The organism is Pseudomonas sp. WC2 (assembly GCF_050586545.1).
Lineage (GTDB): Bacteria > Pseudomonadota > Gammaproteobacteria > Pseudomonadales > Pseudomonadaceae > Aquipseudomonas.
The window spans coordinates 169,425-226,251 of record NZ_JBOBDR010000009.1 but is presented as its reverse complement, the minus strand read 5'-3'; the positions used below and the strand labels follow the sequence as shown (position 1 = coordinate 226,251).

At 57.0% G+C, this 56,827-nt stretch carries 56 protein-coding genes and 1 tRNA gene (2 of these 57 only partly in view); 21 read left to right on the top strand and 36 right to left on the bottom strand.

All coding sequences use genetic code 11. The features are described 5' to 3' along the window. Both cmoB and ACQ4OE_RS13720 read left to right on the top strand, forming a co-directional pair. On the top strand, nt 1-746 hold the 3' portion of the coding sequence (gene cmoB, locus ACQ4OE_RS13725) for a tRNA 5-methoxyuridine(34)/uridine 5-oxyacetic acid(34) synthase CmoB (RefSeq protein WP_430946935.1). 211 nt of this gene lie to the left of the window's left edge; the window shows 746 of its 957 coding nt (coding positions 212-957); its start codon lies beyond the left edge, outside the window; its stop codon occupies nt 744-746. A 142-nt stretch (nt 747-888) separates the two neighbouring features. Then, complete coding sequence (locus ACQ4OE_RS13720; protein ID WP_430946934.1) at nt 889-2,031, top strand: IS481 family transposase; 1,143 nt, start codon at nt 889-891, stop codon at nt 2,029-2,031. A 186-nt stretch (nt 2,032-2,217) separates the two neighbouring features. On the opposite strand, the gene tadA is transcribed toward ACQ4OE_RS13720, so the two are convergent. The 6 genes from tadA to ACQ4OE_RS13690 form a co-directional block, all read right to left on the bottom strand. Continuing rightward, on the bottom strand, nt 2,218-2,718 hold the full coding sequence (tadA, locus tag ACQ4OE_RS13715; protein ID WP_134177613.1) for a tRNA adenosine(34) deaminase TadA: 501 nt from the start codon (nt 2,716-2,718) through the stop codon (nt 2,218-2,220). Continuing rightward, nucleotides 2,718-4,094 carry a multicopper oxidase family protein gene (locus ACQ4OE_RS13710; RefSeq protein WP_430946933.1) on the bottom strand — a complete coding sequence of 459 codons (1,377 nt, stop codon included), beginning with the start codon at nt 4,092-4,094 and terminating at the stop codon, nt 2,718-2,720. The genes tadA and ACQ4OE_RS13710 overlap by 1 nt, the downstream gene beginning before the upstream one ends. 199 nt (nt 4,095-4,293) lie before the next feature. Continuing rightward, nucleotides 4,294-5,871 (bottom strand): glutamine-hydrolyzing GMP synthase, encoded by a 1,578-nt coding sequence (gene guaA, locus ACQ4OE_RS13705; RefSeq protein ID WP_122589943.1) that lies wholly within the window; start codon nt 5,869-5,871, stop codon nt 4,294-4,296. A gap of 99 nt (nt 5,872-5,970) precedes the next feature. Then, entirely contained in the window at nt 5,971-7,440 is a 1,470-nt protein-coding gene (guaB, locus tag ACQ4OE_RS13700; RefSeq protein ID WP_430946932.1) for an IMP dehydrogenase, read from the bottom strand. 116 nt (nt 7,441-7,556) lie between these two features. Next, nucleotides 7,557-8,105 (bottom strand): sugar ABC transporter ATPase, encoded by a 549-nt coding sequence (locus ACQ4OE_RS13695; protein WP_108590387.1) that lies wholly within the window; start codon nt 8,103-8,105, stop codon nt 7,557-7,559. A 139-nt stretch (nt 8,106-8,244) separates the two neighbouring features. Beyond that, the gene (locus tag ACQ4OE_RS13690) at nt 8,245-9,012 is read right to left on the bottom strand and encodes a sulfite exporter TauE/SafE family protein (RefSeq protein WP_430946931.1); all 768 of its coding nucleotides are present in this window, start codon (nt 9,010-9,012) and stop codon (nt 8,245-8,247) included. Nucleotides 9,013-9,112: 100 nt separating this feature from the next. On the opposite strand from ACQ4OE_RS13690, the gene ACQ4OE_RS13685 reads away from it, so the two are divergent. The 4 genes from ACQ4OE_RS13685 to leuA all read left to right on the top strand — a co-directional run bounded on the left by ACQ4OE_RS13685 (nt 9,113) and on the right by leuA (nt 14,406). Then, nucleotides 9,113-10,024, top strand: a complete 912-nt coding sequence (locus ACQ4OE_RS13685; RefSeq protein WP_430946930.1) for a LysR family transcriptional regulator — start codon at nt 9,113-9,115, stop codon at nt 10,022-10,024. A 31-nt stretch (nt 10,025-10,055) separates the two neighbouring features. After that, entirely contained in the window at nt 10,056-11,435 is a 1,380-nt protein-coding gene (xseA, locus tag ACQ4OE_RS13680; RefSeq protein ID WP_016984362.1) for an exodeoxyribonuclease VII large subunit, read from the top strand. Between the two features lie 3 nt (nt 11,436-11,438). Continuing rightward, nucleotides 11,439-12,260: a peptidoglycan DD-metalloendopeptidase family protein gene (locus tag ACQ4OE_RS13675; protein WP_430946929.1), complete on the top strand. Its 822-nt coding sequence runs from the start codon at nt 11,439-11,441 to the stop codon at nt 12,258-12,260. 466 nt (nt 12,261-12,726) lie between these two features. Continuing rightward, nucleotides 12,727-14,406: a 2-isopropylmalate synthase gene (gene leuA / locus ACQ4OE_RS13670; protein ID WP_053123514.1), complete on the top strand. Its 1,680-nt coding sequence runs from the start codon at nt 12,727-12,729 to the stop codon at nt 14,404-14,406. Between the two features lie 172 nt (nt 14,407-14,578). On the opposite strand, the gene ACQ4OE_RS13665 is transcribed toward leuA, so the two are convergent. From ACQ4OE_RS13665 to trmJ, 21 genes are all read right to left on the bottom strand, one after another. Beyond that, on the bottom strand, nt 14,579-15,370 hold the full coding sequence (locus ACQ4OE_RS13665; RefSeq protein ID WP_430946928.1) for an amidohydrolase: 792 nt from the start codon (nt 15,368-15,370) through the stop codon (nt 14,579-14,581). Next, nucleotides 15,358-16,506, bottom strand: a complete 1,149-nt coding sequence (locus ACQ4OE_RS13660) for a pyridoxal phosphate-dependent aminotransferase (RefSeq protein ID WP_430946927.1) — start codon at nt 16,504-16,506, stop codon at nt 15,358-15,360. The genes ACQ4OE_RS13665 and ACQ4OE_RS13660 overlap by 13 nt, the downstream gene beginning before the upstream one ends. Nucleotides 16,507-16,652: 146 nt before the next feature. After that, nucleotides 16,653-18,122 (bottom strand): ribosome biogenesis GTPase Der, encoded by a 1,470-nt coding sequence (der, locus tag ACQ4OE_RS13655; RefSeq protein ID WP_007950048.1) that lies wholly within the window; start codon nt 18,120-18,122, stop codon nt 16,653-16,655. Between the two features lie 136 nt (nt 18,123-18,258). Then, on the bottom strand, nt 18,259-19,410 hold the full coding sequence (gene bamB / locus ACQ4OE_RS13650; protein ID WP_034156262.1) for an outer membrane protein assembly factor BamB: 1,152 nt from the start codon (nt 19,408-19,410) through the stop codon (nt 18,259-18,261). Further along, complete coding sequence (locus ACQ4OE_RS13645; protein ID WP_430946926.1) at nt 19,403-20,044, bottom strand: YfgM family protein; 642 nt, start codon at nt 20,042-20,044, stop codon at nt 19,403-19,405. The genes bamB and ACQ4OE_RS13645 overlap by 8 nt, the downstream gene beginning before the upstream one ends. Before the next feature lie 41 nt (nt 20,045-20,085). Further along, entirely contained in the window at nt 20,086-21,375 is a 1,290-nt protein-coding gene (gene hisS / locus ACQ4OE_RS13640) for a histidine--tRNA ligase (RefSeq protein WP_122589955.1), read from the bottom strand. 37 nt (nt 21,376-21,412) lie between these two features. Further along, nucleotides 21,413-22,522, bottom strand: coding sequence for a flavodoxin-dependent (E)-4-hydroxy-3-methylbut-2-enyl-diphosphate synthase (gene ispG, locus ACQ4OE_RS13635; RefSeq protein ID WP_008084646.1), 1,110 nt, complete (start codon nt 22,520-22,522; stop codon nt 21,413-21,415). 3 nt (nt 22,523-22,525) lie between these two features. Then, complete coding sequence (locus ACQ4OE_RS13630; protein ID WP_430946925.1) at nt 22,526-23,560, bottom strand: RodZ domain-containing protein; 1,035 nt, start codon at nt 23,558-23,560, stop codon at nt 22,526-22,528. Further along, complete coding sequence (gene pilW / locus ACQ4OE_RS13625) at nt 23,560-24,318, bottom strand: type IV pilus biogenesis/stability protein PilW (RefSeq protein WP_430946924.1); 759 nt, start codon at nt 24,316-24,318, stop codon at nt 23,560-23,562. The genes ACQ4OE_RS13630 and pilW overlap by 1 nt, the downstream gene beginning before the upstream one ends. A gap of 12 nt (nt 24,319-24,330) precedes the next feature. Further along, the gene (rlmN, locus tag ACQ4OE_RS13620) at nt 24,331-25,479 is read right to left on the bottom strand and encodes a 23S rRNA (adenine(2503)-C(2))-methyltransferase RlmN (RefSeq protein WP_339432827.1); all 1,149 of its coding nucleotides are present in this window, start codon (nt 25,477-25,479) and stop codon (nt 24,331-24,333) included. Between the two features lie 28 nt (nt 25,480-25,507). Then, nucleotides 25,508-25,933, bottom strand: a complete 426-nt coding sequence (gene ndk / locus ACQ4OE_RS13615) for a nucleoside-diphosphate kinase (RefSeq protein ID WP_007916882.1) — start codon at nt 25,931-25,933, stop codon at nt 25,508-25,510. Between the two features lie 87 nt (nt 25,934-26,020). Continuing rightward, on the bottom strand, nt 26,021-26,221 hold the full coding sequence (gene iscX / locus ACQ4OE_RS13610; RefSeq protein WP_053123533.1) for a Fe-S cluster assembly protein IscX: 201 nt from the start codon (nt 26,219-26,221) through the stop codon (nt 26,021-26,023). Between the two features lie 14 nt (nt 26,222-26,235). Then, entirely contained in the window at nt 26,236-26,577 is a 342-nt protein-coding gene (gene fdx / locus ACQ4OE_RS13605; protein ID WP_007916885.1) for an ISC system 2Fe-2S type ferredoxin, read from the bottom strand. Next, a complete protein-coding gene (gene hscA / locus ACQ4OE_RS13600) occupies nt 26,577-28,442 on the bottom strand; it encodes a Fe-S protein assembly chaperone HscA (protein ID WP_430946923.1) in 1,866 nt (621 codons plus the stop codon). Before hscA ends, fdx begins: the two co-directional genes overlap by 1 nt. A 51-nt stretch (nt 28,443-28,493) precedes the next feature. Further along, nucleotides 28,494-29,015 (bottom strand): co-chaperone HscB, encoded by a 522-nt coding sequence (gene hscB, locus ACQ4OE_RS13595; RefSeq protein WP_007916889.1) that lies wholly within the window; start codon nt 29,013-29,015, stop codon nt 28,494-28,496. Between the two features lie 8 nt (nt 29,016-29,023). Beyond that, nucleotides 29,024-29,347, bottom strand: coding sequence for an iron-sulfur cluster assembly protein IscA (iscA, locus tag ACQ4OE_RS13590; RefSeq protein WP_003227904.1), 324 nt, complete (start codon nt 29,345-29,347; stop codon nt 29,024-29,026). Nucleotides 29,348-29,381: 34 nt separating this feature from the next. Further along, nucleotides 29,382-29,768, bottom strand: a complete 387-nt coding sequence (iscU, locus tag ACQ4OE_RS13585; protein WP_007916892.1) for a Fe-S cluster assembly scaffold IscU — start codon at nt 29,766-29,768, stop codon at nt 29,382-29,384. A gap of 101 nt (nt 29,769-29,869) precedes the next feature. After that, a complete protein-coding gene (locus tag ACQ4OE_RS13580; RefSeq protein WP_008084662.1) occupies nt 29,870-31,084 on the bottom strand; it encodes an IscS subfamily cysteine desulfurase in 1,215 nt (404 codons plus the stop codon). A gap of 47 nt (nt 31,085-31,131) precedes the next feature. Then, complete coding sequence (gene iscR / locus ACQ4OE_RS13575) at nt 31,132-31,623, bottom strand: Fe-S cluster assembly transcriptional regulator IscR (protein ID WP_003227911.1); 492 nt, start codon at nt 31,621-31,623, stop codon at nt 31,132-31,134. 237 nt (nt 31,624-31,860) lie between these two features. Beyond that, nucleotides 31,861-32,637 (bottom strand): serine O-acetyltransferase, encoded by a 777-nt coding sequence (gene cysE, locus ACQ4OE_RS13570; RefSeq protein ID WP_026000547.1) that lies wholly within the window; start codon nt 32,635-32,637, stop codon nt 31,861-31,863. 3 nt (nt 32,638-32,640) lie between these two features. Then, entirely contained in the window at nt 32,641-33,411 is a 771-nt protein-coding gene (trmJ, locus tag ACQ4OE_RS13565) for a tRNA (cytosine(32)/uridine(32)-2'-O)-methyltransferase TrmJ (protein ID WP_430946922.1), read from the bottom strand. A gap of 145 nt (nt 33,412-33,556) precedes the next feature. Between trmJ and suhB the strand changes: the two genes are divergently transcribed. Beyond that, nucleotides 33,557-34,375, top strand: coding sequence for a type III secretion system regulator SuhB (gene suhB / locus ACQ4OE_RS13560; protein WP_016773320.1), 819 nt, complete (start codon nt 33,557-33,559; stop codon nt 34,373-34,375). 248 nt (nt 34,376-34,623) lie between these two features. On the opposite strand, the gene ACQ4OE_RS13555 is transcribed toward suhB, so the two are convergent. The 6 genes from ACQ4OE_RS13555 to queA form a co-directional block, all read right to left on the bottom strand. After that, nucleotides 34,624-35,172 (bottom strand): glycine zipper 2TM domain-containing protein, encoded by a 549-nt coding sequence (locus tag ACQ4OE_RS13555; RefSeq protein ID WP_008084667.1) that lies wholly within the window; start codon nt 35,170-35,172, stop codon nt 34,624-34,626. A gap of 121 nt (nt 35,173-35,293) precedes the next feature. Then, nucleotides 35,294-36,208 (bottom strand): protein translocase subunit SecF, encoded by a 915-nt coding sequence (gene secF / locus ACQ4OE_RS13550; protein ID WP_122589967.1) that lies wholly within the window; start codon nt 36,206-36,208, stop codon nt 35,294-35,296. Nucleotides 36,209-36,217: 9 nt separating this feature from the next. Next, complete coding sequence (gene secD / locus ACQ4OE_RS13545) at nt 36,218-38,086, bottom strand: protein translocase subunit SecD (protein WP_122589969.1); 1,869 nt, start codon at nt 38,084-38,086, stop codon at nt 36,218-36,220. 64 nt (nt 38,087-38,150) lie between these two features. Continuing rightward, a complete protein-coding gene (gene yajC, locus ACQ4OE_RS13540) occupies nt 38,151-38,489 on the bottom strand; it encodes a preprotein translocase subunit YajC (RefSeq protein ID WP_003227923.1) in 339 nt (112 codons plus the stop codon). 43 nt (nt 38,490-38,532) lie between these two features. Next, entirely contained in the window at nt 38,533-39,648 is a 1,116-nt protein-coding gene (gene tgt, locus ACQ4OE_RS13535) for a tRNA guanosine(34) transglycosylase Tgt (RefSeq protein ID WP_430946921.1), read from the bottom strand. 14 nt (nt 39,649-39,662) lie between these two features. After that, on the bottom strand, nt 39,663-40,727 hold the full coding sequence (gene queA, locus ACQ4OE_RS13530) for a tRNA preQ1(34) S-adenosylmethionine ribosyltransferase-isomerase QueA (protein WP_430946920.1): 1,065 nt from the start codon (nt 40,725-40,727) through the stop codon (nt 39,663-39,665). A gap of 108 nt (nt 40,728-40,835) precedes the next feature. Here queA and ACQ4OE_RS13525 point away from each other — a divergent pair. The 11 genes from ACQ4OE_RS13525 (at nt 40,836) to ACQ4OE_RS13475 (ending at nt 49,376) form a co-directional block, all read left to right on the top strand. Then, a tRNA-Leu gene (locus tag ACQ4OE_RS13525) sits at nt 40,836-40,920 on the top strand. A gap of 164 nt (nt 40,921-41,084) precedes the next feature. After that, the gene (locus ACQ4OE_RS13520) at nt 41,085-42,326 is read left to right on the top strand and encodes a tyrosine-type recombinase/integrase (protein ID WP_430946919.1); all 1,242 of its coding nucleotides are present in this window, start codon (nt 41,085-41,087) and stop codon (nt 42,324-42,326) included. 536 nt (nt 42,327-42,862) lie between these two features. Further along, nucleotides 42,863-43,114, top strand: a complete 252-nt coding sequence (locus tag ACQ4OE_RS13515) for a helix-turn-helix domain-containing protein (RefSeq protein WP_430946918.1) — start codon at nt 42,863-42,865, stop codon at nt 43,112-43,114. 95 nt (nt 43,115-43,209) lie between these two features. Beyond that, complete coding sequence (locus ACQ4OE_RS13510; RefSeq protein WP_224788460.1) at nt 43,210-43,464, top strand: helix-turn-helix transcriptional regulator; 255 nt, start codon at nt 43,210-43,212, stop codon at nt 43,462-43,464. Continuing rightward, the gene (locus tag ACQ4OE_RS13505) at nt 43,461-43,766 is read left to right on the top strand and encodes a hypothetical protein (protein ID WP_150604309.1); all 306 of its coding nucleotides are present in this window, start codon (nt 43,461-43,463) and stop codon (nt 43,764-43,766) included. The genes ACQ4OE_RS13510 and ACQ4OE_RS13505 overlap by 4 nt, the downstream gene beginning before the upstream one ends. 375 nt (nt 43,767-44,141) lie before the next feature. After that, nucleotides 44,142-44,300 (top strand): hypothetical protein, encoded by a 159-nt coding sequence (locus tag ACQ4OE_RS13500; RefSeq protein WP_430946917.1) that lies wholly within the window; start codon nt 44,142-44,144, stop codon nt 44,298-44,300. Beyond that, a complete protein-coding gene (locus ACQ4OE_RS13495) occupies nt 44,297-44,581 on the top strand; it encodes a hypothetical protein (RefSeq protein ID WP_038362940.1) in 285 nt (94 codons plus the stop codon). The genes ACQ4OE_RS13500 and ACQ4OE_RS13495 overlap by 4 nt, the downstream gene beginning before the upstream one ends. Further along, the gene (locus tag ACQ4OE_RS13490) at nt 44,578-44,850 is read left to right on the top strand and encodes a DUF3077 domain-containing protein (RefSeq protein ID WP_430946916.1); all 273 of its coding nucleotides are present in this window, start codon (nt 44,578-44,580) and stop codon (nt 44,848-44,850) included. Before ACQ4OE_RS13495 ends, ACQ4OE_RS13490 begins: the two co-directional genes overlap by 4 nt. Beyond that, complete coding sequence (locus tag ACQ4OE_RS13485) at nt 44,847-47,753, top strand: DUF927 domain-containing protein (RefSeq protein ID WP_430946915.1); 2,907 nt, start codon at nt 44,847-44,849, stop codon at nt 47,751-47,753. The genes ACQ4OE_RS13490 and ACQ4OE_RS13485 overlap by 4 nt, the downstream gene beginning before the upstream one ends. An 89-nt stretch (nt 47,754-47,842) precedes the next feature. Further along, nucleotides 47,843-48,706 carry a hypothetical protein gene (locus ACQ4OE_RS13480; RefSeq protein WP_430946913.1) on the top strand — a complete coding sequence of 288 codons (864 nt, stop codon included), beginning with the start codon at nt 47,843-47,845 and terminating at the stop codon, nt 48,704-48,706. Nucleotides 48,707-49,010: 304 nt separating this feature from the next. Next, the gene (locus ACQ4OE_RS13475) at nt 49,011-49,376 is read left to right on the top strand and encodes a histone-like nucleoid-structuring protein, MvaT/MvaU family (protein WP_430946912.1); all 366 of its coding nucleotides are present in this window, start codon (nt 49,011-49,013) and stop codon (nt 49,374-49,376) included. Between the two features lie 428 nt (nt 49,377-49,804). Here the strand turns inward: ACQ4OE_RS13475 and ACQ4OE_RS13470 are convergent, their stop codons facing one another. The 3 genes from ACQ4OE_RS13470 to ACQ4OE_RS13460 are packed head-to-tail and all read right to left on the bottom strand — an operon-like array spanning nt 49,805 to nt 53,567. Continuing rightward, complete coding sequence (locus ACQ4OE_RS13470; protein ID WP_430946911.1) at nt 49,805-51,781, bottom strand: exonuclease SbcC; 1,977 nt, start codon at nt 51,779-51,781, stop codon at nt 49,805-49,807. 2 nt (nt 51,782-51,783) lie between these two features. Continuing rightward, nucleotides 51,784-52,356 carry an ABC-three component system middle component 4 gene (locus tag ACQ4OE_RS13465; protein ID WP_430946910.1) on the bottom strand — a complete coding sequence of 191 codons (573 nt, stop codon included), beginning with the start codon at nt 52,354-52,356 and terminating at the stop codon, nt 51,784-51,786. Next, nucleotides 52,353-53,567, bottom strand: coding sequence for an ABC-three component system protein (locus ACQ4OE_RS13460; protein WP_430946909.1), 1,215 nt, complete (start codon nt 53,565-53,567; stop codon nt 52,353-52,355). The genes ACQ4OE_RS13465 and ACQ4OE_RS13460 overlap by 4 nt, the downstream gene beginning before the upstream one ends. Nucleotides 53,568-54,185: 618 nt before the next feature. On the opposite strand from ACQ4OE_RS13460, the gene ACQ4OE_RS13455 reads away from it, so the two are divergent. From ACQ4OE_RS13455 to ACQ4OE_RS13445, 3 genes are all read left to right on the top strand, one after another. Then, nucleotides 54,186-54,848 carry a hypothetical protein gene (locus tag ACQ4OE_RS13455; protein WP_430946908.1) on the top strand — a complete coding sequence of 221 codons (663 nt, stop codon included), beginning with the start codon at nt 54,186-54,188 and terminating at the stop codon, nt 54,846-54,848. Further along, nucleotides 54,845-55,822: a hypothetical protein gene (locus ACQ4OE_RS13450; RefSeq protein WP_430946907.1), complete on the top strand. Its 978-nt coding sequence runs from the start codon at nt 54,845-54,847 to the stop codon at nt 55,820-55,822. Before ACQ4OE_RS13455 ends, ACQ4OE_RS13450 begins: the two co-directional genes overlap by 4 nt. Before the next feature lie 868 nt (nt 55,823-56,690). Continuing rightward, on the top strand, nt 56,691-56,827 hold the 5' portion of the coding sequence (locus ACQ4OE_RS13445; RefSeq protein WP_430946906.1) for a hypothetical protein. 580 nt of this gene lie beyond the right edge of the window; 137 of the gene's 717 nt are visible here — the first part of the coding sequence; its start codon is at nt 56,691-56,693; the stop codon falls past the right edge of the window.

The following is a 56,827-nucleotide window of genomic DNA, read 5'->3' as shown; positions in this document are numbered from 1 at the left end:
AAACCCGCGCGCAAATGCGTACCGCGCTGATGGGCCTGTCGCCATGGCGCAAGGGGCCGTTCGATCTGTTTGGCGTGCACGTCGACACCGAATGGCGTTCGGACTGGAAATGGTCGCGGGTCGCGCCGCATCTGGATCTGAAAGGCAAACGCATCCTCGACGTCGGCTGCGGCAACGGCTACTACATGTGGCGAATGCTCGGTGCCGGGGCTGACAGCGTGATCGGTGTCGACCCGAACTGGCTGTTTTTCTGCCAGTTCCAGGCCGTACAGCGTTATCTGTCAGAGCCGAATGCCTGGCACCTGCCCTTCCCGTTCGAAGACCTGCCGGCGAATCTGGAAGGCTTCGACACGGTGTTTTCCATGGGCGTGTTCTACCACCGTCGTTCGCCGATCGAGCATTTGCTGGCGCTGAAGGATTGCCTGGTCAAGGGCGGTGAACTGGTGCTGGAAACGCTGGTGGTGGAAGGCGACAAGCATCAGGTGCTGGTGCCGGAAGATCGTTATGCGCAGATGCGTAACGTCTGGTTCCTGCCGTCGGTGCCGGCGCTGGAATTGTGGTTGCGTCGTGCGGGTTTCACCGACATTCGTTGCGTGGATGTGAGCACGACGACGGTCGATGAACAGCGTGGGACTGAGTGGATGAAATATCAGTCGCTGAGCGACTTTCTTGATCCTGAAGATCACAGCAAAACCATCGAAGGGTTGCCGGCGCCGATGCGTGCGGTGATTGTCGCTCGTAAATAATCCAATCGCCCAAACACCGCGGTGAGCCTACCCCTCACCCCAGCCCTCTCCCTGTATGTACCGGAGACATGGTGGACAGGTGTTCGGAGACATAGTGGACACATTTTAATAGACACATTGCTCATCGCGAGGGAGATGGCCTGTGTCTTGGGAAGAGGTGTCCACCGTGCAGCTTCGTACAGAGTTCGTGCTGTTGGCTCGGCAAGAAGGGGCCAATGTTCGGCAGCTTTGCCGCCGATTCAACATCAGCCCAAGCACTGCCTATAAATGGCTCAAGAGGTTTGAAACCTCAGGTGCTGAGGGATTGATCAATCAGTCTCGACGACCAAAGACATCACCCAAACGCTGCGCTGAAGAGGTTGAGCAGCAGATTTTGACCGTGAGTCAGGAGTACGCCGCTTGGGGCGCTCGCAAGCTCGAGCGCGTGTTGGAAGACGACGGCAAAGTGATGCCCTCTGTCAGCACCGTGCATGCGGTTTTACAGCGTCATTCGCGCGTGGATCCAAAGGCTGCCCAGACCAAACCGTTTATCCGGTTCGAGCACGAGGCGCCCAACGATCTTTGGCAGATCGACTTCAAGGGCCATATCAGCCTGAGCCACGGACGTTGCCATCCGCTGACGATACTGGACGATCACTCGCGGTTCTCACTGTGCATCGCTGCGTGCGCCAATGAGCAGCGCCGAACCGTCCAGGAGCAACTAATACGGGCCTTTCGGCGCTACGGTCTGCCTCTGCGCATGACGATGGACAACGGTTCGCCATGGGGTGACCAGACCGGCGTTTATACCGCGCTGGAGGTCTGGCTGATGAGCCAGGGCATCAAGGTCGGCCACTCCCGACCTTATCACCCGCAAACCCAGGGAAAGCTGGAGCGCTTCCACCGCAGCCTGAAAAGAGAAGTCCTGCAAGGCCAACTCTTCACCGATCTGGACGATGCGCAACGGGCGTTTGATATCTGGCGTGAGATTTACAACCAGAAGCGCCCGCATCAAGCACTGGGCATGCAGGTTCCTGCTACTCGCTACAGCAGCAGCCCGCGGGAATATCAGGAGCAACCGGCGGCGCCTGAGTACGACGATGGGGATGTGGTCAGGAAAGTTCAGGTGAAGGGCGAGATCTACTGGGGCAACCGTGAATACACTGTCGGAAAGGCGTTTCACGGGAGGTCAGTGGCTATCCGGGAAACGACGGAGGACGGCATCCACGATGTCTACTGGAGTAGACATCGCATCGCCCGAATCGACTTGAACTTGCAGATCGTCACGGCAGGTAAGAAGATCTAAAACCGTCCACTATGTCTCCGAACATGTGTCCACCATGTCTCCGGTACATACACTCCCCAAGGAGAGGGAGCCGATCATTGAGCTTTTCAAAACTTGAGTTCGACTCGGAATCTCAGGTCGACGGACTTAGCCCATCCAGCTCGGTCAGTCCCCTCTCCCTATGGGCGGTCCGACGTTTCGGGAGGGTTAGGGTGAGGGGCTTTTCGCTCTTCGGGCGCGGAAGAATTCGGTCAACACCGCCCCACACTCCTCCGCCAACACCCCACCTTCATACAACACCCGGTGATTCAAAAAACCCTGGGTAAAAAACTGCCCCTGACTCTGCACAATCCCCGCCTTAGGCTCCAGCGCGCCATACACCACCCGCGCCACCCGCGAATGCACGATCAAACCGGCGCACATGCTGCACGGCTCGAGCGTCACATACAGCGTGCTGCCCGGCAGACGATAGTTATCCACCGCCTGCGCCGCCGCGCGAATGGCGACCATTTCCGCATGGGCACTCGGGTCGCTGGTGCTGATCGGGCAGTTGAAGCCGCGCCCGATGATCTCACCGTCCTGCACCAGCACCGCGCCCACCGGCACTTCGCCAAGCGCCGCACCTTGTGCGGCAAGGATCAGGGCTTCGCGCATGAAGTCGCGGTCACGGCTGCGGTCGATGATCGCCGCAGGGCGAATCTGACGCATCACTTCACCTCGATGGCGGCCATCAGGCCGGTTTCCATGTGGTCGATCACGTGGCAATGGAACATCCACACCCCCGGATTATCCGCGACCAGCGCCACTTGCGCGCGCTCGTTCTTGCCCAGCAGATAGGTGTCGGTGAAGTACGGAATGATCTTGTGCCGGTTCGACGCAATCACCTTGAAGCTCATGCCGTGCAGGTGGATCGGGTGCTGGTACTGCGTCATGTTCTTCAATTCAAAAATATAGCTCTGACCCAGTTTCAGGCTGGCGATCGGTCGGTCGGCGCAGGTCTTGTCGGTGATGTCCCAGGCCTTGCCGTTGATCTGCCACAGGCTCGGCGGCTTGCCATTTTCGGTGTTGACCGAGACCGAGCCGACCCATTCGAAATTGAAGTTGAGTTTCTCGGCATTGGCCAGGTCTGGCTCGGCCACCGGGTTGGCCGGCAGGGCTTTTGGCCAGTCCGTCGGCGCATCAGTGTTGGCCACCGACCGCAGCGTGCCCAGACGCACCGGGCCGTTACGCAGTGACAACTCTTCACCCGCCGCCGGAGCCTTGATCGCCAGACAAATGCGCATGCCGGGGCCAAGCCAGTATTCCTTGCCCAACGGCCGCGGCTCGACCGGGTTGCCGTCCAGCGCATAAATCTTCGCTTCGACGCCCGGAATATTGATGCGATACGTCAGGGTGTTATCGAGGTTGAGCAAGCGCACGCGGGTGATCTGCCCGGCGGGCAATTCGATCACCGGTGTCGGCACGCCATTGATCGTCGACAACCGCCCCGCCGTACCGCCACGCGCCGCTTCACGCGGAATGCTGAACTCGACGAAATTGCCTACATCATCGATATGCCAATTTTTCAGGCTCAAGGTCTTTTCGTAGACGAAACCGGTCGGCTCGCGCTCCTCGATGATCAGCGGCCCAACCAGCCCGCGCCCCAGCTCTTCGCTGCTGCTGACGTGCGGGTGATACCAATAGCTGCCGGCATCCGGCACGCGGAATTTGTAATCGAAGTATTCGCCCGGCAACACCGGCAGCTGCGAGACGTACGGCACACCGTCCATCTCCAGCGGCAGACGAATGCCATGCCAGTGAATGGTGGTCGCCACCGGCAAATGGTTGATAAAGCGCACCCGCAACCATTCACCCTGACGCACGCGCAACTCGGTGCCCGGCGCCGACGGGCCGAACGCCCAGGCTTCGGTCTTGTGTCCCGGCACCAGCTCAACGTCCAGCGGCGCGGCGATCAGCTCATAGTCATGCCCCGCCTCAGCATCCGCCATCTTGCCCAGCCAGTAACGCGACGCGCCCCCCGCCCCGACACCAACGACAACAAGACCGGCCAGGCCACCGAGGATTTGGCGACGGGTAAAGGACATGAACTCAACTACCTCACATATCAGCGACGGGCACCGGGCCCGCAAAAGGCGAATACGATACACCCGCAGTTGCGAAAGAAACAGCAAAGCGGCCGTGACCACGGGCCGCAGGGCCGATTTTGTAAATGCAAAAAGCCGCGTGAACTCACGTTCACGCGGCTTTTTATCCAGCGATCAAACCGTCAAGGTTTGTGCAGGATCACTCCCACTCAATCGTCGCCGGCGGCTTGCTCGACACGTCATACGTAACGCGCGAAATGCCTTCGATTTCATTGATGATGCGGCCGGAGACGGTTTCCAGCAGTTCGTAAGGCAGGTGAGCCCAACGCGCGGTCATGAAGTCGATGGTTTCTACGGCACGCAGGGCAACGACCCAGGCGTAACGACGGCCATCGCCAACGACGCCAACCGATTTCACTGGCTGGAACACGACGAAGGCTTGGCTGACTTTGTGGTACCAGTCGGCTTTACGCAGTTCTTCGATGAAGATGTGGTCGGCACGACGCAGCAGGTCGGCGTATTCCTTTTTCACTTCACCGAGGATGCGCACGCCCAGGCCCGGGCCCGGGAACGGGTGACGGTAGACCATGTCGTACGGCAGGCCCAGTTCCAGGCCCAGACGACGGACTTCGTCCTTGAACAGTTCGCGCAGTGGCTCGACCAGTTTCAGGTTCATTTCTTCCGGCAGGCCGCCCACGTTGTGGTGCGACTTGATCACGTGGGCCTTGCCGCTTTTCGCGCCAGCCGACTCGATCACGTCCGGGTAGATGGTGCCCTGAGCGAGGTATTTGATGTTTTCCAGTTTGTTCGACTGGGCATCGAATACGTCGATGAAGGTGCGACCGATGATCTTGCGCTTCTTCTCCGGGTCGGCTTCGCCGGCCAGGTTGTCGAGGAACTGGTCTTCAGCGTTGGCGCGGATAACCTTGACGCCCATGTTCTCGGCGAACATGGCCATCACTTGCTCGCCTTCGTGCAGACGCAGCAGGCCGTTGTCGACGAACACGCAGGTCAGCTGGTCGCCGATGGCTTTGTGCAGCAGCGCGGCAACCACCGAGGAGTCAACGCCGCCGGACAGACCCAGCAGCACGTTGTCGGTGCCGACTTGTGCGCGGATGTTGGCGATGGCATCTTCAGCGATCTTCGACGGCGTCCACAGGGCTTCACAGCCGCAGATGTCGAGGACGAAGCGCGACAGGATGCGACCGCCCTGCTTGGTGTGGGTCACTTCCGGGTGGAACTGCACGCCGTAGTAGCCACGGTCGTCGTTGAACATACCGGCGATCGGGCAGCTTGGGGTGCTGGCGAGGATGTGGAAGTCTTCCGGCATCTTGGTGACTTTGTCACCGTGGCTCATCCAGACGTCGAGGCCGAACAGGCCGTCAGCGTCGATGTGGTCTTCGATGCCGTCGAGCAGGCGGCTCTTGCCGACCACGTCAACGCGGGCGTAACCGAACTCACGCAGTTCGGAACCTTCAACCTTGCCGCCCAGTTGCTCGGCCATGGTTTGCATGCCGTAGCAGATACCGAAAACCGGTACGCCCAGATCGAACACTGCCTGTGGGCAGCGCGGGCTGTCGGCGACGTGCACGGACTCGGGGCCGCCGGCGAGGATGACGCCTTTAGGAGCGAATTCGCGGATCGCATCTTCGTCCATGTCGAACGGGTGCAGTTCGCAGTACACACCGATCTCGCGCACGCGGCGGGCAATCAGTTGGGTGTATTGCGAACCGAAGTCGAGGATCAGGATGCGGTGAGCGTGAATATCGAGGGCCATGATTCAGTCTCGTCTAAGTCGTTCAGAAACAGTCGTGATTCAGAAACAACTCGGGGCTGAATCAAACAGCCCCGGTTGCTTACTTTATTGCTTTAAGGCTCAACCTACGCGGTAGTTTGGCGCTTCTTTGGTGATCTGCACGTCGTGCACGTGGGATTCGGCCATGCCAGCGCCGGTGATCCGCACGAACTCAGGCTTGGTGCGCATTTCTTCGATGTTGGCGCTACCGGTGTAACCCATCGAGGAACGCAGACCGCCCATCAACTGGTGAATGATCGCGCTCAGGGTGCCTTTGTACGGCACACGGCCTTCGATGCCTTCCGGAACGAGCTTCTCGGCGCCTGCCGAGGAGTCCTGGAAGTAGCGGTCGGAAGAGCCTTGAGCCTGGGACATGGCGCCCAGCGAACCCATGCCGCGGTAAGCCTTGTACGAACGGCCCTGGAACAGTTCGATCTCGCCCGGCGCTTCTTCAGTACCGGCGAACATCGAGCCCATCATCACGCAGGAAGCACCGGCTACGATGGCCTTGGACAGGTCACCCGAGAAACGGATGCCGCCGTCGGCGATCAACGGTACGCCAGTGCCTTCAAGGGCAGCGGCAACGTTGGCGATGGCACTGATTTGCGGGACGCCGACACCGGCGACGATACGGGTGGTGCAGATCGAGCCAGGGCCGATACCGACCTTGACGGCGTCAGCGCCTGCTTCGGCCAGAGCCTTGGCAGCGGCGCCGGTGGCGATGTTGCCGCCGATCACCTGCACTTCAGGGAAATTCTGTTTAACCCAGCGAACGCGGTCGATCACGCCTTTGGAGTGACCGTGGGCGGTGTCGACCACCACCACGTCCACGCCAGCGTGGACCAGAGCGGCGACGCGCTCACCGGTGTCTTTACCGGTACCGACCGCAGCGCCGACGCGCAGACGACCTTGATCGTCCTTGCTGGCCAGCGGGTAGGCTTTGGCTTTTTCGATATCGTTGACGGTCATCATGCCTTTGAGGGCGAATTTGTCGTCAACGATCAGCACGCGCTCGATGCGGTGCTTGTGCAGCAGTTCGCGTGCTTCGTCCTTGCTCGCGCCTTCCTTGATCGTGACCAGACGCTCTTTGGGCGTCATCACTTCACGGACGGTGGCTTCCAGACGGCTTTCGAAACGCACGTCACGGGAAGTGACGATGCCGACCAGGTCGCCATCGTGCAGAACCGGAACGCCGGAAATGTTGTGCATGCGGGTCAATTCGAACAGATCACGAACCGTGGCATCTGCCTCGATGGTGATCGGATCCTTGACGACGCCGGCTTCGAACTTCTTGACCTTACGCACTTCGGCAGCTTGCTGCTCGATGGTCATGTTCTTGTGGATAATGCCGATGCCACCTTCCTGAGCCATGGCGATTGCCAGACGGGCTTCAGTAACGGTGTCCATTGCAGCAGAAACCAGAGGAATGTTCAGTTCGATGCCACGGGTAAGGCGGGTCTTGAGACTGACTTCGTTAGGAAGCACCTCGGAATAACCGGGCACTAGGAGAATGTCGTCGAATGTCAGAGCTTCTTGGCTGATACGCAGCATCGCGGGGGCTCCCGAGCGGGAAAATGGAAGCGCGCCATTATAGTCAGACACCCCCTTCGGAGCAACGTAAAACTCAGCTTAATATCAATGTTGCTGATGTACGGGAAGCCCCACCCCTACAGCTCCACCTTGACCCAAGAGACAGGTTGATCAAGCCAATCGGCGAACTCATCGATAAAGCTTTGCTTGAAGCCAGCCTCGAGCCAGTTGTTGAAGATGAAACCGAGGTTGGAAAACGCGCATTCCTGCAAATACAGAAAACCGTTGATGTCATCTTCATGCCCGCATTCCGGGCAGGTGAAGTTGTCGGTGCGGCCAGGGAACCAGTCTTCAAGGCTCTCGAACAGCGCTTCGCCGACTTCACGACGGCACTCGGCGCAACCGGCCTCTTCGAGAAAGCCCTTGGCCGGCGTGTAGATGCAACGCTTGGTGACGATTTCCAGGCCGTTGATTGGCTCTCCGAACGGCAACGCCTGCGGGTGCAGCACCACGGCACGGGCACCATCGGCAATCGCGTAAGCCATGCGATTGCCGGTGCGGCCGCAGGTGCTCAACTCTTCCTTGACGATGTTCTTGCGTACCAGCCAACGCAGAATCGCCCGGGCCCGGGGTTCGTGGACCGGCAGGGTGGAGATTTTCGGGACGATGATGCTTTGCGAATTCATGGAAAGTCCTGCGGTGTGGCTGCTGACGCCTTCGCGAGCAGGCTCGCTCCCACATTGGAATGCATTTCAACGTGTGGGAGCGAGCCCTGCTAGCGAAGAGGCCTTAAAGGCCGGCAGCTTAATCCCTGACAAAATCAGGTCAAGTGCTGAGGTAGCGCCCGATCAGCGCCAGCCCGCTCGCCAGCACCAGCCACGTCACCAATCGTACAAACGCCTCGCGCGACAACCTCATGGTCAACCGCCGGCCAATCCACAGCCCTAGTGCCATCGCGGGCAATAGACACAGCGCCAACATCAACAAGGGTAGCTCGGCATACACACCGGCGATGGCAAACAGGCTTAAGCGCACCACTGTGCTGCAACTGATCAACGCACTTTGTGTGGCCCTGGCCGCCTCTTTCGGCAATCGACTGTTCAAATAAATCGCATATAAAAAGCCGCCACTGCCGAACAGCGCACCAAACAGCCCACCCACCGTCCCCATCGGCACGGCCCACGCGGCGGACAATTGCGCTGGCCGGGCTTTCACCCACAGGCTGTAAATCGCATAAGCGCTGATAAACAACCCCATCAACAGCAACAGCACGTCGGATTTGAGGTTAAGCAGGAATATCACCCCCAACGTGCAGCCGACCGCCATGCACGGCAGCAACCGCAACAGCTCCGGCTTAGCGACATCGCGCCGCGACGGCAGCAGATTGCCGAACGCCGCGACGAAATCCAGCAACACCAACAACGGCACAATCTTCGACAACGGCATGAACAGAATCAGAATCGGCCCGGCCACCAGCGCCGTGCCAAATCCGGCAATCCCGAACACGATGTAAGCCAAGGCGATGCCCAGCCCGATCACCGCCCACCCGCCTACACCCCACGACCACTCGCTCAACAACCCCGCCACACTCATGGGTCTATTTCCTTAATAAGCCTGAGATGACTTTAGCCAGCGCCGAGGGTTGCGACTAATATCTTCCAGGTCGCTTACTCATCTCGAAAAGGCATGGCTTGTGCTCTCCACCCGTCAATTGCGTTACTTCGTCGAAATCGCCGACAGCGGCAGCTTCAGCGCGGCGGCAGAACGCTTGTTCATTGCGCAATCGGCGCTGAGCCGGCAGATCAAGGACATGGAAACGCGACTGCAAACGCCGCTGTTCGAACGCACGGCACGCCAGCCCCGGCTCACTGCGGCGGGGGAAGCGTTTCTGCCGCGCGCAAGAAATCTGCTGAACGAACTGTGCAAGGCCAGCGCCATGGCCATCGAAGTCGGCAATGGCCAACTGGGCACCTTGCGCTTGAGCCACTCCAGCACCGTGTCGATCAGCGGACGTTTGCTCCGTGACCTGGGCGCTTATCTGCAGCAACAGCCCGGCGTGTCGCTGGATATCGGCAAACTGTCTTCCGAGGCGCAACTGGAAGAGCTGGCCGAAGGACGCCTCGATATCGGCCTGTTGCGTCTCCCGGTGTTGCGTCAGCGCGAAGGGATTCAGATTGTGCCGCTGTTTACTGAGCGGTTGCTGCTGGCGGTGCCGATGGATCATCGATTGGCGGAGGCTGAGCGAGTCGATCTGGCGCAATTGAACGACGAAGCGTTCATCTCCATTCCACACCCGCAACGCGGCGGACTGAGCTACCTGTGTGCCGACCTGTGCATGCGTCAGGGTTTCTTCCCGAAAGCGGCGCGGGTGATGTCGCGCAAGACCACGCAGCTACAGTTGATTCAGGCCGGTTTCGGCATCGCCCTGCTGCCGGAATCGATGCAGGAGATTGCGCCGAGCGGCGTACGCTTTCTACCGCTGAGCGATCCCGACTGCGAAAGCACCGTCGCCCTCGCCTACCGCCAGAATCCGCCCCCGCTGATCCAGCACTTCATCCAGACCTTCACCAATCCCCCCTGTGGGTTTTGTGTTGGGTCATGGTGATTGGCAACCAAATGCCTTTAAACTGCGCCCCATGATTAAAGATCCCTTTGCAAGACTTGGCCTGGACCGTGAAGTCCTGACCGTCAGCCAGCTCAACGGCCGCGCGCGGGTGTTGCTCGAAGACGTGTTCAGCAACATCTGGGTCGAAGGCGAAATCTCCAACCTCGCCCGCCCGGCGTCCGGCCACATCTATTTCACCCTTAAGGACAGCGGCGCGCAGGTGCGTTGCGCGCTGTTCCGGCAGAACGCCGCGCGAGTGCGTCAGGCGTTGAAGGACGGCTTGGCGGTGAAGGTGCGCGGCAAGGTCTCGCTGTTCGAGGGCCGTGGCGACTATCAGCTGATTCTCGACACCGTTGAGCCGGCCGGTGACGGCGCACTGCGTCTGGCCTTCGATGCACTGAAGGAAAAACTCAGCGCCGAAGGCCTGTTCAGTGCCGAACGCAAAGTGCCGCTGCCCGCGCATCCGCAACGCATCGGCATCATCAGTTCGCCGACCGGCGCGGTGATTCGCGACATCATCAGCGTATTCCGCCGCCGTGCGCCGCAAGTACAACTGACGCTGATTCCGACCGCCGTGCAGGGCCGCGAAGCCACCGCGCAAATCGTCCGCGCGTTGAAAATGGCCGATGCCCGTGGCTTCGACGCGCTGATCCTCGCCCGTGGCGGCGGCTCGCTGGAAGATCTCTGGTGCTTCAACGAAGAAGCCGTGGCCCGCGCCGTCGATGCCTGTGTGACGCCGATTGTCAGCGCCGTCGGCCATGAAACCGATGTGTCGATCAGTGACTTTGTCGCTGACGTTCGCGCGCCAACGCCGTCCGCTGCCGCTGAATTGCTCGCTCCGGATTCCAGCCATCTGATCCGTCAGGTCGAAAGCCTGCATCGCCGCTTGGTGATGCGCATGCGCGATCGTTTGATGCGTGATCGCCTGCGCCTGGAAGGCATGGCGCGTCGCCTGCGTCATCCCGGCGAACGTCTGCGCCAGCAAGCGCAACGTCTGGATGATCTGGACATGCGCATGCGCCGGGCGTTCGAGCGTCACCTCAATACGCGCCGGGAGCGGCTGATCCGTCTGGAAACCCGCCTCGCCGGGCAACATCCGGGACGGCAACTGGCGATGTTGCGCCAACGCCTCGACAGCCTCGCCGAACGTCTACCCCGCGCCATGCGCGAAGGTCTGAAGAACCGTCGCCTGCAACTGCACAGCCAGATGCAGACGCTGCACGTGGTCAGCCCGCTGGCAACGCTCGGTCGCGGTTACAGCATTCTGCTGGATGAGCGCGGCCACGCGATCCGCAACGCCGCGCAAACCCACACCGGCCAGCGCCTCAAAGCCAAGCTCGGCGAAGGCGAATTGCAAGTGCGCGTCGAGGACAATCACCTGACGCCTGTCACCCTCTCTTTACTGGACTGATCCATGCCGCGTTTTCTGGCTCCATTGTTTTTGCTCTGCCTGACGTTCAATGCCCACGCCGACAGTTACATCACCCGGCTGCTGAACAAACCGGTGCCGGGTGGCGTGGCCGTGGTTGATCTCGGCTCAGCCGCGCAGGCACCGAAAGCCACGTATCAGGGCAAACCGGTGCTGGTGGTGAAAGAACAGAACAACTGGCTGGCGATTGTCGGCGTGCCGTTGACGGTCAAGCCGGGGGCGCAGCAGATCAGCAGTGGCGGGCGTAATCTGCCGTTCACCGTGGGTAACAAGAAGTACCCGGAGCAGCGCATCACCCTGAAGAACAAGCAGCAGGTCAATCCGGATCAGTCGAACCTCAAGCGCATCGAAGGCGAACTGGCCGAGCAGATCAAGGCTTACCGCAGCTTCAGCCCGAACACGCCGAGCAATCTGCTGTTGGACAAACCGGTCAACGGGCCGCTGTCGAGCAAGTTTGGTGTGCGTCGTTTCTTTAATGGAGAAGAACGCAATCCGCACGCGGGCCTCGACTTCGCGGTGCCGGCAGGCACGCCGATCAAGACTCCGGCGGCGGGTAAAGTGATTTTGATCGGCAACTATTTCTTCAATGGCAACACAGTATTTGTTGACCACGGCCAGGGCTTTATCAGCATGTTCTGCCACATGTCGAAGATTGATGTGAAGGACGGCCAGCAACTGGCGCGTGGCGCGGTGGTGGGCAAGGTTGGCATGACCGGCCGCGCGACCGGGCCGCACATGCACTGGAATGTCAGCCTGAACGATGCGCGGGTGGATCCGGCGATTTTCATTGGCGCATTTCAACCTTAAGGGTTGTGTTGAGGCTGGCTGCCTCATCGCTAGCAGGGCTAGCTCCCACCGGTATTTTGTGTTGCAAACACGGTCCATTGTGGGAGCCAGCCCTGCTGGCGATTACTGACTCATCGGCACTGCAATCTCCCAGAGACTCCGCCCACCTCGATTGCGCCCCTGTCTAACCTCGCGCAAAAAACCAAAAGCTCAACGTTATTACGCACAATAAAATCGCGCAAAACCCTGCTTTCCGAGTATTCCTCTCAATTTTTTTCGACTGCTTGCCATCCTCTCCCCTCGCGGTTAGGGTTGAAGGCATGAAAACCTCTCACACCCTTATTCAGCTTCGCCAGCACCGCAGTCTGTGCCTCGTCAGCGCACGACTGCCAGGCTGAATCGCGGCACCTCGTCCTACGCGTTTCCCAGAACATTCGTAACACCGGCAGGCCGCCTCTTTTCGGCCCAGACAATAAGGAATTTCCCGATGAGCATGCTCAAAGATCCGTCTTCGAAATACCGCGCGTTTCCTGTCATCAACCTGCCGGATCGCACCTGGCCTTCGAAGACCATCGACACCGCGCCGATCTGGTGCAGCTCCGACCTGCGTGACGGTAACCAGTCGCTGATCGAGCCAATGGACGCGGTGAAGAAGCTGCGCTTCTGGAAAACCCTCGTACAAGTCGGCGTGAAGGAAATCGAGGCGTCGTTCCCGGCCGCTTCGCAAACCGACTTCGACTTCGTGCGTACCCTGATCGAAGAAGGCCACATCCCGGATGACACCACCATTCAGGTGCTGACCCAGGGCCGTGAAGACTTGATCGAGCGCACCTTCGAATCCCTGCGCGGCGCGAAGAAAGCCATCGTTCACCTGTACAACGCCACCTCGCCGTCTTTCCGTCGCATCGTCTTCAACCAGGACAAGGACGGCATCAAGGCCATCGCCGTGAACGCGGCCAAGCTGTTCGTCAAATATGCGGCGATGCAGCCGGACACCGAATGGACCTTCGAATACTCGCCGGAAACCTTCAGCGCCACTGAGCTGGAGTTCGCCAAGGAAGTCTGTGACGCGGTGATCGAGGTGTGGAACCCGACGCCTGAGCACAAGATGATCCTCAACCTGCCAGCCACCGTTGAATGCGCAACGCCGAACATCTACGCCGATCAGATCGAGTGGTTTGGCCGCAACATCAACCGTCGTGACAGCGTGATCATCAGTCTGCACACCCACAATGACCGTGGCACTGGCGTTGCCGCCACCGAGCTGGGTCTGATGGCCGGCGCGGATCGCGTTGAAGGCTGCCTGTTCGGCAATGGCGAGCGTACCGGTAACGTCGACCTCGTTACTGTCGCATTGAACATGTACACCCAGGGTCTCGACCCGCAGCTGGATTTCTCCGACATCGACGGCGTGCGCAAAGTCGTCGAAGAGTGCAACCAGATTCAGGTTCACCCACGTCACCCGTACGTTGGCGACCTGGTCCACACCGCGTTCTCCGGCTCGCACCAGGATGCGATCCGCAAAGGCTTCTCCCAGCAGAAACCAGACGCACTCTGGGAAGTGCCGTACTTGCCGATCGACCCGGCCGACATTGGCCGCAGCTACGAGGCGGTGATTCGCGTCAACAGCCAGTCGGGCAAGGGCGGCATCGCTTACTTGCTCGAGCAGGAATACGGCATCAGCCTGCCGCGTCGCATGCAGATCGAATTCAGCCAGGTGGTGCAGCGTGAGACCGACCGTCTCGGTCTGGAGATGACCGCCAAGCAGATCCACTCGCTGTTGATCAGCGAATACCTGCAAGCCAACACTCCGTACGCGCTGGTCAGCCATCGCCTGCAGGAGGAAAACGGCAACAGCAATGTTGAAGTGGAAGTGGCGAGCAAAGGTCAGGGCGAAACCAATCTGCACTGGCGCGGCAAGGGCAACGGTGCGCTGGAAGCACTGGTCGCCGGCCTGCCGATTCCGGTGGAGATCATGGACTACAACGAACATGCGATTGGCGCCGGTACCAACGCCAAAGCAGCGGCCTATATCGAACTGCGTGTGAACGGTGAACGTGCGGTGCACGGCGTGGGTATCGATGAAAACATCACCACGGCCAGCTTCAAGGCCCTGTTCAGCGCGCTGAACCGCTCGCTGAGCCAGCCTGAGGCGAAAGCGGCTTAACTGATCGTTGAAAGACAAAAGGCCCCGAAGTGCGAATTCCGGGGCCTTTTTTTGCCTGATGTCCTCGTTCCCATGCTCCGCGTGGGAATGCCTCAAGGGACGCTCTGCGTCCAGTGACGCGGAGCGTCACGGGGCTGCATTCCCACGCAGAGCGTGGGAACGATCAGTTACCTCAGGTGAACTCGAACGTATCGGCATCCAGATTCGCCGGAAAACGCTCGCGATACGCCGCCAGTGGCGCAGCTTCCAGCACCACTTTAAACACGCCGTCCGCCTCCCCCGCCGCCAGCAAGCTCTCGCCCTGGAAATCCAGCACCTGACTGTCTCCGGTGTAAGCGAATCCCTTGCCATCAGTGCCGACGCGATTCACCGCCGCCACATAACAAAGGTTTTCGATCGCTCGGGCCGGCAGCAAGCGATTCCAGTGCAAGCGTCGTGCGCCCGGCCAATTCGCTGTGTACAGCAGCAGATCAGTATCTTGCGAATCACGACTCCATACCGGGAAGCGCAGGTCGTAACAAATCAGCGGGCGGATACGCCAGCCCTTGAGTTCGAACTGCACCTGGCGCTCGCCCGGCGTGTAATGGTTATGCTCACCGGCCATGCGGAACAGGTGACGCTTGTCGTAATGCAGCACTTCGCCGTCCGGTCGTGCCCACAACAAGCGATTGCGATGGCTGCCGTCAGCCGCCTGAATGATCACACTGCCGGTAATTACAGCATTGAGTTTCGCCGCCTGCACCCGCAGCCATTTGTGCGTCGGGCCGTTCTCGGCTTCGGCGAGGGTTTCCGATTCCATGGAAAACCCGGTGGTGAACATTTCCGGGAGGATGATCAGATCAGCGCCTTGTGCCTGCTCAAGCAACTGCTCGAAATGTTCGAAGTTGGCCTGACGATCATGCCAAGCCAAAGTCGTCTGGATCAGCGCCAGGTTCAGGTCGGGTAACGCACTCAGATCGCGCATAGTTTTGCCGCCGCTTCGCGCAGCGTCTCCTCGCGTTTGGCGAAGCACAGACGCACCAGGCGCTGGCCTTCGGGTGGGTTCTGGTAGAAGACCGACACCGGAATACTCGCCACGCCGTGCTCACGGGTCATCCACATGGCCATCTCGACGTCGGTCAGATCAGGACGGATCTGCGAGTAATCGACCAGTTGGAAATAGGTGCCAGTGACACGTTTGAAGGTAAAGCGCGACGGCGCCAGCAAATCGCAGAACAGGTCACGTTTGGCCTGATAGAAACCCGGCAATTCTTCAACGTGTTCAGGGTGCTCAGCCATGTAATCGGCCAGCGCATATTGCAGCGGAGTCACGCCACAGAAACTGACGTACTGATGGACTTTGCGCAACTCGGCGGTGAGTGCCGGCGGTGCGACGACGTAACCGGTTTTCCAGCCAGTGACGTGATAGGTCTTACCGAACGAACTCACGACGAAGGCACGCTGATACAGCTCTTCGTGGGCGAGCACGCTGACGTGCGGCACGCCGTCGAATACCAGGTGTTCGTACACTTCATCACTGATCAGGTAGATGTCGCGATCACGGATCAGCGCCGCCAATTGATCCAGCTCGGCACGGCTGATCAGTGCACCGCTTGGGTTATGCGGGGTGTTGATGACGATCATTTTCGTGCGCGGACTCAGGGCCGCAGCGAGCTGGTCGAAATCGATGGAGAAATCATCCGGGTTCAGTTGCACATGCACGCAACGACCGCCCGCCAGCTCAGTCGCCGGTGCGTAGCTGTCGTAGCACGGGTCGAACACGATGACTTCGTCGCCGCTGTGGATAACCGCCTGGATGGCGCAGAAGATCGCCTGAGTCGCGCCCGGTGTCACGGTCACTTCGTGATCGGCATCGACGTTGACGCCGTAACTGCGGGCAATTTTCGCCGCAATCTGCTCGCGCAGCGCCGGCAGACCGGTCATTGGCGAATACTGGTTATGACCACTGGCAATGTGCCGACCGACCGCATCGCGCAGCGACTGCGGGCCGTCAAAATCCGGAAAACCCTGTGACAGGTTGATCGCGCCGGTTTGCGCCGCGAGCTGAGACATCTGCGTGAAAATAGTGATGCCGACATTCGGCAGCTTACTGGTGATCATCGGTAGCCCCTTGCAGGTGAGCTGCAAGTTTCAAGCTGTAAGCTGCAAGTTTCAAGCATCAAACTGTCGGACACAAAAAAGGGCTCTGAAAAGAGCCCTTTTTGCTTTTACTTGAAGCTTGCAGCTAAAAACTGGCAACTGCTTCTTTATTTCTTGTCGCGGCGCTTCTTGTCAGCTTTCTTGTGGTGCGACATCAAGCGACGCTTCTTGTTGACCTGGCGGTCGGTCAGCGTGGTCTTGTTGCCTTCGTACGGGTTCTCGCCGCCCTTGAACTCAATGCGGATCGGCGTACCGACCAGCTTCAGCACACGGCGGTAAGTGTTCTCCAGATAGCGCACGTACGACTTCGGCACTTTCTCGATCTGGTTACCGTGGATCACGATGATCGGCGGGTTCGCGCCACCCAAGTGGGCGTAGCGCAGCTTGATCCGGCGGTTGTTGACCATCGGTGGCGCGTGCTCGCCAACCGCGTCTTCCAGAATCTGGGTCAGACGGTTGGTCGGCCAGCGGGTGACCGCCGACTTGAACGAGTTCTGTACGGATGCGTAGAGGTTGCCCACGCCAGTACCGTGCAGTGCCGAGATGAAGTGGATGTCGGCGTAATCAACGAAGAACAGACGACGCTGCAACTCGACCTTGACGTAGTCGCGCTCGCTTGGCGTCATGCCGTCCCACTTGTTGATCGCGATCACCAGCGCACGACCCGACTCGATGGCGAAGCCCAGCAGGTTGAGGTCGTGATCGACCACACCTTCGCGGGCATCCATCACGAAGATCACCACGTTGGCGTCTTTGATCGCCTGCAGGGTTTTGACCACGGAGAATTTTTCGACTTCTTCGTGGATCTTGCCGCGCTTGCGCACACCCGCGGTGTCGATCAGCGTGTACTTCTCTTCATTGCGTTCGAACGGAATGTAGATACTGTCGCGCGTCGTGCCCGGCTGGTCATAAACGATCACCCGGTCTTCACCGAGCATACGGTTGACGAGAGTCGATTTACCGACGTTCGGACGACCGATGATGGCGATCTTGATCCCGTCTTTTTCGCTCGGGCCAGGAATGCGCTTGGCTTCCTCACCTTCGGCAACGATCTCTTCTTCGCCTTCTTCCGGCTCTTCTTCGTCGCGCGGGAAATCACCCAGAGCGATTTCCAGCATCTGCGTGATGCCACGGCCGTGAGCACCGGCGATCGGGATCGCGTGGCCCATGCCCAACGGGGCAAATTCAGCGCGGGCCATTTCCGGGTCGATGTTGTCGACCTTGTTGGCTACCACGTAGGAACGCTTGTTACGTTTGCGCAAATGCTCGGCGATCATCTGGTCGGCGGCGGTGAAACCGGCCTTGGCATCTACCAGGAACAGCACGACATCTGCTTCTTCAATGGCCAGCAGCGACTGCTCGGCCATTTTTTCGTCCATACCGTGCTCGTCACCGGAGATACCACCGGTGTCGACCAGAATGTAGGAACGCCCTTGCCACTTGGCCTCACCGTACTGGCGATCACGGGTCAGACCGGACAAGTCGCCGACGATGGCGTCGCGAGTCCTGGTCAGGCGGTTGAACAAGGTGGACTTGCCGACGTTCGGTCGGCCCACCAGGGCGATTACGGGAACCATGCGGCTCTCCACTTCGTTATTTCAGAAAATACAAAAGCCGCTGCGAGGCAGCGGCTGGTGCTCGGGGCAACGCCTGTTAGCGCTGCAAGCCCCATGAATCCGGGGCCGCCTGGGGGTTTAACCCCAAGCATAGTTGTTACTTGATGGTCAGGGCTTCCAGTTTGCCGCTGTTGCCATATACATAGATCGTGTCACCCACCACCAGCGGACGGGCACGCAGGCCGTCGCTGTCGATGCGCTCACGGCCGACGAAACGACCGTCAACCTGACTCAGCAGGTGCAGATAACCTTCCAGGTCACCCACTGCAACGTAGCTGGAGAACACTTCCGGAGCCGACAGTTGACGGCGAGCCAGCGAATCGTTGCTCCACAATGCAGTGGTGGAACGTTCGTCGACGCCTTCAACGGTGCCCGAGGACAGGCTCACGTAAACGCTGCCGAAACCCTGAGCGATACCGGCGTAGCTCGACGCATCGCGCTGCCAGAGTTGACGACCGCTTTCCAGATCCAGTGCCGCGACGCGACCCTGATAGCTGGCAACGTACAGCGTACCGCCGGACAACAGCAGACCGCCGTCGATGTCGACCACGCGCTCCAGTTCCGAACGACCCTGTGGAATCGCAATGCGTTGTTCCCAAACCGGCACGCCGTTGGAAATATCCAGCGCGACGACTTTACCGGTCGACAGGCCAGCTACCGCGAGGCGGTTGGTGACCAGCGGTGCACTGGTGCCACGCAGGGTCAGTACGGCCGGCGTGCTGTCATACACCCAGCGCTGAGTACCGGTCGATGCATCCAGACCGATCAGACGATCGTCCTGAGTCTGCACCACGACCACGTCACCGTTGTTGGCCGGTGGCGCGAGGACTTCGCTGTTGACGCGCGCACGCCACTTCTCTTCACCATTGCTGGTGTCCAGAGCAACCACTTCACCGCGCAAAGTACCGATCAGAACCAGACCGTAACCCACGCCGACAGCGCCGGAGACAGGCAGATCAAGGTCCTGCTTCCATTTCACGTCGCCATTACCGCGATCCATGGCCATCACCACGCCGGTCACATCCGCGGCGTAGATGGTGTCACCGTCGATCGCCGGCACCAGCATGTTGTAGGTTTCGCCCTGACCGTCACCGATCGAACGACTCCACTGCTTGTGCAGAACCACTTCTTCTTTGAAGTCGGTCAGTTCAGCCGGTGGCAATTCTTTTTTGCTGTTGCTGCTGCAACCCGCGGCCAGAAGGGCCAGAGCCAGCAATGCTGCATGCTTCCAACGGATCACGTCACGCATCCCCTTTGGCCAGGTCGTCGAGCTTGATTTGAAGGCCACCGACCGCCGCTTCATCCGACAGTGCTGCCTTGGCTTTTTGATACGCCTTGTTCGCGTCATCGGTACGACCCAACTGCACCAGCAGGTCGCCCTTGAGTTCTTCGCGAGTCGCCAGGAACGCCTTGTCGGCGTCGCCGTCGAGCAGTTTCAGGGCATCTTCAGCCTTGTTCTGTGCGCCGAGTACCTGCGCCAGACGCTGACGGGCGATTTCGCCCAGCGCCGGGTTGGCCGGTTTGTCGACGATCGCTTTCAGCTCGGTAGCGGCGTCGTCCAGCTTGCCGCTGTCGACGGCCACTTTGGACACGAACAGGCTGCCGTACTGCGCGTAGGCAGAACCGCCGAATTCGCTGTTGAGCTTGCCGGCCAGATCCGCAACGCGGGCAGCATCAGGCTTGCCGTCAGGCGTCAGCGTGGTTTCCAGCAATTGCTGATAGAGCACCGAGGCGCCTTGCGACTGGTTGCTCTGATATTTGTGATAAGCCTGCCAGCCGAACACGATGACCAGCGCCAACAGGCCGCCGGTGACCAGAGGTTTGCCGTTGCGTGTCCACCAGTCCTTCAAATCCGCCAACTGTTCGTCTTCGGTACTCGACACCCCAATACTCCTTAATCGCTAAATCGGCTGTTTGGACAGCTTCAACCCTGCACGACGCAGGTGGCCAGGTGAGCGGCAAGCGCATCCCAGGCAATGCTTTGTTGTTCGCCCTGGCCACGCAGGGGTTTGAAACCTACCACTTGCTGGGCCATTTCGTCGTCACCGAGGATCAGTGCGTACAGCGCACCGCTCTTGTCGGCCTTCTTGAACTGGCTTTTGAAGCTGCCGGCGCCGGCATTGACTTGCAGGCGCAGGTTTGGAAGTTGATCGCGAACACGTTCAGCCAGGGCCAGACCGGCCAGCTCGGCTTCTTCACCGAAAGCGCAGAGGTAGACATCGACCTGACGGGAGATTTCTTCCGGGATCTGCTCCAGGGTTTCGAGCATCAACACCAGACGCTCGATGCCCATAGCGAAACCGACGCCAGTGGTTGGCTTGCCGCCCATCTGCTCGACCAGACCGTCGTAACGGCCGCCCGCGCAAACAGTACCCTGGGCGCCGAGCTTGTCGGTGACCCATTCGAATACGGTTTTGCTGTAGTAATCGAGGCCGCGAACCAGTTTCGGGTTAAGCACATAAGGAATGCCCACGGCATCCAGACGCGATTTCAAACCTTCGAAGTGCGCACGGGATTCGTCGTCGAGGTAGTCGGCCATTTTTGGCGCGTCGACCAGTACCGCTTGAGTGTCGGCATTTTTCGTGTCGAGCACGCGCAGCGGATTGGTTTTCAGGCGACGCTGGCTGTCTTCGTCGAGCTTGTCGTGGTGCGCCGAGAGGTACTCGACCAGCGCTTCACGGTAGCGACCACGGGACTCGCTGGTGCCGAGGCTGTTGAGTTCGAGTTTGACTGCATCACGGATGCCCAGCTCGCCCCACAGGCGCCAGGTCATGATGATCAGCTCGGCGTCGATGTCCGGACCGTCGAGGTTGAACACCTCCAGACCGATCTGGTGGAACTGGCGATACCGGCCTTTCTGCGGACGCTCGTGGCGGAACATCGGGCCGATGTACCAGAGTTTCTGCACCTGGCCACCGCCGGTGATGCCGTGCTCAAGCACAGCACGCACGCACGCTGCGGTGCCTTCCGGACGCAGGGTCAGGGAGTCGCCGTTGCGATCTTCGAAGGTGTACATCTCTTTTTCGACGATGTCGGTCACTTCACCGATCGAGCGTTTGAACAGCTCGGTGAACTCGACGATCGGCATGCGGATCTGCTTGTAACCGTAGTTATCCAGCAGACGCGCAACAGTGCCCTCGAAATAACGCCACAGCGGGGTCTGTTCGGGCAGGATGTCGTTCATGCCACGAATGGCTTGCAATGACTTGCTCACTTTAAATCCTTAAATTCGTTCGGCTCTTCAGTCAGGTTCAGCCGCGCGCGATAACGGCAGCGTCAGCTTCGACCTTTTCGGCCGCTTTCTGGCGGATCAACCTTTCGAGCTCGTCCACCAGATTGTCATTCGTCAGTTTCTGCGCCGGCTTGCCGTCGATGTAGATCAGGTTTGGCGTGCCGCCGGTCAAGCCGATATGGGCTTCCTTGGCTTCGCCGGGGCCGTTGACCACACAACCGATCACCGCGACATCCAGCGGCACCAGCAGGTCTTCAAGGCGCCCTTCCAGCTCGTTCATGGTTTTAACCACATCAAAGTTCTGCCGCGAGCAGCTCGGGCAGGCGATGAAGTTGATGCCACGGGAACGCAGATGCAAAGACTTGAGAATGTCGTAACCGACCTTCACTTCCTCGACCGGGTCGGCCGCCAGCGAGATGCGAATGGTATCGCCAATCCCCTCGGCGAGCAGCATACCTAGGCCCACGGCGGATTTCACTGTGCCCGAACGCAATCCACCGGCTTCGGTGATGCCCAGGTGCAGCGGCTGGACGATTTCCTTCGCCAGCAAGCGATAGGCTTCGACGGCCATGAACACGTCGGAGGCCTTCACGCTGACCTTGAAGTCCTGGAAATTCAGGCGTTCCAGGTGTTCAACGTGACGCAGGGCGGACTCGACCAACGCGGCTGGCGTCGGCTCGCCGTATTTCTTTTGCAGGTCTTTTTCCAGCGAACCGGCGTTGACGCCGATGCGGATCGGAATGCCGCGATCACGCGCTGCATCGACCACCGCACGAACACGGTCTTCGCGACCGATGTTGCCCGGGTTGATACGCAGGCAGTCGACGCCCAGTTCGGCCACGCGCAGAGCGATCTTGTAGTCGAAGTGGATGTCGGCAACCAGCGGCACCTTGACCAGTTGTTTGATCTTGCCGAACGCCTCGGCGGCGTCCATGTCCGGTACCGAAACGCGAACGATGTCGACGCCGGCGGCTTCCAGACGATTGATTTGCGCAACAGTGGCGGCAACGTCATTGGTGTCGCTGTTGGTCATGCTCTGCACCGCGATCGGCGCATCGCCGCCCACCGGTACGTTGCCGACCCAGATCTTGCGCGAAACGCGACGTTTGATTGGAGATTCGCCGTGCATGACTTATTGACCCAACTTCAGGCGAGCAGTCTCGCCACTGGTGAACGGAGCGATATCGACCGGTTGGCCGTTGTAGCTGACCTGTGCGGCGCGAGCTACGCCCAGACGCACGTTAAGCGGCGGCTTGCCGGAAACGGTGACGCTGTCGCCTTTATGCTTGAGACCACTGAAAATCACTTTGCCACGGCCATCGGTCACTTGTGCCCAGCAATCGGCGCTGAACTGCAGTTGTACCTGACCATCACCAGCCACCGGAGCAGCCGCTTCTGCGGTTGGCGCAGCGGTCGCAGCCGCTACTGGCGCAGTGGTGGTCGGTGCTGGAGTCGCCGGAACGTTTGGTGCCGGGGTCACCGGGGTAGCGACAACCGGCGCTGGCGTATGAACCGGGGCGGTAGGCGTTGCAGCCGGCGCAACCGGTCCGGTCGGCGTGGTGGCCGCTTCTGCGCCGGTGGATTCAGCCGTGGTTTCAGACTGAGGCAATGCCAGCGTCGTTGAAGTATCGGCCTGATTTTCCTCGACAGCCTGATCTTCCGGCTCGTCGATCGGGTGGATCTGGGTCGTACCGTCAGCGCCTTCGACTTCAACGTGTTCAGGTGCCAGCGACGTCAGGTCCTTGGTGCGCAGCGAGGTCTGATCCTGCCACCAGACGAAACCGCCGCCGATGACCGCGATCAGCAACAGCAGGCTGACAATACGCAAAATGGTGTGGGAAACCCGCACAGGCTCTTCGATACGGCCGAGAGCGTGAACGTTGCTGCCCTGGGAATCGGTGCCGGTGGACTGGTCGAATTGCTGAACCAGAACGGTCTGATCCATGCCGAGCAATTTGGCATAAGCGCGAATGTAACCGCGAGCGAAGGTATGCCCCGGCAGCTTGTCGAAAGCGCCGGCTTCAAGATTGCTCAGGGAGGTCACGGTGAGGTTGAGCTTGAGGGCCACTTCGGCCAGCGACCAGCCATTGCTTTCGCGGGCCTGGCGCAGGGTCTCACCGGGGTTAACGCGATTCGCTGCTACAACTTCGGGATGCGCCGCTTTCATCATTGCTCCGACAGGTATTGCTGATATTCCGGCGTACCGGGATAGAGTCGTTTTAATTGCAGGCCATAACTGGCGGCCTTGTCGCGATCTTCAAACACTTTTGCCAGCCGAACGCCGAGCAATAGACTACGTGCATTTTGTTCGGTCAGCAGGCTGAAACGTTCGTAATAGTCACGCGCGGGCACATAATGCCTGTCTTCGAAGGACAACTCAGCCATTTCCAGCAACGCGCGTGGTTGTTGGCGGTTCAAACGCAGTGCCTTTTCCAGCTGCTGCTGCGCCAGATCACGCTCGCCAAGCTTGGAAGCGGTCATGCCGAGGTTCTCGAACACACGCGAGCGCTCAGGATACAGGGTATCGGCGGCGGCCTGTTCAAAACGCTCGTAGGCTTCTTTATAACGCTGTTCTTCGTAGAGAAAACTGCCGTAGTTATTGAGGATACGGGCATCGGCGGGCCGCGAGGACAAAGCCTTGCGGAAATGCTCGTCAGCCAGTTTCGGCTCCATTTCTGCCTGAAACACCAGGCCTAGCGCAGCATTGGCGTCAGGGTCCGAATCGTCGAGATCCAGCGCTTTCTTCAGCGGCACCTTGGCCCGCTCGGTCATGCCTTGCTGCAAGTATCCCAGCCCCAACTGCACGTACGCAGCCCGCGCTTCATCGCGGCCCTTGCTGGTCTTCATCGGGTTGTAGTCACCCGACAGGACACAACCAGCACACAGGCTGGCCAACAGCAACAGCAGCGCAAAGCGCAGGGACATAGAGATCCTCTCTTAGTTAGTGTTCGCGGCGTTCTGTGCCAGATCGCTGTCGGCGCTCAACTCGCGCACTGCGATATAACGTTCGCTGCGACGGGTGCGATCCAGCACCTGCCCTACCAATTGACCACATGCGGCGTCGATGTCTTCACCACGGGTGGTGCGGACAGTGACGTTGAAACCGGCCTGATGCAACTGATCCTGGAAACGACGGATCGCGTTGTTGCTCGGACGCTCGTACCCGGAGTGCGGGAACGGGTTGAACGGAATCAGGTTGATCTTGCACGGAATGTTCTTCAGCAGCTCGACCATCTCAACGGCGTGCTCAACCTTGTCATTGATGTCCTTGAGCAAGGTGTACTCGATGGTCAGCACACGTTTCTCGCCAAGGGCGGACATGTAGCGCTGGCACGACTCGAGCAGCATCTTAAGCGGATATTTCTTGTTGATCGGCACCAATTGGTTACGCAATGCGTCATTGGGTGCGTGCAGGGACAACGCCAGGGACACGTCGATGTGCTTGGCCAGCTCATCGATCATCGGCACCACGCCCGAAGTGGACAGGGTCACGCGGCGCTTGGAGATCCCGTAGCCGAGGTCATCCATCATCAGATGCATGGCAGCGACGACGTTGTCGAAGTTCAGCAGCGGCTCACCCATGCCCATCATCACCACGTTGGTGATGGCACGGTCGACGGTTGCCGGGACACTGCCGAAAGATTTGTTGGCAATCCACACCTGACCGATGACTTCGGCGGCGGTGAGGTTGCTATTGAAGCCTTGCTTGCCGGTGGAGCAGAAACTGCAATCCAGGGCACAGCCTGCCTGGGACGAAACGCACAGAGTGCCGCGTTTGCCCTGGGGAATGTAAACGGTCTCGACGCAGCTGCCGGACGCCACGCGCACCACCCACTTACGGGTGCCGTCGCTGGAGATGTCCTCGCTGACCACTTCCGGACCACGGACCTCAGCAATCGCCTTGAGCTTGTCGCGCAAGGCCTTGCTGACGTTCGTCATGGCGTCGAAATCATCGACGCCAAAGTGGTGAATCCATTTCATTACCTGACCGGCACGGAAACGCTTCTCCCCGATTGAGTCGAAGAATTTTTCCATTTCCTGTTGAGTCAGACCCAGCAGGTTGGTTTTTACAGTCGATGTAGTCATGGATTCACCTTCACTCTTAAGCCAATGCTTAGCGAGTGGTTACTTCAGTAGCTGCGAAGAAGTACGAGATTTCACGAGCAGCTGCGGCTTCGGAGTCCGAACCGTGAACAGCGTTGGCGTCGATGGAATCAGCGAAGTCAGCGCGGATGGTACCGGCAGCAGCTTCTTTAGGGTTGGTAGCGCCCATCAGCTCACGGTTCAGAGCGATAGCGTTTTCGCCTTCCAGAACCTGAACAACAACAGGACCGGAGATCATGAAAGCAACCAGGTCGCCGAAGAAACCACGAGCGCTGTGCTCAGCGTAGAAGCCTTCAGCTTCAGCTTTGGACAGTTGCTTCAGTTTCGAAGCTACAACGCGCAGGCCGGCTTTTTCGAAACGAGTGGTGATTTCGCCGATGACGTTTTTTGCAACAGCGTCAGGCTTGATGATGGAGAAAGTGCGTTGAACAGCCATGGTGTAACTCCAGAAACGGTAATTTGCGAAAAATTAAACCCGCGAATTATACGCGGGTTCTTGGGTATTGCCTAACCTGCGAGACGATCAGTCCAATTCTTTGGCCCAGAGCTCCTGAACCGCTTCCAGCACCTTCTCGCCGACACGGCCAGAAGTGCCATCGAAGTCAGGCAGATCAAGGATCATCTGCTGCAAACGGACAAAACCTACAGAATATGGATCGACGCCGGCATGGGCCTCGGCCAGTTCTTCTGCAATACGTTGAACATCATTCCAACCGTAGCTCATGACAGTCTTACCAGTCAGTGCGGCGCTTCAGCCGCATGGTTAAGCGAATATTTCGGAATTTCGACGGTGATGTCTTCTTCACCAACGATAGCCTGGCAAGCCAGACGCGATTGCGCTTCAAGACCCCAGGCGCGATCGAGGAAGTCTTCTTCCAGCTCGTCAGCCTCTTCCATCGAGTCGAAACCCTCGCGGATGATGCAATGGCAGGTGGTGCAAGCGCAGACGCCGCCGCAGGCGCTTTCCATCTCGATGTGGTGTTCGTGGGCCAGTTCGAGAATCGATGTGCCGGGCGCAGCCTCGACCACCATGCCTTCAGGGCAGAACTTCTCGTGGGGCAGAAAAATGACCTGCGGCATCAGATATCCTCGATTTCATTCAGATTGCGCCCCGACAGAGCGGCTTTGACCGTCAGATCCATGCGGCGGGCAGCAAAAGCATCGGTCACTTGCGACAGACGCTTGGTCTGCTGCTCGATGGCGTAACCATCGGTACCTTTCATCAGTTCAGCCAGTTCCTGCAACTGCAGGTCGATGACCATGCGCTCTTCGGCGTCGAGCAAACGCTCGCCATCAACCTCCAGGGCGCCCTGCACCGCTTCGATCAGGCGCTGGGCATCGACTTGCTGCTCGCGCAGAACGCGGGCGACTTTGTCGTCATTGGCGTGCTGGAACGAATCCTTGAGCATTTTGGCGATTTCGCCGTCGGTCAGACCGTAGGACGGTTTGACCTGGATGCTCGCCTCAACGCCCGAACCCAACTCACGGGCGGCAACGCTGAGCAGACCGTCGGCATCGACCTGGAAGGTCACGCGAATTTTCGCTGCGCCGGCCACCATCGCTGGAATGCCACGCAATTCGAAGCGCGCCAGCGAGCGGCAGTCACTGATCAGCTCGCGCTCACCTTGCAGCACGTGGATCGCCATGGCCGACTGGCCGTCTTTATAAGTGGTGAAATCCTGAGCGCGCGCGACGGGGATGGTGGTGTTGCGCGGAATCACCTTCTCCATCAGGCCGCCCATGGTTTCCAGCCCCAGAGACAGCGGGATCACGTCGAGCAGCAGCAGTTCACCGCCATCGCGCTTGTTGCCAGCCAGGGTATCGGCCTGGATCGCGGCACCGATGGCCACCACTTGATCCGGATCGATTTCAGTCAGCGGCTGACGACCAAAGGCTTCGGCAACGGCTTCGCGAACACGCGGAACGCGGGTCGAACCGCCGACCATGACCACCGCGTGTACGTCGTCCAGCTCGATGCCGGAGTCGCGAACGGCGCGACGGCAGGCTTTGAGGCTGCGCGCGACCATTGGCTCGATCAGCGCGTCAAAAGCTTCGCGGGTCAGCGGCGCTTTCCAGTTGCCATAGACCACTTCAACGCTAGCCGCATCGGTCAGCGCTTCTTTGGCCGCGCAAGCGGTTTGCAGCAGATTGCGTTGAGCGCCCGGATCGAGATCGGCGGACAGGCCCGCGCTCTCGATGATCCAGCCGGCAATCGCGTGATCAAAATCGTCGCCGCCCAGCGCGCTGTCGCCGCCAGTGGCCAAGACTTCGAAAACACCGCCAGTCAGACGCAGAATGGAAATATCGAAAGTACCGCCGCCCAGGTCATAAATCGCGACCAGGCCTTCAGCGTGTTGATCCAGACCGTAGGCCACAGCGGCCGCAGTCGGTTCATTGAGCAGACGCAGCACGTTCAGACCGGCGAGTTTCGCCGCGTCCTTGGTGGCTTGGCGCTGAGCATCATCGAAGTAAGCAGGAACGGTGATCACCGCGCCTACCAGTTCGCCACCCAAGGTCGCTTCAGCGCGCTGACGCAAAACCTTGAGGATATCGGCGGAGACTTCAACCGGGCTTTTCGGGCCTTGCACGGTGTCGATGAACGGCATGTGCGATTCGCCACCGACAAAGCGGTATGGCAGTTGCTCGCCCAATTGCTTGACGTCGGACAGACCACGACCCATCAAGCGCTTGACCGACAGCACGGTGTTCAAAGGATCGGAAGCGGCGGCCAGCTTGGCCGACTCGCCGACTTCGACGTGATCGGCGTGATAACGCACAGCGGACGGCAGGATGACCTGCCCGCTTGCGTCGGCCAACGGTTCGGAAAGACCACTGCGCAACGCAGCGACCAGCGAATTGGTAGTGCCCAAGTCGATCCCCACAGCCAGACGACGCTGGTGCGGTTGAGGACTTTGGCCGGGTTCGGCGATCTGCAGTAGGGCCATCGTGATCAGGACTTATCTGTATATCAGGCGTGCGACCGGAGCGGCACTGGGTTAATCGTCGAGGCGCTCTTCTAACTGGCGCACTTCGTAGGTGAGCTTGTCGAGGAACTGCATGCGCCGCATCAGGCGTTCGGCCTGTTCGCGTTGCGCCGCATCATCCCAACAGGCTGCGAAGCTTTCATTGAGTTCTTCCTGAGCCACTTTCAAGCGCCGCTTGAACACCGCGACGCCGTCCAGATCGGCACTGTCCTGAAGGTCTTCGAGCTCTTCGCGCCATTGCATCTGCTGCAGAAGAAACTCGGGATCATGGACAGTGACTTCCATCGGCACTTCATGCCCGCTGATGGTCAGCAGGTAGCGTGCGCGCTGGGCCGGACTCTTGAGCGTCTGATAGGCGTCGTTGAGCCGTGCAGACTGCTCGAGTGCCGACCGCTGCTCACGCTCGGAAGCGTCGGCAAAGCGATCAGGATGAACGCCGCGCGCCAACTCACGATAGCGCGTGGCCAACTGCTCGAGATCCAGACGGAAACCCGGTTGCAGCTCGAATAAAGCGAAATGACAAGGAATACCCACGACAAGCCTCAGATGTTGAAGCTTTCGCCGCAGCCACACTCACCGCGTACGTTGGGGTTGTTGAACTTGAAGCCTTCGTTCAACCCTTCCTTGACGAAATCGAGCTCGGTGCCGTCCAGGTAGGCGAGGCTTTTCGGGTCGATGATCACTTTTTCGCCGTGACTTTCGAACACCTGATCCTCTGCAACCACCTCGTCGACAAACTCCAGCACGTAGGCAAGGCCGGAACAGCCTGTGGTGCGAACACCCAGACGAATCCCTTCACCTTTGCCGCGCCCGTCGAGGGAGCGCCGCACGTGTCGAGCAGCCGCTTCTGTCATGCTGATAGCCATCGGTGACTCCTTACTCGTCGCCAAATCCAGAAAGTCAGATCAAGCCTTTCTTCTGCTTGTAATCGCGAACAGCCGCTTTGATAGCGTCTTCAGCCAGTACCGAGCAGTGAATTTTCACTGGCGGCAGGGCCAATTCTTCGGCCAGCTGAGTGTTCTTGATGGTTTCTGCTTCGTCCAGGGTCTTGCCCTTCATCCACTCGGTGGCGAGGGAGCTGGAAGCGATAGCCGAACCGCAGCCGTAGGTCTTGAACTTGGCATCTTCGATGATGCCAGCGTCGTTGACCTTGATTTGCAAACGCATCACGTCGCCGCACGCCGGAGCGCCGACCATGCCGGTGCCGACGTCAGGATCTTCCGCGTTCATCTTGCCGACGTTGCGCGGGTTTTCGTAGTGGTCGATGACCTTTTCGCTGTAAGCCATGATTCTTAATCCTCACTCATCAGGGCCGCTCTTGAGACCCTGCAACTGCGCTGCGTTAACCGCCGCGTCGCTACAGGATCTGTATCCGGCGGCTTCTATATTTAGTGTGCCGCCCACTCGATTTTCGAGATATCGACGCCGTCTTTGTACATGTCCCACAGCGGCGACAAAGCGCGCAGCTTGGTAACGGCCTCGCAGACTTTCTGCGCGGCGTAGTCGATTTCTTCTTCGGTGGTGAAACGGCCGAAGGTGAAGCGGATCGAGCTGTGCGCCAGTTCGTCGTTGCGGCCCAAGGCGCGCAGTACGTACGAAGGCTCCAGCGACGCCGAGGTGCACGCCGAACCGGACGATACCGCCAGATCCTTAAGCGCCATGATCAGCGACTCGCCTTCAACGTAGTTGAAGCTCAGGTTCAGGTTGTGCGGAACGCGGGCGGTCAGGCTGCCGTTGACGTACAGCTCTTCGAGATGCTCGACCTGCTTGTAGAAACGGTCGCTCAAGGCTTTGATGCGGACGTTTTCAGCAGCCATGTCTTCTTTGGCAACGCGGAACGCTTCACCCATGCCGACGATCTGGTGGGTCGCCAGAGTACCGGAACGCATGCCACGCTCGTGACCGCCGCCGTGCATGGTCGCTTCGATGCGCACACGCGGCTTGCGGCTGACGTACAGCGCGCCGATGCCTTTAGGGCCGTAGGTCTTGTGGGCGGAGAACGACATCATGTCGACTTTCAGCTTCTGCAGGTCGATTTCGACCTTGCCAGTGGACTGAGCGGCGTCAACGTGGAACAGAATGCCCTTGGCGCGGAGCATTTCGCCGATCGCGGCGATGTCGTTGACGGTGCCGATTTCATTGTTCACGTGCATCACGGAGACCAGGATGGTGTCTTCGCGCAATGCAGCTTCAATCATGGCCGGAGTGATCAGGCCATCTTCGGTCGGCTCGAGGTAAGTCACTTCGAAACCTTCACGCTCCAGTTGGCGCATGGTGTCGAGGACAGCCTTGTGCTCAATCTTCGAGGTGATCAGGTGCTTGCCCTTGGAGCCATAGAAATGCGCCGCACCCTTGATTGCCAGGTTGTCGGACTCAGTGGCACCGGAGGTCCAGACGATTTCGCGCGGGTCGGCATTGACCAGATCGGCCACCTGACGACGGGCGTTTTCGACGGACTCTTCAGCTTTCCAGCCGAACACGTGGGAACGGGACGCCGGGTTACCGAAGTTTCCGTCGACCAGCAGGCATTCACTCATTTTTTGCGCAACGCGCGGATCGACCGGGGTGGTCGCAGAGTAATCAAGGTAAATCGGCAATTTCATGGACTATCTCCTAAATCAGGGCTGGCGTACCGCTAGCTCTTCGGCTGTCATTCGACGGCGGACGCTTCAATCTTGTCCAGGCGTGGCGCCTTGCTGTTGCAACGGCGCTGGTCCTGACGCTGGGCTACTTCTTGCACCTCACGGCGAGTCACAAGATCAGCCAAGCTGATACCACTTAGAAATTCGTGAATCTGCAGGCTCAAATCACACCACAGATGATGGGTCAGGCACGTGTCGCCGGAATGGCAATCGCCCTGGCCCTGGCACTTGGTGGCATCAACCGATTCGTTAACCGCATCGATCACCTGGGCGACCTGGATGCCCTGCATGTCGCGGGACAGTTGGTAGCCACCACCCGGGCCGCGAACACTGGAAACCAGGTTGCTGCGGCGCAGCTTGGCGAACAGCTGTTCGAGGTAGGACAGGGAAATGCCTTGGCGCTCGGAGATATCGGCCAGGGACACGGGCCCGTGCTGCGCGTGTAACGCCAGGTCAAGCATGGCGGTCACGGCGTATCGGCCTTTTGTAGTCAGTCGCATGGACAGTTACCACGGAGTTCAGAATGGGGCGAGTATGCAATTCCCGAGTATTTAAGTCAACTTTAAGACCTAGTACTTTAGTCAGGATTACCCGCAAAAGAGCGCGCGTATCATAGCAAAGCCTGGCGGCATGCAGCCAGCGGAACCGCGCTATCGTTCTTCGCGAGCAGGCTCGCTCCCACATTGGAATGCAATCCTGTGTGAGAGCGAGCCTGCTCGGGAAGAAAGCGCCGCGGTTTAACTGGCCTGGCTCTGATCCTTGTCCTTCACGCAAGCGAAGTCTTCTTCACGCAGCTCAGGCAGATCTTTCGCACAGTAATTGCTGCCCAGATCCTTCAGCGCTCCGCACATCCCCTCCAGACGCCCGTCCACCGCTTGCAGGTGATCGAGCAACTGACCGATGGCGCGCGCCACCGGGTCGGGCATGTCTTCGCTGACACCGTAGGCATCGAAACCGATCTTCTCGGCCATCGCCTTGCGCTTGGCGTCCTGCTCTTCATCAGACTTAACGATGATGCGCCCCGGAATGCCTACAACAGTGGCGCCCGGCGGCACTTCTTTGGTGACCACGGCGTTGGAGCCGACTTTGGCACCGGCGCCGACCGTGAACGGGCCGAGCACCTTGGCGCCCGCGCCCACAACAACACCGTCACCCAGCGTCGGGTGGCGCTTGCCTTTGTTCCAGCTGGTGCCGCCTAGGGTTACACCCTGATAAATGGTCACGTCGTCGCCGATTTCGGCAGTCTCACCGATGACGATGCCCATGCCGTGATCGATAAAGAAGCGTCGACCGACCTTGGCCCCCGGATGAATCTCGATCCCGGTCAGCCAGCGACCGAAGTTCGACACCAGCCGCGCCAGCCATTTCAGTTCGTTACGCCACAGCATGCCAGCCAATCGATGGATCCAGATCGCATGCATGCCGGGGTAGCAGGTCAGGACTTCAAAAGCGTTACGCGCCGCCGGGTCTCGATGAAATACGCTCTGTATATCTTCTCGCAAACGCTCAAACATCTTTTAGTCCTTCCGCTTTAGAAGCTCACCACGGGCCGCTTTTTGGGTTTCCGTGAGGATGCCACGCAAAATATTCATTTCCGCCCGGCTGACCGAGCTGCGTCCGTACAACCGGCGCAGGCGCGCCATCAAGTGCCGTGGTTTTTCCGGATCGAGGAATTCGATGGCGACCAGCGTCTGCTCCAGATGCTCATAGAATCGCTCCAGCTCATCCATGGTCGCCAGCTCGGCGCTTTTCACCGAGGCCACTTCTTCTTTCTCGATCTTGCTCGGCTGACCTTGTGCGGCCAACCAGGCCATGCGCACTTCGTAACTCAACACCTGCACCGCCGCGCCGAGATTCAGCGAGCTGAACTCCGGATCGGAGGGGATGTGCACGTGGAAGTGACATCGCTGCAGCTCTTCATTGGTCAGGCCGGAATCTTCACGGCCGAACACCAGCGCAATCTCGGCGCCCTGCCCGGCTTCCTCGACCACTTTGGTACCGCATTCGCGCGGATCCAGCAGGGGCCAAGGGATACGGCGGTCGCGGGCGCTGGTGCCGAGCACCAGATTGCAGCCGATCAAAGCGTCTTCAAGAGTGGCGACGACTTGTGCATTTTCCAGGATGTCACCGGCACCGGAGGCGCGAGCATCGGCCTCGTGGTGCGGAAACAGGCGCGGTTCGACCAGCACCAATCGCGACAGACCCATGTTTTTCATGGCGCGCGCGGCCCCGCCGATGTTGCCGGGGTGGCTGGTATTGACCAGGACGACACGAATGTTCTGCAGCAAGGGAGGCGCTCTCGGACACAGGAAAGGGGTGCAAATCTTACAGAACAGCCTACCGTTAAGCTACGAAAGCGAACAGCGACCTTCACCTGAAGAAAAGTTCTGATAGAATGCGCGGCTTTCTTTAACAACCTTAGGTGACACATCCATGCAGCCCATGCTGAATATCGCGCTGCGCGCCGCCCGCAGCGCCAGTGAACTGATCTTCCGCTCCATCGAGCGCCTGGATACCATCAAGGTCGACGAAAAAGACGCCAAGGATTATGTATCCGAGGTCGATCGCGCCGCTGAACAGAAAATCATCGATGCCCTGCGCAAGGCTTACCCGAATCACTCGATCCAGGGTGAAGAGACTGGCCTGCACGCCGGCACCGGCATCGAAGGCGAAGAATACCTGTGGATCATCGATCCACTGGACGGCACCACCAACTTCCTGCGCGGCATTCCTCACTTCGCTGTCAGCATTGCCTGTAAGTACCGTGGCCGCCTGGAACACGCAGTGGTTCTGGACCCGGTTCGCCAGGAAGAATTCACCGCCAGTCGTGGTCGCGGTGCTCAACTGAACGGTCGTCGTCTGCGCGTCAGCGGTCGCACCAGCCTCGACGGCGCTCTGCTGGGCACCGGCTTCCCGTTCCGTGACGACCAGATGGACAATCTCGACAACTACCTGGGCATGTTCCGCGCTCTGGTTGGCCAGACTGCCGGCATCCGCCGCGCCGGTTCCGCTAGCCTGGACCTGGCTTATGTCGCTGCCGGTCGTTTCGATGCGTTCTGGGAGTCGGGTCTGTCCGAGTGGGACATGGCTGCAGGCGCCCTGCTGATTCAAGAAGCCGGCGGCCTGGTGAGCGATTTCACCGGTGGTCACGACTTCCTTGAAAAAGGCCACATCGTTGCCGGCAACACCAAATGCTTCAAGGCAGTTCTGACGGCGATCCAGCCGCACCTGCCGGCTTCGCTGAAGCGCTAAGCTTTACGCGAAACGCAAAAAGCACCCTTCTGGGTGCTTTTTTTATGCCTGGAATTCGCCCCTCAGATAACCCAAATATCCATGTGGGAGCGAGCCTGCTCGCGAATGCTGCGTGCCAGGCGGCATCAAGGTTGAAAGACAGAATGTATTCACGAACAGGCTCGAGCCCACAGAGATCCAAAGCGCGACCAAAATGCGGGCACAAAAAAAGCACCCCGCAGGGTGCTTCTTGTTAAAACAGTCGGTCTTTACTGACCCGGCTCATTCTGCGACAGAATCAGCTTGCCTTCCTTGTCGACCGGAATCTGGTTGCCCGGATCGCGATCCATCCGAACTTTGCCTTCCTTGCCATCGAGCGAGTAACGCACGTCGTAACCAACGACCTTGTCGCTGATGTCATTCACGGTGTTACAGCGAGTCTGGGTCGTGGTGTAGGTGTCGCGATTCTGCATACCTTCCTGCACCTTGTTACCGGCGTAACCGCCGCCGACTGCGCCAGCCACCGTGGCGATCTTCTTGCCGGTGCCGCCACCCACCTGGTTACCCAGCAAACCACCGGCTACCGCGCCGATGGCGGTGCCGAGGATCTGGTGTTGATCCTTCACCGGCGCCTGGCGGGTCACCGCTACATCCTTGCACACTTCACGTGGCGTCTTGATCTGTGTTTTAACCGGCTCAACGGCCAACACTTGCGCATACTCAGGGCCGCTTTTAACCAGGCTGTAGGTGGCAACAGCACCCCCGGCAGTCACACCGACAGCACCCAATACCGCACCAACCAGCAACGACTTGTTCACATGAACCTCCTGACCATCACATGCGGGACGGGCCCGCGCTTCTCCCAGCCTTGGAGCATAAAAAAAGGCGCGAGTTCAACTCGCGCCTTTCTTGGGCTGACAGCCGGGAAAGCGATGGCCGTTATGGACGGTCGTCGACTTCCTTCTCGGTGTTGGCCGGAGGAATCAAGTCCTCGGTGGTCAGGTTCAGCCAGATCAGCACCACGTTAGCGATGTAGATCGACGAGTAAGTACCCGCCAGTACACCGATGAACAGCGCGATCGAGAAGCCGAACAGGTTGTCGCCGCCGAAGAACAGCAGTGCCGCGATCGCCAGCAAGGTGGAGATCGACGTCGCCATGGTGCGCAGCAGGGTCTGCGTGGTCGAGATGTTGATGTTCTCGATCAGCGTTGCCTTGCGCAGCACACGGAAGTTCTCACGAACCCGGTCGAATACCACGATGGTGTCATTCAGCGAGTAGCCGATGATCGCCAGCACCGCCGCCAGTACGGTCAGATCGAAAGTGATCTGGAAGTACGACAGGATACCCACGGTCACGATCACGTCGTGAACCAGCGAAACGATGGCGCCGACCGCGAACTTCCACTGAAAGCGGAAAGCCAGGTAGATCAGGATGCCGCCGAGCGCCAGCAGCATGCCGAGGCCGCCCTGGTCGCGCAGTTCTTCACCGACCTGCGGGCCGACGAACTCGACACGCTTGACCGTCGCCGGATTGTCACCGCCGAGTTTCTGCAGCGCTTCCGCGACCTGATGGCCCAGCTGCGGGTCTTCACCCGGCATGCGCACCAGCAAATCGGTGGTTGCACCGAAGCTCTGCACGATGGCTTCGTGGTAACCCGAAGTCACCAGCTCTTCACGCACCTTGGTGACATCGGCCGGACGCTCGTAGGTCAGCTCAATGAGCGTACCGCCGGTGAAGTCCAGACCCCAGTTCAAACCCTTGGTCGCGACGCTGACCAAGGCAATGACCGTAAGTAACACTGTGACGCCGAACGCAACGTTGCGAACGCCCATGAAGTTGATTGTACGTAACATGGCAGCCCCTTAAATCCACAACTTCTTGAAGTCACGTCCGCCAAAGATCAGGTTGACCATTGCGCGGGTCACCATGATGGCCGTGAACATCGAGGTAAAGATCCCGAGGGACATGGTCACTGCGAAACCTTTGACCGGGCCGGTGCCCATGGCAAAGAGAATCCCGCCGACCAACAAGGTAGTCAGGTTGGCGTCGAGAATCGCGGTGAATGCCCGGCCGAAGCCTTCGTTGATTGCACGCTGCACGGTCATGCCGGCGGCGATCTCTTCGCGGATCCGCGAGAAGATCAGCACGTTGGCGTCGACCGCCATACCCATCGTCAACACGATACCGGCGATACCCGGCAGGGTCAGTGTTGCCCCCAGCAGCGACATCAAGGCCAGCAGCAGCACCATGTTCACAGCCAGTGCGACGGTGGCGATGACGCCGAAGAAGCGGTAGATGGCGATGATGAACAGCGACACGAACAGCATGCCCCACAGCGACGCGTCGATACCTTTGGTGATGTTGTCAGCACCCAGGCTCGGGCCGATTGTGCGCTCTTCAGCGAAGTACATCGGGGCAGCCAGACCACCGGCACGCAGCAGCAGCGCCAGCTCGGACGATTCGCCCTGGCCGTTCAGGCCGGTGATGCGGAACTGAGCACCCAGCGGCGACTGGATGGTCGCCAGACTGATGATTCGCTTCTCTTCTTTGAACGTCTGAACCGCTACATCTTTCTCGACGCCGTCGACCACTTGCTTGGTGTAAGTGGTGATCGGACGCTGCTCGATGAAGATCACCGCCATGCTGCGACCAACGTTCGAACGGGTCGCGCGGCTCATCAGCTCGCCACCGTGACCATCCAGACGGATGTTCACTTCAGGCGTGCCGTGCTCGCCGAAACCGGCCTTGGCGTCGGTGACCTGGTCACCGGTGATGATCAGACCACGTTCGATCTGCGCAGGAGGACGATTGCCTTCACGGAACTCGAAAGTCTCGGAGGTGGCTTTCGAAGCACCCGGCTCTGCGGCCAAACGGAACTCAAGGTTGGCCGTCTTGCCGAGAATACGCTTGGCTTCGGCAGTGTCCTGCACGCCTGGCAGCTCAACCACAATGCGGTTGGCGCCTTGACGCTGAACGATCGGTTCGGCAACACCCAGCTCGTTGACGCGGTTACGTACCGTGGTCAAGTTCTGCTTGATGGAGTATTCACGGATTTCCGCCAGCTTGGCCGGGGTCATCGCCAGACGCAGCACCGGTTGACCGTTGAGGTCGGCCGGAACAATGTCGAAATCGTTGAAGTTCTTGCGGATCAGCGCACGGGCCTGTTCGCGGGAGTCAGCATCGCTGAAGCCCAACTGAATGGCGCCATTGAGTTGCGGCAGGCTGCGATAGCGCAGCTTCTCTTTGCGCAGCAGGCTCTTGACGTCGCCTTCGTAGACTTTCAGGCGTGCATCGAGGGCTTTGTCCATGTCCACTTCCAGCAGGAAGTGCACACCACCGGACAAGTCCAGACCCAGCTTCATCGGGTGCGCGCCCAGATTGCGCAGCCATTGCGGGGTGGTCTGTGCCAGGTTCAGCGCGACGACGTAGTCATCACCCAACGCCTTGCGCACCACGTCTTTGGCCGGCAGCTGATCTTCAGCCTTGCTCAGACGGATCAGGCCGCCCTTGCCGCCAGACGCCAGAGTGGCTGCCTTGACATTGATCCCGGACTCTTTGAGCGCGGTGCTTACGCGATCAAGATCAGCCTGATTGACCTGCAGAGCCGTGCTGGCGCCGCTGATCTGAATGGCCGGGTCATCGGGGTATAGATTCGGAGCGGAATAAATCAGACCGATCGCCAGCACCGCCAGGATCAGAATGTATTTCCACAGAGGATATTTGTTCAGCATCACGCCGCCCGTTATGACGCGGGGCGCCTTGCGCGCCCCGTCGATTGAGTAGAAGTTGTTGCTCTTAGATCGCTTTCAGCGTGCCTTTTGGCAGCGTGGCGGCGATGGCGCCTTTCTGGAACTTCATTTCCACGGTGTCGGAAACTTCCAGAACCACGAAGTCATCGGCCACTTTGGTGATCTTGCCGGCGATGCCGCCAGTGGTCACAACTTCGTCGCCCTTCGCAAGGCTGCTCAGCAGGTTCTTCTGCTCTTTGGCGCGCTTGGCCTGTGGACGCCAGATCATCAGGTAGAAGATGACCAGGAAGCCGACCAGGAAAATCCACTCGAAGCCGCCGCCCATTGGGCCTGCAGCAGCCGGTGCAGCCGCGTCAGCCATGGCGTTAGAGATAAAAAAGCTCATTTAGCACTCCAGTTGCAAATGTTGAATCTTGGGGTCAGAAAACTCAGTCCAAAGGCGGAACGGGGAGCCCGCGTTTGGCGTAGAAGGCATCGACAAAGGCGGCCAATGTACCCTGTTGAATAGCCTCGCGCAAACCAGCCATCAGCACCTGATAATGGCGCAAGTTATGGATGGTATTGAGCATGCTGCCGAGCATTTCGCCGCACTTGTCCAGGTGATGCAGATAAGCGCGCGAGAAGTTCTGGCAGGTATAGCAATCGCAGGTCGGATCCAGCGGCGATTCATCATGGCGATGGAACGCGTTACGGATCTTCAGCACGCCTGTATCAATGAACAGATGCCCATTGCGGGCATTACGGGTTGGCATCACGCAATCGAACATGTCCACACCGCGGCGCACACCCTCAACCAGATCTTCCGGTTTGCCAACGCCCATAAGGTAACGAGGTTTGTCAGCCGGCATCATGCCCGGCAGATAATCCAGCACTTTGATCATCTCGTGCTTCGGCTCGCCCACCGACAAGCCGCCAATAGCCAGGCCATCGAAGCCGATCTTGTCGAGGCCTTCGAGCGAGCGCATCCGCAGGTTCTGGTGCATGCCGCCCTGAACGATACCGAACAACGCCGCAGTGTTTTCACCGTGGGCATTTTTCGAACGTTGAGCCCAGCGCAGCGACAATTCCATGGAGATCCGCGCGACGTCTTCGTCAGCCGGGTACGGCGTGCATTCGTCGAAGATCATCACGATGTCGGAGCCGAGATCGCGTTGCACCTGCATCGATTCTTCCGGGCCCATGAACACTTTGGCGCCGTCGACCGGAGAGGCGAAGGTCACGCCCTCCTCCTTGATCTTGCGCATCGCGCCCAGGCTGAACACCTGGAAACCACCGGAGTCAGTGAGGATCGGGCCTTTCCACTGCATGAAATCATGCAGGTCGCCGTGCTCCTTGATTACCTGAGTGCCAGGACGCAGCCACAGGTGGAAGGTATTGCCCAGAATGATTTCTGCGCCAGTGGCGACGATGTCACGCGGCAACATGCCCTTGACCGTGCCGTAAGTGCCCACCGGCATGAACGCCGGGGTCTCGACGGTGCCACGCGGGAAGGTCAGACGACCGCGACGGGCCTTGCCATCGGTGGCAAGGAGCTCAAAGGACATGCGACATTCGCGACTCATTCTGTTTCCTCTGGGCCGGTTTCTTTAGGGGCAGTAGGGGCGGGATTACGGGTGATGAACATCGCATCACCGTAGCTGAAAAAGCGGTATCCGTTGTCGACGGCGGCCTTGTAGGCGGCCATGGTTTCGGGATAACCGGCAAATGCCGAAACCAGCATCAACAGCGTCGATTCCGGCAAATGGAAATTGGTCACCAGGGCATCGACCACATGGAATGGCCGGCCCGGGAAGATAAAGATATCGGTGTCGCCGCTGAACGGCTTGAGCACGCCATCGCGCGCCGCACTCTCCAGCGAACGCACGCTGGTGGTGCCGACCGCAATCACGCGACCGCCACGGGCACGGCACGCCGCGACTGCATCGACCACATCCTGGCCTACTTCCAGCCACTCGGTGTGCATGTGGTGATCTTCAAGCTTCTCGACGCGCACTGGCTGGAACGTCCCCGCACCCACGTGCAGCGTAACGAAAGTGGTCTCGACGCCTTTGGCGGCAATCGCTTCCATCAGCGACTGATCGAAATGCAGGCCCGCCGTCGGCGCCGCCACCGCGCCCAACCGCTCGGCGTACACGGTCTGATAACGCTCGCGATCCGAGCCTTCATCCGGGCGGTCTATATAAGGAGGCAACGGCATGTGCCCGACGCGATCGAGCAACGGCAACACTTCTTCAGCGAAGGCCAGCTCGAACAGCGCATCGTGACGCGCGAGCATTTCGGCTTCGCCACCACCGTCGATAAGGATCTTCGAACCCGGCTTCGGCGACTTGCTGGAACGCACATGGGCCAGCACGCGGTGCGCATCGAGCACGCGTTCGATGAGGATTTCCAGCTTGCCGCCGGACGCTTTCTGCCCGAACAGCCGCGCCGGAATCACCCGGGTATTGTTGAACACCATCAAATCGCCCGGGCGCAAATGCTCAAGCAAATCAGTGAATTGACGGTGTGCGAGGGCGCCGCTCGGCCCATCAAGGGTCAGCAGGCGACTACCGCGACGCTCGGCCAAAGGATGGCGTGCGATCAGCGAATCAGGGAGCTCGAAAGTAAAGTCAGCAACACGCATGATGGGGTTCGTCTAGCAGGGCCGGAAAGTTTAGCGGAAATATCGAAAATAGACCATGAAACGTGATTGACCAACGGTAATCTCATCTCTATACTTCGCCGCCATTGAGCCCTGATGGCGGAATTGGTAGACGCGGCGGATTCAAAATCCGTTTTCGAAAGGAGTGGGAGTTCGAGTCTCCCTCGGGGCACCACATAGTAGTATCTGAGAGTCTCTACCAGTCTCTCAGACCCAAAGAAACCGGCCACTTGGCCGGTTTTTTTGTGCCTAACTGTTTACCCCTGTCTCCCCCTATCCGTTGTATCCCTGTATCCCTCCTTGTATCCTGAGAAAATTACCTAACTTTGGGATACAAGGATGAAGCGCGCAGACATCAAGCGCCGCCCTCTCGCTGACACGACACTCGCGGGACTGGAGCCGGAATCAAAGGAATACCGTGAGTTGGACGGAAACGGCCTCTACTTCAGGGTAAAGCCTGATGGCGGGAAGTCCTGGCAACTTCGGTACAAACGACCGGCGGGCAACTGGGCATGGATGGGGCTCGGGGGCTACCCTGAAGTAAGTGGAGCGCTGGCACGAGACAAAGCTGCTGATCTACGTAAAGTAGTGAGCAGTGGAGCAGATCCCCTTGAACAGAAGCGCTCTGCTAAGGCTGCGATTGATTTAGCCAAGACACGCACTTTTCGAGCAGCTGCCGATGCTTGGCTCAAGGCTAAGGAGGAGAAGGGTCTAGCGCCCTCCACCCTCAACAAAATACGTACATATCTCGATAAAGACATTCTTCCTGCGCTCGGCGACAAACCACTGGACGAAATTACTCGTACCGATTGCGCAGAACTTCAAGCATCCATCGAAGCAAGAGACGCTCACAATGTTGCGGAAAAATGCCGCACTTGGATCAATCAGATTTTTGGTCGAGCCATTGGCCTAGGCATGACTGAGAACGATCCTGGAAGTCGTCTTCGAGACATTGCCGCCCAAGCACCGAAAACTCAGCAGCACCCTCATTTATTGGAGCATGAGTTAGGCGACTTTTTAATCGCTCTCAAGAACACGCCAAGCAGGCTGACGGCTCGAACTGCAGCGTGGCTCTGTCTTTGGACAGCGTCTAGGCCGGGTATGGTCCGCTTAGCCGAATGGAAGGAGTTCGACCTTCACAAAGCTATTTGGACAACACCTGCCGCGAAAATGAAAATGCGCAGGGATTTCGTATGTCCATTACCTAAGCAAGCGATATCAGCTTTGAAAGAGCTTCACAGCCTCACTGGGCGCAGTCGATGGTTATTCCCCGGAGTCGGCGCGAAGAATCCAACAATTAGTGAAAACACTATCAACAAAGTGTTTGCAACGGTCGGCTACAAAGGGAGGCTTGTGGGTCACGGCACACGCCACACTGCTAGCACCCTGCTCAGGGAGCACGGCTGGCCAAAGGAGCACGTCGAAGCTCAACTAGCTCATAAGGAAGAGGGCATTTCAGGAATTTACAATAAAGCTCAATACTTCGAGCATCGGGTAAAGATGATGCAGTGGTACGCGGATTACCTAGATCAGTTGGCAGCAGGAAATGTCATTCATGGACATTTCGGCGAGGCGGTCTGAGCGCACACTCTCAATTCCTCCAAAAAATCCATGTAACGCGTGTAACCCGTGTAACGACCTCCGCCAAACGCCCGAATTCATTGGGTCTCCCAGGGGTTACACGTTTGAACGGGATCGCGTACACCCGGTGTAACGATGACTAACCGTGTAACGCCGGATAGCACCACTTCACTGATGGCCACATGTGGCTGGGACCTGAATGTCTCTCGCTGGAAATGACAGAAAGCATGGGGCGGGGGGATGAATTTCGGAAATTGAGAAACTGCAGAGAGAGAGTCAAAACTCGGTAATAAAGTACCGTTTGTGTAAAAAATTGTGAAAAACGCGTTTTGCTTTTCATTTTTTCCACTGTATAGAAAACCAGTGGGACATGGTGGGACGGCCCGGCAAAAAATGAAAACTTTGTCGCGAACGTGCTCACTTTACTTGCCACTAAACGGAACACTGCTTCGAAGTAGACGAAAAATAAAGCTTTTAAAAATCAATTATTAGTTTACATAGCTGGGGCCTGTAAGAACTACGACAGGTAACCCGCTATGACGATCCACGACGCCGCAACCCCATTTGCAACCATCCAGCCTGCTACAGAGCTTCTCACTACTGATCAGGTAGCGAACGCTCTAGGCTTGTCCAGCCGAACGCTCGCTGCATGGCGCAGCTTACGTACTCATTCACTCCCCTACGTCAAAACCGGGTCACGGGTGCGTTATCGCTCCGGGGACGTCGCGGCTTGGCTTGAAACCCGGGTTTGCTCCACCGCTGCCAATGCGGGAGGACGAACCGAGTGACCGCTTCCAACCCAGTCAAGAAAGCTATAGAGCTCTCTGCATCCGCCGCGTCGATCACTGACCGACGTAACAGCGCCAACTCGCCGCAATCACAAATCAACGCTTCTGATTGGGATCTGTCCCGGTACGACCCCGCTGCCACGTTGATCCGTATCAATCAAGTCATGGCCCTCACAGGCATCGGGCGCGCAACCGTTTACAAGCTTATGAACCAGTCCGAAAGCGGATTCCCACAGGCAGTGAAACTCACCAATAGCAACGCACGCGGCGCGCCGGTGGCATGGGTTTTAGCCGAGGTTTTGAATTGGAATCGTGCACGCATTGCGGCTCGTAACGAGGTGGCCGCATGAAATTCAAGATCGCGAGCAAAGCGGTGATGCATCCGTTTTCGGTGTTGCGCCGAATTGGTTTTTCATCCCAAACCATGCAACGGTTTGAACGCTTTCGCAGCCGAGAAGAAAAAAAGGGGCGTGTGGTCAGCATCCTCAAATGGGCCGACGGCACCTGGTGCATTCTCGCCCTCCACTGCGAAAAACTTGGATTTGTGGTCGTCGATGAAGGCCAGCAGATCGACGCCTACGAAGACGCCAGGTCCTTGATCGACGGCGACTTCCTGCCCTTGCTCTCCCTGCGCTGGGAAGCTCACGCCTGAAACAAAACGCCCCCGGGGGCGATCCGGAGGCGTTGAGGTCAATCTACATGCCCGAACAATTTATGCCGCACCAGAACAAACCGCAAGCCACCAGCGCAGTTGCACTTTCGAAAAACGGACGTTACTCTCTGGCCGTCGCTGCAAAATCAGCGACCGGGTTTGGCGACCCGAGTTTAAGAAGGCGCACAGGCGCCCCCATCTCGATTGCAGGCGCTTTTTTTGTGCCCGCATTCCTGCTTTATGGCGGCTGTGCGTGGGAGACCTTCGGGTCTGCCGGGTTCCTTCTTACCCGGTTCGCCAACCTGCGCACAGCTGCCACCCCAATTCGTTTGGCGACGAATCGTGGCAGTTCCTACTTAAGAAGGAGCTCCACCTATGCACGCCCTCAATCCGTCCAAAATTCGCGCCACTGCACACCGTGCAATGGCTCTCGCCGCTTTACACGCCAACTCCAGCCTCGCTACACGTCTCTCCCGTTACAACGCTCACATGGCCAAAGCCCGCGCACTCGAAACCGCAGGCGGTGCCCAATGAATAACGCCCTGAGCTTCTCTCTGCCTGAAGACCTGCTTTGCGTGAATCCGACCGCAGAAGCCGGTGTGCCCATCGACGCTATTACCTGCGCGATTGACCGTGCCGATTCAGTGCTGACATTGCTCGAGGATCACTTCGAAAATGAATCCTCGCGCCTCGCCAATCACGTTATCGCAGCCGTCCTTTGGGATGTACGCGGCACCCTCGGCCTGATCAAAACACTGGCCATGCACGGCGATAACACGTCGACGCCTGCCATGCAGAAAGGCGGTGCGCTATGACCGCTTCCACCACGCTCGGCCACGCCACTTTTACTCGCGTGAACGCCACCGACTTGAAGCTGTTCCGGGTCAATGCCGGAGTACCGGTTGAGGATGCACTGGAGATGGCTTCCCTGCTGCAGCATCACGCCAATCAGCTCAACTTCGACGCCGCCATGAGCGACAGCGGCGAGCGTTTCAGTTGGCCTGCTCTTTACCTTGGCGAGATGGCCAAAGCGCTGATCAACGACATCAACGACGCGCTGTTTTTGCCGAGGGCTGACGCATGAGCCAGCGCCCGAGCAACACCGCAAAACGCCCAAGCTTTGCCGACGTTAAAGCCGCCGCGCTGAAAGACATTGATCGTGTCTTGTCGCACTGGCTGCCCAAGGGAAAACGCGTCGACGGCGGCAAGGAATACACCGCTCCAAATCCGACCCGCAGCGATAAGCGCGCCGGTTCGCTCAAGATCAGTTTGAGCAAAGGCACATGGTCCGACTTTGCCACCGGCGATAAGGGCGGCGACCTGATTGATCTAGTGCGCTATCTGGATGGCGGCACCGACATCGAGGCCTGCAACAAACTCGCAGAATTGCTCAACGTATCGCCGGGCGCCGCCCAGGCGAAGACAGCGCCTGCTAAAACAAAAGCACCTGAGTGGATTGCCATTCAGCCGATCCCACCCGAGGCCATGAACAAGTGCCCAGCCAAACATCGCAATCATGGTGTGCCGTCCAAGGTTTGGGTCTATCGTGACGCAAAGGGTCAGCCTCTCATGGCGATCTATCGCTTCGACCTCGGGCCCGATGAAGACGGCAAGCCGAAGAAGGTCTTCGCGCCACTGACGTGGTGTCAGCGCGCCGATGGCCAATCCACACAATGGCGCTGGCAGGGTCTGCCAGATCCGCGTCCCCTGCTTCGCCTTGATGAACTGGCCCTGCGCAGTGACGCACCAGTGGTTCTGTGCGAAGGCGAGAAAGCTGCCGATGCCGCCGCCGAACTGCTGCCCAACCACGTGGCCACGTGCTGGCCGAACGGGTCCAACTCTTGGCACAAAGCCGACCTAACAACTCTCAAAGGTCGGGATGTGTTGTTGTGGCCGGACAACGACGACAGCGGCAAAGGCTGCATGGAAGTCGTTGCCGAGAAGCTGCGCGAAATCGGCGCTGCCTCGGTCCGACTCATCGAATTGGATGTGTTCAAACGCAAGCCGATCCGGAAGAACGAACGTGCCGCGTTTGCCAAAGGTGGGCAATGGAACGACGGCGACGATGCCGCCGATGCAATCGCCAAAGGCTGGACCGTCGACCACTTCGTCGAGCTGGAAAGCAGCGGTGAACTGTTCGCGGTGATCGAGGAAAAAGCGGTTGTCGCACACGTTGAACCAGAACCCGAACAGAAGCCTAAAGCAGCGCCCAAGCGCCCAACCAAATCGAAAAACGACCTAATGCCGGGAGGCTTTCGCCTGACGTCCGAAGGCGTGTTCTATGCCGGTGACGACGGCGAGGCGCGTCCGGTGTGTTCGCCGCTGGCTATCCTCGCCCGGACGCGTGATGACAAGGGCCAGAACTGGGGTCTGCTTGTCGAGTTCGACGATCCAGACGGCACCAAAAAACGCTGGAACATTCCGGCACGCACGATGACCGGCGACTTCGGCAAGGACGTGCTTGGGCCGTTGGTAGACATGGGCCTGCGCCTCGCCGGTAGCCGTTCGGGACGCAACGCACGCAATGACTTGCAGAGTTATCTCGGCGGATTTGACAGCGCGGAACGGGCACGACTGGTAACCCGCTTGGGTTGGCACGACAACGCCTTTCTGTTGCCCGAGCAGCAGGTTGGCACGCACAGCGAACATCTGCATTTCTATGATGCCGGTGCACAGCTTCCACCGATCAGCGAAGCGGGCACGCTCGAACAATGGCAACAGCAGATCGGCGCATTGTGCGTTGGCAATCATCGCCTAGCGTTTGTCGTCGGGGTGGCGTTCGCAGGTCCGCTGCTACACATGCTCGGCCATGAGTCGGGCGGCTTCCACCTGTACGGCGACAGCTCCGGCGGCAAGACCACTCACCTGCAAGTTGCCACCTCGATCTATGGCGGACCGCGCTTGGTGCGTTCATGGCGCTCGACTGACAACGCGCTGGAGTCCATCGCTGCCGCGCATTCGGACGGCCTCCTGGTGCTGGATGAAATCGGCATGTGCGATCCACGGATCATTGGAGAAACGGTCTACATGCTCGGCAACGGCACCGGGAAGGCTCGCGCCAATGACCGAGGCCAAGCAGGCCGGCAGGTACAAGAGTGGCGCCTGCTGTTCCTCTCCACAGGCGAGAAGACCTTGGCCCAGCACATGGCCGAAGCCAACAAGGAACTGAAAGCGGGCATGGAGGTGCGCATGCTCGCCGTTCCGGCCGATGCCAGCAAAGGCCTCGGCATGTTCGACACGCTCAACGGTTTCGAGGATGCGGCAGCGCTCTCCGATGCGCTCAAAGCCCGCGTAGCGAAATACTACGGCACCCCGCTCACTGCATTTCTGACGGCGCTGTGCGAGCCCGGCAAACGCCACGGTTGGGCGGCGATCTTGCGCCGCACGCTGGAAGGCTTTATCGCTAAATCGCTTCCAGCATCAGCGAGTGGGCAGGCGCACCGTGCCGCCGCTCGTTTCGGTCTCGCGGCAGCCGCAGGCGAGCTGGCTACCGCGATGGGTATCACCGGCTGGCCGGACGGGACGGCCACCACAGCCGCTCGCGTGTGCCTGAGCGCTTGGCTAAACGAACGTGGCGGCGCCGGTAATTTCGAAGGCGATGCGATATCGGCGAGGCTGCGACAGTTCATCGAGCGCTTCGGCGAAAGCCGCTTCACCCGCTGGGAATCGACTGCAGCCAAGATCGACGAACACGGCCCGCGCACGATTGACCGCCTCGGCTTTCGCAAGACGTTGGAGCACGGCATGGGCGACACCTTGCACACCACAAATACCTACTACGTGCTGACCGAGGCATGGCGCTCGGAGATCTTCCGGGGCATGAACCTTACCGCAGTAAACAAGGAACTCTTGCAACGCGGTGTGCTGGAGCCGAGCAGCGACGGCAAGGCATCAAGTCTGGTGCGATTGCCCGGCTTAGGCCAACAGCGCTGCTACATCGTGAAGGCAATTCCGGGAACGGATGACAACGAGGCTCGGGCTGCCTGAGGGCATCTCAACTGATCGAGGTAACGCCGGCTCACTCCCGGCCTCGCCAGCCAAATCAACGTAATCAAAACTCATCAAGGACCATGAACATGAAAATGAATGAATTGAAACAGCAACGAGCCGCTCTGGTCGCTGAGCACGAAACCATCGAAAACAATCTTTCCGCACTGGAAGCCGCTTGGCACAACGCGCCAAACAACTACAGCCCTATCGGTAACATGATAGGAAGTCCCGAGAGGCGTGAAGCTATGGATCGACTCTCGTCTGCCAAAGCTCGCTTACGAGCCATTCCATCCGAGATTGAGCGTATCGATAAAAAGATCGCCTACTTAGAACGGATGGACCAGGTTGACGAAATCAAATCACAGTCGATCCAAACCATGTCCGTAGCTGCTGCTGAGGTCGAAGCGCTGGAACGGACACAGTCACACTTGAAAGAACGTCTTCTGACGATTCAGACGGATGCGGAGCAATCCCTAGAAAAAGCGCAGCAAGCAGAAAGAGACGCTGCAAGCCTGTATGCCAGAAGTCTTGCGAGTGGCGATAGCGAAGGCGAAAAAGCTGCCAACGGCGAAATTCAGAAGGCAGCCAAGCAACTTGCAACCACAGATGAGAATGTCAGAAGGCAAGAACTTATCCTCGTGGCTTTACAGGCGGAACTCGACTCCCTTGAAGCACGTATCGCAGACGCCAAACAGCGTGAAAATGAAGCCAAAAAATCGGCCCTGAGCGCAGTAGGGTTTACGTTAGACGAAGAGTGGAATGCCGCCACGAATCACTTAGTAGCTATTGGTGCACGGATACTTGCCGTGGACTACCAACAAGGGAACTCGGGATACGGTTTCTCCAACCTAGATGTACCTCGATTTGGTCCTTTTCATTCGGATATTGGTCGTGAGGAGCTTGCCGCTGCTGCCCGAAATATCACATTAGAGGAACTGTTGGCAGCTTGAACCCGAAATAGCCCGCCGACGCGGGCTGTTTAGAAACCCTCGGATTAAGTAAATCATGATTACTACCATACAAAACAGCGCTAGCTGGACTGACACCCTGAAAGCGCGCAAAAGCTATTTGACGGAGCTGATGAAGGTCGTAGATATCAAAGCTGGAAAAGCCTCTAAAGTTCAGGTACTAACCGTGAACTTGATCAAGAGCGAAATGAGCCTTATCGAAAGCCAGCTAAAAGGTCGAAAGTAACCTGAACTCTATGCTGTAATGCTATTCAGATAGATATCTTCAAAAATAAAGGAAGCAATAATGTCTAAACTTGCCGAATACCGTCAGCTGGAAAAACACTTGGCCGAACAGCTTCAGGCGCTGGAAGCTCTGAAAGGCGACGGTGCACTGAAAAAAGAAATCGAATTTGAAACCAAGCTTCGTGAACTGCTCTCCCAGTACGGTTTCAGCCTCAAGCACATCGTCAACCTACTAGACCCACAGAGCAGCGCACGCGGCAAAGCGCCTGTTCAGGCGCCAGGTACGCGTAAACCTCGCGAGCTGAAGACATATAAAAACCCTCACACTGGCGAAGTGGTCGAAACCAAAGGCGGTAATCACAAGACGCTAAAGGAATGGAAAACCAAGCACGGTTCCGATGAGGTTGAAAGCTGGCTGAAAAAGTAAGATCGCTTCACCTGAAAAAGGGCCCAGATGGGCTCTTTTTGTCATTTAGTATTCCTGATTTACTTAAAACATCTAGCACGGTCGTGCTGAAAAGCAGCACTATGGCGCTCCACTGCGTCACCACACCTGTCGCAGCGATACCGGCCTATCCGCCAATGACGTTACCGCCCTCGCTGTATTTGATCCTTTCACAGGCTTCTGTGCTGCCTGCTGCGCAGGCTTCTTGAACCTCCTATAAGAGGCGCTCCCTTCGCGTGACTGCCATAACCTCGAATTTGGCCCGGAGCACAATACGGCTGACAACCGTCTTTCATATACGTCTTCTATCGGATAAGAAGTCAGTTAGATGCGCCTAGGAAATTAGGGGCATTTCATCTAGCCACCGGAGACCTATGCCAGTGGCTAGAGATGAAGGATCATAAATAGCGTTATGTTGGCTCAATATCGTCAATTAGCCCCACAGGCAAGCCATTTTCTCCAGTAGAGCTGTAATGAGCCACGATATACGTTTTATATCTATTAACAAAGGTATCAGGCACATCGTTATCAACAAGGATAATTTGGCACGGTACATCTTTCGCTTCAGCTCGATTGGCGACTGACAAAAGATATTCGTACATATTCTGATACTTTAGCGGATCAGAAATCCCTTCGCGTGCATCATCAGCAGCATCTGTTTGATCTTGATACTTCTGCTTAGTTGTTTTCCCCAAATACTTGCCAACGGTATCTATCATTAGAAGTCGAGGGTGATTTACTTCCGAATCTATTGCGGACTCAAGAATGCTAATTAGTAAGCCTACAGAAGCAATGGTCCTAAGACCGCCAGAAGTGATGTTGAGATATTCTCTATCCCTGATTACCGGCGCAAAGCTTCTGGCACTCACGCTGATACCTTCCTGTCTTTTTATATTAACTTTTTTCAGGTAGCTTTTGAGGTAATCAGACAGCTCCGAAAGTATCTCTGCAACGCTCGGCGCGCTCTGCTTCAGCTCTGCCAGTCTCTCATCTAGCTGCCTAATTACGAGCAATACGTTTTCGTATGCGTCGTGAATTTTTCTCTGCTGGTTGCGAACCTTAATACTATTTACTAGATGATTCCGAGACTCTTGCCGGGATGCCAACTCTCTAACCAAAGAATCTCGCTGAGTGAGATACGGTGTTACCATCGCCTCATTTTCAGTGTCGAGCATCTCTCTTGCTTTTATAATATCTGAACTAATCGCAGTGTAGTCTTTGGATAGTTCTCGAGACTTGGAGGAAAGCTCATCTATAAGGATCTGTATGCTCTTCTTCTTTTTCTGGATTGAGCTTAGCTCGGCAGATAAAGAGCTCGCCTCAGAAGTTTGAAACGCCTCATCATTGGAAGTAACATTAATAGGTGTGTCGCAAATAGGACACGGATTGGCCGAATGGTTCACCTCACCTATTCTTAACTGCGCATGCAAGATCCCATTAATCTTAGCAATATCATTTTCGTAGTCGTTTTTTAGGCGAGAATAGCTTTCTATTTGCGCTCTTGTTTTGCTAATCGACAAGGCAGTGGATTTTTCATTTAACGACAGCTCGTTGAATATTGCCTTAAGTTCTGAATGATTTGATGAGTTGGCTACCATCGTGCGATTAAGTCGCTCCAGCTCGACCTGGAGACCTGCTATAACCTTGTCAATCTCATCAATAGCATCGTCAATTGAGGTTCTGCTGTCATAATCTGTTTCGCGAAGAAACTCCGAGACCGAATTATATTTACTTAGAATAGCCTTGCTTTCTTTTGTACGCGATGCGATCTCAACCTCAAGTTCAGCTATGCTCGAGTCCAATACGTTGAACATGTACTTTAAGACTTCGCGATTGCGCGTAGCAAATACAGGATTATTTAACTCCAGAAAACTTTTGCTGCCAACGTCGTCTTGATTCAAATATACATATTTAAAAATATTCCTAAAGCTTAACCGCCTTACATCAGAGTCGGCCTTTGATGGGGAAACTTTTATTTTTACTTTCGGGAAGCCCAAGCTATCCAGTAAGAAATCTGAGAAAAACCCATCTGGCGCGTGGGGATCAGTGAATACAGGGGAATATTTCTTTGGAAAAAACTGCGGACATTTATCGACTTCGCACGGATAGACTTCGACATACTCTCTAGGTCTGTATATATCGCGCTTAATAGTCATCTTAACGCCGTTGATTTCAAGCTCAAGCGCCGCATACTCAACCGAAGACTTAACCTCATCAGCTAGTTCGATATTACTAGCGCCGAGCAAATAGTTTATAAACTCCAGGACACTTGATTTACCTGTATCTGAATCTCCATAAATTATATTGATGCCCGGATAAAATGGAATTGTGTAATTTTTACGATAACCTATGAGATTAAGACTAGTAATGCTGATATTAGGCTTCAATTTCAAATCCCTTTGAAAATAATATTTAAATAAGAGTTCAGCTTGCTGACAGACTGAGCCTGTAAAGAAGTTAGGCCTTCGGCAACATCCAGAGTTGCCTTAAAGTAGCTTTTGTCATATTCGTTATCTTTGGATCTGCTAGGGGGCTCCCCTGTACCGTCTGAGTTAAAATCGATCAGCTCCTCAGCAAACCTGATGCCGACTGGGCTGAGATAGTACTTAAGTGATTTGGGATCTGTAACGGTATCGCATTCAAGCATGCCACGAGCAGCCATATGCTTTAGCAGAAACTTCAGCTTTGACCGGTCAAACAAAACATCCACATTGCTAGAAAGGCTTTCTATCGTGAATACATACTGAGATTTTATTGGCAATAATTTCTTTCCGGCCAAAGCTAGCATTGGATTTATTTTGGATGGATTTTTTACCAAGTACAAAAAAATCTGTAACTTATCGAACTCAAGCACTGCATTGCCTTTAACTGAAAAGCTCAACTTATAAAGAATCAGCGCAACAATTGAAAAATTAAGGGGGAAGTCATCATCAATTAACAGGTACGGGAGATCATGACTCATGACTCACCACCCTCTTTTTTCGCCAGATCTGAAAGTTTCGTATTACAAGACCATACTACTGAAGTATCCGCAGAGTTAGCTAATTGATGTATCATGCCTTTTTTGTGAATCCCATCCAATTCGGCGAGAATGGTTTTAAGATATCCGCTGTCTTCTGACATGATACGAGCGTGCACGCGCTGCACAAATTGATCAGGCGTAGTTTTATTTGCAATGTGATGCTCGAACTCTTGTTTGTATACCTCTTTTACCTTGCCATAAAGCTCACTTAGCAGCTTTTTGTGACGGTCACTTGTGAAGACCTTTCGGGCCTCCTCGGCGTTAAAGAAGTAACCCTTAGCGTTTCCAGTTATGGCTTCATGGACATCTGCGATCACCAATTTAAGTACGAAAAGATGATCATCGTACTGTCGATTGTCCTGAAATTCTTTAATTACCAAGGGTGGTTTGCATATGGACTCAAAATCCAGAATATATTTCACCACAGCTTTGTACACGGTTTCGTCGCAACTCTTGGGCTTACAAATCCCGACATGATCTTCGTCGACTGCGGTAGAGTCTTTCTTTAAAGCCTCAATTGCCAACGCGCTCTTTTTGTCGACAAAAATATCGTGCGCACCATATATGTATTTTGTTGGCGGAGGTGGTGTTGCGGAATTTACCCAGGCGCTGCTTAGATCATATACAGCATCACTCAACACGCTCAAGTCAGCGAGTTGTACGTTAGATGATAAAAATGACCCGATATTCGCAATTTTTGCACCTGTATGCGGTACTGCCAAGGAGACAAACCCTTTTACAGGTGTAGTCTGGTTTTCTTCGAGGTGACCTAGGATGCATGCCTTGGCAACAAGTCCTCCCATGCTATGTGCGACAATCATTACTTGCTCATAACTGTCTAGGTTTACTTCGAACTCAGTGCGTAATAATTCTGCAATTTCAGAAATTGGTAAGTTTTTTCTCACACTCTTCCGAGATTTAAATAATCTTTGAAAAATACTTTTGTTTGCACCGTAAGTTGTCGTGAACGTAGTAAAATAGTTGAAGCAACCAATGTCAAAACGATCGGAAATGTTCGGGTCGGCAGCTAGCAAGCTCGGAAATGAAGTATTTTCGTCGTAGGACCAGGTTTCTTGACCGCCTTTCAATCCATGTACAAAAATCACGGCGTTAGCGTTATTGTCTCTTTTGGTCCAAGTGATCATGCTCATCGAATGTCCCTTTCTCGCGGTATTCTTACCGCATGTACTCTAAAATTCGGATCGGCCACGGGTGTGGTTCACTGTCACCAAGGCACTTAGTTCCGCAGGTGACGGCGTTCACACATCACCTAGACATGTCCAGCATAAGCCTAATGTGCGTCAAAACGCCATCAGCGCTGCTGCACTGATCAGGAATCTTTTTTCAGGGGGCGTAGGATCTGATCCGTGCGGATAACTTACGTAGGGCCAAATGATTCCGGGCACTGATCCGATATCGCCAAAGCCCCCCTGTCGAAAGCATCTTAATGGCCGACTGCTGCCGAAACCTCCAGCCAGCAAAAACAGCAGCGGCCAATCGTCACCTCTCCCCTCAGACAGGGTATTTTTCAAGGCGTCGCTGGAGAATACCTTCTCCAGTGTCCGGATCTCAGTGGCGACCGAGTCTCTCATTCTGACGGTAGAACACGACCTAGTTTAAAAACTCTGCCTTGCAGATTCGCAGTTAAATTGCTCTATGCGGAAAAGTGCACTACAAAGGAAGGAGAAGTATGCCGAGGATGATCATGCGACCGCTGCGGCTCTGAAAATGATTATTCTCGAATCTAAAACAATATTAGAGTCATAGGTATGGATTACAGCTACGATGGGCTGCATGCAGCAATTCTCGATCATGGCTATGTTTCTCTGAACGCAAGATCTTCCATAACAGTTTCACAGGCTATGCAGGAACTCGCCTTGTATATGGGAGGTGCGATTGTAGCCGGGCGAGGCAGAAAGGCTTTAGAAACTTTAAAGACACTGAGAGCGGATGAGGCTCCTTTAAACTCGTTAAGTCATTTTTCTGGAGCAGGTGTTCAGCCTTGGCATGTTGACGGATCACATTTGCCGGTACCGCCACGGTATTTGATTTTAGGCTGTCACTCGATTAATGGAGGCGGAGCGCCCCCAACGCAGCTATTGAGAGTCAAAGATGCAGGGCTTCCACTCCTTGCAAGTCGCCGCGAAACTTTCACAGTAAAGAATGGGCGTTCAAGCTTTTATTCCACGATAGCCAGTACGGATCGAACATGGATCCGTTTCGATCCGGCTTGTATGACCGCGCAGACAGAACATGGGCGTACTATATTGAAGACATTAGAATCACCTCAAGTTCAACCGTGTTTAACTTTAGAGTGGACAGCTGGTGTAATTCTAGTAGTTGACAACTGGGCAGTACTTCACCGCAGGGGTAATGCTTCTGGCATAGGTCATCGCACCCTTCTACGCATCTCACTGAAGGATTGGATATGAATACAACTAGACGTGGAGCGACACGAACGATTCCGCCCGCACTTTCAGATGATGCGCTGTATGGCAAAGCAGCGCTCTACGCCCGGCGTGCGCTTGAGGCTAAGGAAGTTGACGCGGAGGATGCCTACCAACTCTGGGCAACTTTGGCACTTGAATTGCTTGGTAAGTTCGCACTGGCGAGGGTTCATCCAAGTCTGGTCGTAGACCCGAAAAATTCTAACAGCATGCTGGAAGCGTGCGGTATATCTACCGCTTCGGCTGTTCGAACCATTGATGCCAATGAGGTGTTCCTGCGCCTAAAACATGTCGTTCCGGGATTCAACTCATTAGCTTATAACTCATGCAAAGATTTGGCCGATCGCCGCAATGCCGAGCTTCATTCAGGGCACGCTGCATATATCGGGATCAGCTTGGAAGTGTGGGAGGGGAAGCTGTGGCACGCAGTGCGGTTAATTTTGCAAGCAGCTAACAAAGATCTTGAAGACTTTATTGGCGGTGCGGCTGCAGAGAAAGAAGAACTCATTAACCATCTGTCTCATCTAAAGTGTCAGTCTGCATTGCAAAAAATTGAGCATGCGCGAGACAACTTTAGCAAAGACGCCGATGGCAAAAAACGGGCTCCAAAAACATTGGAAGATCAAAGATCTCAATCCGGGGAGCGTTCTTGGTGGCATCTTTATCGCCTAACAAGTGGAAGGTACGCTCGGTATTGGACTCGCCAATGTCCCGCTTGCCAATGCACTGCAGTGTTGGGCGGGGACAAAGACTACGAAGAGCTGACGGATGATCAGGATGAAGTGAGTCCTGGTTATGAAGAGGTTGAGACAACATATTCTCCAGTCGAATTCATTTGTGATCAATGCCATTTGCACCTTGTGGGCACCGATGAACTTTCAGCTGCCGGTTTGAGTGCGGAAATTGTTGAAGTAGACGAGCGTGAGATTAGTTACGAACGGGACTATGGAAACGACTGACGCTCCCCTCCCTAGCCTAGTGATTGCGGGTTGGAGCGGTCATCCATGAACGGCTGCTTTTGGCCGAAAGCAGTCTTTTGCGACCACCTGCAAATCGCCTACACAACTGACGGTCGGATGCAAGATGATTACCGACGGCTAGCCATTACTACCATCCTGTCATGCAGTTGGAGCGCCCAGCTTTCAGTCTCGGAGGCATATCCTCGCCTTTCCCAATTTTATTCATCTGAAACTGTTACACGACTTGACTCAGTTACACGCTTAAAAAACGGTATGTAAAACTGGTGTAACCCGAAAAATACTTAATAAATACAACTACTTATCTATAGTCGTTACACCGGTTACACGTGTTACACCGTATTTTGAAGAGATACGAGCCCCGCTCCCCGGTAGCATCAATCCCTCCAGCGAACTTGAGGTGCATCTTCCGCGGTCTGCCGGGGGCCCCTGAGGTTTTCATTAAGACACGGGGTCAGAAACCCGCCGGACCTTGTTAGCGGGAGAGCTCCCAGCTTAGTGAACAGGTGAACCGGGTGAACTGCCTGTTCACCTGTGCATCTGCACCACGAAACCATCGATCCGAGGACACCATTACCGGTATGGTAACGATGCCCTTTTTTCTTCAAGATCCTTTCAATTTCAACGTTGAAATTTCAGTAAGCTGGCGCACCTCCCACTACCAAAGCCCTGCGGGTTTCCGACCCCGTGTCGTGTGAATATCGTCAGGGTCCCCAGCGCCTTTCTGGCTGCAACCTTGGACACCGAAATGGCCTGCTCGACCTTCAATAGCTCGACGATCCAGCAATGCTGATTGATTGGCGGCAGCTCAACTACAATGGCCTACCGCCATCTAATGGAGAGAGTCCAATTGCCTTCGTTCATAGTCGAAGATTCGTTTGAGGTACGTCTGCGCCATGCAATATCGGTCGCTTGGAAGGTGTTCGCCAGGAAGGTGGGTGGCCAGCTCATTCCTATCAACAAAGAAGCATCGATGCAGCTTCAATA

Excerpts from the sequence above, each read along its gene's own strand:
- tadA (WP_134177613.1), bottom strand. The coding sequence starts at position 2,718 with ATGCGTCAGATTCGCCCTGCGGCGATCATCGACCGCAGCCGTGACCGC.
- ACQ4OE_RS13710 (WP_430946933.1), bottom strand. The coding sequence starts at position 4,094 with ATGTCCTTTACCCGTCGCCAAATCCTCGGTGGCCTGGCCGGTCTTGTT.
- guaA (WP_122589943.1), bottom strand. The coding sequence starts at position 5,871 with ATGGCCCTCGATATTCACGCTCACCGCATCCTGATCCTCGACTTCGGT.
- guaB (WP_430946932.1), bottom strand. The coding sequence starts at position 7,440 with ATGCTGCGTATCAGCCAAGAAGCTCTGACATTCGACGACATTCTCCTA.
- ACQ4OE_RS13695 (WP_108590387.1), bottom strand. The coding sequence starts at position 8,105 with ATGAATTCGCAAAGCATCATCGTCCCGAAAATCTCCACCCTGCCGGTC.
- ACQ4OE_RS13690 (WP_430946931.1), bottom strand. The coding sequence starts at position 9,012 with ATGAGTGTGGCGGGGTTGTTGAGCGAGTGGTCGTGGGGTGTAGGCGGG.
- xseA (WP_016984362.1), top strand. The coding sequence starts at position 10,056 with ATGATTAAAGATCCCTTTGCAAGACTTGGCCTGGACCGTGAAGTCCTG.
- ACQ4OE_RS13675 (WP_430946929.1), top strand. The coding sequence starts at position 11,439 with ATGCCGCGTTTTCTGGCTCCATTGTTTTTGCTCTGCCTGACGTTCAAT.
- leuA (WP_053123514.1), top strand. The coding sequence starts at position 12,727 with ATGAGCATGCTCAAAGATCCGTCTTCGAAATACCGCGCGTTTCCTGTC.
- ACQ4OE_RS13665 (WP_430946928.1), bottom strand. The coding sequence starts at position 15,370 with ATGCGCGATCTGAGTGCGTTACCCGACCTGAACCTGGCGCTGATCCAG.
- ACQ4OE_RS13660 (WP_430946927.1), bottom strand. The coding sequence starts at position 16,506 with ATGATCACCAGTAAGCTGCCGAATGTCGGCATCACTATTTTCACGCAG.
- der (WP_007950048.1), bottom strand. The coding sequence starts at position 18,122 with ATGGTTCCCGTAATCGCCCTGGTGGGCCGACCGAACGTCGGCAAGTCC.
- bamB (WP_034156262.1), bottom strand. The coding sequence starts at position 19,410 with ATGCGTGACGTGATCCGTTGGAAGCATGCAGCATTGCTGGCTCTGGCC.
- ispG (WP_008084646.1), bottom strand. The coding sequence starts at position 22,522 with ATGCACGGCGAATCTCCAATCAAACGTCGCGTTTCGCGCAAGATCTGG.
- ACQ4OE_RS13630 (WP_430946925.1), bottom strand. The coding sequence starts at position 23,560 with ATGAAAGCGGCGCATCCCGAAGTTGTAGCAGCGAATCGCGTTAACCCC.
- pilW (WP_430946924.1), bottom strand. The coding sequence starts at position 24,318 with ATGTCCCTGCGCTTTGCGCTGCTGTTGCTGTTGGCCAGCCTGTGTGCT.
- rlmN (WP_339432827.1), bottom strand. The coding sequence starts at position 25,479 with ATGACTACATCGACTGTAAAAACCAACCTGCTGGGTCTGACTCAACAG.
- ndk (WP_007916882.1), bottom strand. The coding sequence starts at position 25,933 with ATGGCTGTTCAACGCACTTTCTCCATCATCAAGCCTGACGCTGTTGCA.
- iscX (WP_053123533.1), bottom strand. The coding sequence starts at position 26,221 with ATGAGCTACGGTTGGAATGATGTTCAACGTATTGCAGAAGAACTGGCC.
- fdx (WP_007916885.1), bottom strand. The coding sequence starts at position 26,577 with ATGCCGCAGGTCATTTTTCTGCCCCACGAGAAGTTCTGCCCTGAAGGC.
- hscA (WP_430946923.1), bottom strand. The coding sequence starts at position 28,442 with ATGGCCCTACTGCAGATCGCCGAACCCGGCCAAAGTCCTCAACCGCAC.
- iscA (WP_003227904.1), bottom strand. The coding sequence starts at position 29,347 with ATGGCTATCAGCATGACAGAAGCGGCTGCTCGACACGTGCGGCGCTCC.
- iscU (WP_007916892.1), bottom strand. The coding sequence starts at position 29,768 with ATGGCTTACAGCGAAAAGGTCATCGACCACTACGAAAACCCGCGCAAC.
- ACQ4OE_RS13580 (WP_008084662.1), bottom strand. The coding sequence starts at position 31,084 with ATGAAATTGCCGATTTACCTTGATTACTCTGCGACCACCCCGGTCGAT.
- iscR (WP_003227911.1), bottom strand. The coding sequence starts at position 31,623 with ATGCGACTGACTACAAAAGGCCGATACGCCGTGACCGCCATGCTTGAC.
- cysE (WP_026000547.1), bottom strand. The coding sequence starts at position 32,637 with ATGTTTGAGCGTTTGCGAGAAGATATACAGAGCGTATTTCATCGAGAC.
- suhB (WP_016773320.1), top strand. The coding sequence starts at position 33,557 with ATGCAGCCCATGCTGAATATCGCGCTGCGCGCCGCCCGCAGCGCCAGT.
- secF (WP_122589967.1), bottom strand. The coding sequence starts at position 36,208 with ATGTTACGTACAATCAACTTCATGGGCGTTCGCAACGTTGCGTTCGGC.
- secD (WP_122589969.1), bottom strand. The coding sequence starts at position 38,086 with ATGCTGAACAAATATCCTCTGTGGAAATACATTCTGATCCTGGCGGTG.
- yajC (WP_003227923.1), bottom strand. The coding sequence starts at position 38,489 with ATGAGCTTTTTTATCTCTAACGCCATGGCTGACGCGGCTGCACCGGCT.
- tgt (WP_430946921.1), bottom strand. The coding sequence starts at position 39,648 with ATGTCCTTTGAGCTCCTTGCCACCGATGGCAAGGCCCGTCGCGGTCGT.
- queA (WP_430946920.1), bottom strand. The coding sequence starts at position 40,727 with ATGCGTGTTGCTGACTTTACTTTCGAGCTCCCTGATTCGCTGATCGCA.
- ACQ4OE_RS13520 (WP_430946919.1), top strand. The coding sequence starts at position 41,085 with ATGAAGCGCGCAGACATCAAGCGCCGCCCTCTCGCTGACACGACACTC.
- ACQ4OE_RS13515 (WP_430946918.1), top strand. The coding sequence starts at position 42,863 with ATGACGATCCACGACGCCGCAACCCCATTTGCAACCATCCAGCCTGCT.
- ACQ4OE_RS13505 (WP_150604309.1), top strand. The coding sequence starts at position 43,461 with ATGAAATTCAAGATCGCGAGCAAAGCGGTGATGCATCCGTTTTCGGTG.
- ACQ4OE_RS13500 (WP_430946917.1), top strand. The coding sequence starts at position 44,142 with ATGCACGCCCTCAATCCGTCCAAAATTCGCGCCACTGCACACCGTGCA.
- ACQ4OE_RS13495 (WP_038362940.1), top strand. The coding sequence starts at position 44,297 with ATGAATAACGCCCTGAGCTTCTCTCTGCCTGAAGACCTGCTTTGCGTG.
- ACQ4OE_RS13490 (WP_430946916.1), top strand. The coding sequence starts at position 44,578 with ATGACCGCTTCCACCACGCTCGGCCACGCCACTTTTACTCGCGTGAAC.
- ACQ4OE_RS13485 (WP_430946915.1), top strand. The coding sequence starts at position 44,847 with ATGAGCCAGCGCCCGAGCAACACCGCAAAACGCCCAAGCTTTGCCGAC.
- ACQ4OE_RS13480 (WP_430946913.1), top strand. The coding sequence starts at position 47,843 with ATGAAAATGAATGAATTGAAACAGCAACGAGCCGCTCTGGTCGCTGAG.
- ACQ4OE_RS13475 (WP_430946912.1), top strand. The coding sequence starts at position 49,011 with ATGTCTAAACTTGCCGAATACCGTCAGCTGGAAAAACACTTGGCCGAA.
- ACQ4OE_RS13465 (WP_430946910.1), bottom strand. The coding sequence starts at position 52,356 with ATGAGTCATGATCTCCCGTACCTGTTAATTGATGATGACTTCCCCCTT.
- ACQ4OE_RS13460 (WP_430946909.1), bottom strand. The coding sequence starts at position 53,567 with ATGAGCATGATCACTTGGACCAAAAGAGACAATAACGCTAACGCCGTG.
- ACQ4OE_RS13455 (WP_430946908.1), top strand. The coding sequence starts at position 54,186 with ATGGATTACAGCTACGATGGGCTGCATGCAGCAATTCTCGATCATGGC.
- ACQ4OE_RS13450 (WP_430946907.1), top strand. The coding sequence starts at position 54,845 with ATGAATACAACTAGACGTGGAGCGACACGAACGATTCCGCCCGCACTT.